The following is a 57,671-nucleotide window of genomic DNA, read 5'->3' on the forward strand; positions in this document are numbered from 1 at the left end:
ATAAAACCAGTCATTGGAAAAACCAAACATTGTTGCATAGGCAATTTTATCACCTGGTTCAGCCTTAAAGTTTGCTGTTATCTTGCTTCCCGGCGCTACAGGAGCATTTCCGGCAACATATACACCTTTTACGTTAGATAGAGATTTCAGAGTATTTTGAAGTTTGGTTACATTTCCAAACTGAGCAATGTCTTTCAGACCCATTCCGCTGTCTGATTTTCCTAATTCATAAATAGGATTTTTATCACCACGGTAAACAACCACCAGGGCAGGTGAAAGACCGGTCATAATTCCTGTATTGGCATTTAGTTTTGTCATCATTTTGCTGATATTTCCCATTTGAGCAATATCTGTAATTTCCGGATTTGATAAAGCATTAGGGGTAAAAAACGGAGCACTGTTCAGCAGTTGAGAGCCATTGTAGTTGGAAACTGCCCATACTCCGGGAGAAAACGGAGTTTTGTGGGCCGTTTCGTCAGATTTATTGGTAATTGTAAGGGTGAACTCCGAACTTACATCATTGTAAGAAAGGTTGAGTTTCATCAGTTGGGAAGCATCTACATTCGGAACCTGTATGATGGGTTTGCTTTCAACCTGGCCGGTAGTATCGTCTTTGGAACCGTTATCCCATAATCGGACACTTGAAGAAACATCACCGGTAATAGCATTTCCATTGGAGTCAAACAGTTTGATACCTGGCTGTTGGGAAGCAAAAAACCAGTCTTTTGAAGCCCCATACATAGTGGCAAACATTAAAGCCTGTGTTTTTCCTGCACTGAATTTAATAGAAACCGATTGTCTGGGCATAATAACAGGAGTTTCCGTTCCCTGAAAACTTCCGCTTTGCACAAAATCTTTGGGAGTAACGACGTTTTCAAAAGTAATGGTTCTTTGAAACGCCATATCCGTCATCATGGCATTATCCGAATCATGGCATGAAGAAAGAGTAAATGCAGCTAATGTAGCTGATGCTAAAACTGATGTTCTGAAAATTAATTTGTTCATAAAAGTAAATTTTTATAGTTAAAATTGATATCTGTAACTATAGTCGGCTACTTTTTGAGATCCTGACAAAAAATATTTTCTTAATTCAATTTTTTTTTAATGCATTGTTGTATAGAAGAAAAAAATAAGATGAATTATATCCCCTTTTTTGCATCCAGAATCATCTGGATCATTTTTATCTTTCTGTTTTCTCTTGTTTCCGGTTTTTTGGCTTCTTCAATCCAGCGGATGTATTCCTTTCTGTGTGTGTAGCTCATTTTGTCAAATAAAGCCTTCGCTTCCGGATTTTCATTAAAAACATTGGTGATGTCATCCGCAATCGCAACCACTCTTTCCTCTTTGTCTTCAGTAAGAGAAACAGAAACCTCATCTCCGAAGGTTTTGCCAAGTTGTTTTCTGATTTCCTGAGTCAGTCCTAAAATATGACAGTCGGAATTCATTTTGGCAAGGCTCCCACGGTATTCAACCTTATCATCGAATACAGCTTTTATCTTTACCAGTCCTTTTTTATGAAACAATTCCTCTGTAGAAAACGGGAATTCTACAAACGCAGCATTCATTGCTCCGTTCTGCTGAATAATGGCGGTGAATTGGATAGGGTTTGCATTCATGATGAAATATTTTTAATAGTCAAAAATAAAAAAACCGTGAAAGTAAATTTCACGGTTTTAAAAATATATCAGTTAAGATTATTTTTTAACTTTCTTAGGCGTTGTGGTAGTACCTGAGTTTTTAGTTTTTGTGTCAGCCGGAGTGTTGGCATCTCTTACAAGCTTCAACTCGTCAACTATTCTTCTTGCTCCCGCAAACTTATCAATTGTCCAAAGAACAAAACGAACGTCTACGTTGATGGTTTTCTGCCATTCAGGCTCGAATACGATATCACCGCTTAATGCTTCACTGTTTCCGTCGAAAGCAATACCGATAAGGTTTCCGTCTCCATCAATTACCGGAGAACCAGAGTTACCTCCTGTAATATCGTTGTTAGAAAGGAAGTTTACAGGCATATAACCTGCAGCATCTGCATACTGACCGAAATCTTTAAGGTTGTAAAGATCAATCACTCTCTGAGGAAGATCAAATTCTTCATCCCCTTTCTTGTATTTTCCAACAAGACCTGTCATATCTGTATAATAGTTATCAGTAACTCCAAAATAGTTTCTGTCATTTCTGATAGGTAATTTATCTACAGTACCGTAAGTTAATCTCATTGTAGAGTTTGCATCCGGGTAGAATTTCTTCTCAGGCATTGCCTTCATCAGACCTGCCAGGAACAGACGGTTGTTTTTTGCAAAGTTGTCATCTATTTTCACAAATCTTTCTATACTGATTTTTTGGTCAGCAACAATTCCGTTAGCTGCTTTCCAAAGTGGATCAGCATCAAGCTTCAATGCATCCGGGTTTAACAAGAAGTTCGTTGCAGAAGTCTTATTGGCGAAGATTGATGAATATGCTAAATTAGAAACAGTCTTAGCATCCAATCCTAAAATAGTAGCAGAAGCAACGTCAGGGTTTTTAACTCTTGCCTGATAAAGACTGGTCATAGCCGCAAGCATTTCTCCTTCCAAAGATGGATTGAAGTTTTCATAAGCAGCTTTGATTGCCGCTTCAGTTTTAGCTTTCATTGCTAATCTTCCCTGCATATCCTGAGCAGCGTAAGCTTTAAGAACAGATCCTACCTGTAATGCAAGGGTAATATATTTTGCATTTCTTGAGAACTGAGAAGCATAGTTTCTTTCAACATTTCTATCAGAAACTTGCTTATAGTATATACCAATGTCTTCTAAAACACCATTGTACTGATCATTTCCTGGCATTGCAGCCCACTTATTGTAAGTTTCCTCAATCTTTTGTTTATCGGAAATGGTTCCGTTTTTCTCTACTGCATCGATAGTACCTTGTCTGTTTTTCCAGTAGTTAGCTACAGAAGCATATTGAGAAGCATAGTTAAGTTGAGTTGCCTTATCCTTGTCCATGTACTTTTTCATTACATCCATAGCCAATTTAGAAGCTTCAACCCATGCCGGGTAATCTTTAGTTACCATCTGCTGAATTCCATAAGAAGTCAGGTAACGGTTTGTTCTTCCAGGATATCCTAAGATCATTGAGAAATCACCAGGCTTAATTCCTTTAAGAGAAACCGGAAGGAAGTGCTTAGGTTTCAGCGGAGTGTTGCTTGGAGAATATTCAGCAGGGTTTCCTGCAGCATCAGCATACACTCTGAATACTGTGAAGTCCGCCGTATGTCTTGGCCACTCCCAGTTATCTGTATCTCCTCCGAATTTTCCTAAAGATGAAGGGGGAGCACCTACCAGTCTGATATCTTTATAATCCTGGTATACGAAATAGTAGAATTCATTTCCGTTGAAGAAATCTCTTACCACTACAGTATATTTTCCGTTTTCAGAGTTTTCTGTCTGGATTGCTTTAGTTTCAGCATCAATCACAGCTTTTCTCTCTGCTCCGGTCATATTGTTGTTTAGTTTAGAATTGATTCTTTGCGTAGCATCATCCATTCTCACTAAAAATCTTACATAAAGATCTTTTGCATTGAATTCGTCTTTCTGTTTCATTGCCCAGAATCCGTTCTTCAAATAATCTTTTTCTGGTGTAGAAGCTGCAGCAACAGCACCATAACCACAGTGGTGGTTGGTAAATATAAGTCCTTTATCCGAAACAATTTCACCTGTACAGAAACCACCGAAACTTACGATAGCATCTTTTAAACTTGAATTGTTTACTGAATAAATTTCTTCAGGCGTAAGATGTAGACCCTCTTTTTGCATATCAACACCGTTAAGTCTTTTGATGAGCATTAGCAGCCACATCCCCTCATCCGCCCTCATCTGAGCAAAGCCCAGTAAGAAAGTGAATAGTAGAAATAGTCTTTTCATTTTATAAAATAATTTTTGTGTCGCTAATTTACTAATTTTTACGAGATTCTGTTCCGGGTTGGTATGAAAATGGGATGATAATCCGCATGAAAAAGATACTATTACCACTTTTTGCCGTTTTGCTTTTAGGACTCGTTTTAAATTGTTCCTCACTACCCGACAAAGATCCCTTTCTTCAAAGGCAATGGATGCTCATCGCTTTCGATGGCTTTTCAAAAGATCAATTAATAGCCCATAAAGCCGAATTGAACCTGACGGCCCATAAGGAAAAGGGTAAAATTCAGGCGAGCGCTTATATGGGATGTAACCGCATGTCTTTTATTTCAGAATTTAAAAAAGGAGGAAAAGTGAACATCTCAAAAGGAGTGAGTACGATGAAAGCCTGCCAAGATATGAATCTTGAAGCGTCTTTTCAGAAGAAAATAGAAACAATGACTCACTATTCTATTGAAGGACATTTCCTTACCTTATCTGATGATCATGGAAATACAATAAAATTTGTAGCTGCTGATTGGGATTAATAATACCCTTTTACAATATAAAAAGTCCGCATTGCAGCGGACTTCTTTGTTTGAAAAATCTAGTTTGGTTATCAGCTTTTTGTGGTTATTAGTTTTGAGAGTTATTAGTTTTTGGGAATCGTTTTTTTTATTTCTTCCAGAGTTGCTGTGTTAGGCAGCCCGGTAACTGTCGTTTTTGTGTTCCTAGAATTTATAGTATTGCGATATGCCTGTCTGTTGGGAATTGTTTTTTTTAGGTCTTCAAGACTTGCTGTATTAGGGAGAAGCTTTCCTGAATTGTCTGTAGCTGCTTTGGCTTTGGTTTCCTGTTTTTTAACAGCAAGACTGTGATCAGAGGGCAATCCGGTATTTACAGCGACCTTTTCATTATTTTCTTTCGCTTCCTGCATGAGTTTCGCCTGCTGTTCCTGTGCCTGTTTTACCACCAATGCCTGATCTTCCTCTATCGGAGCTGCCTTTTTATTTTCCTGAGCATAGATAATAGTGCTCAAAAATAATAATGGGATAATATATGCTATTTTCATGACGGTTTATTTTATGTTGACTAATACTTGAATTTTTCCAATCTCTTTTTGGTCATAATCCTGAAGCGCTTTTCCGATTACCTGTCCTATTTTTACCTTGTTGATATCTGCTTTCATGGCAACACCTGCTTGAGATGAAGTTACCAAAAGGTCTCCTCTTTTTATTTTTCCGTTCTCAAGACATACTTTAGTCGGAATTACACCAATAACTCCCATTGGGGCTTTATTGGAAATATCAGTGTCAATATGTTCTTCAGTAAGAAGTACCCCGGGTTTAGTAGCGTATACCCCGGCAACAAGAGTAGAATAAGGAGTTGAAGACTTTTCAACTGTTCTGTCTGCTTTTGTTGAGATAACAAGAATATCACCAGGCTCATATTCAGAGATGCTTCCGTTTACATCAAACGCTTCAGCAACGTCAGCACCGCTGTTTTGTGTTCCGCCATTGAAAAATCCACGCCCTGCAGAATTGATTCTCGCCACATTCACTGTGCCTGGATTTCCGGATTTAAATACAGCGATAGAGCCGTTGCTGTGGGTTTCTACTGTAAGTGGTGGGTTTGTATTGGCTGTATTAAAATTAGCAAATCTAGCAGCACGTCCTTGTCCGAAATTAGGTACCCACGCAAAAATGGCATTTCCTGTTCCGTCTGCTGTTGTTTCAACCCCGTCTCCGGTATTTGAGGCATTCGCTGTGATACCATTTCCATTTCCGTCTGCAATAGCAACTAATGCGGGTCCGTTTCCGGCAGGATTGGAAGCATGGAATAAACCTGCATATCCTCCTGTTCCGGATGATATTGCATACACACCTGCTGTCCCGAAATTAGCAAACTGTGAATTTACTTCAGCTCTTATGGCGGGAGAAGTCCCTGTAGTTCGGTCCACTTTAAAATTCCCTGCAATACCGTTTCCAACAGTAGTTGATGTTATTACATCACTTGTATTATTCTCATTATATATTTCAAATCTTGCGGCACGTCCGGTAGCAAAAGAAGGAACCCAGGCATAGAGCGCATTTCCGGCTCCATCAATGTTGGTTTCAACACCATTTCCGTCTTTGCCTGCATTGGCTGTAATGGCGTTTCCGTTACCGTCTGTCAAAGCGATCAGTGATGCTCCGTTTCCGGCAGGATTGGAAGCGTAGAATAGTCCGGCGCGTCCTCCTGTTCCTGACGACACTCCAAAAATAGCTGCCGCACCAAAGTTTCCGAAAATAGTATTGACTTCCCCTCTTACAGCAGCTCCAACACTATTGGTATTATTGAGTAGAAAAGAAGCGGCATTGCCTTTGGTATTATCAGGAATATTTCCATTTCCATTAGATACCACTTCAAAAGTATTGGCATCAGTATTTGTATTGTTAAAATTTTCAAATCTTCCGGCACGTCCGGTACTGCTATTCAAACCTACCTGGCCGTAAACTCCGATACCTGTTCCGGATGTATTGGTAGCAACAAATCCTCTTACTCCGTATCCGCCTCCGTCATTACGTCCTACTACAGCTCCGGCAATATCACTTGTGGTTCTACCCACTACTGCCTCGCCTCCTCCGTTGTTATCCCCTACAACACCTGCAGAAGTCTGTGCGGAAGTTATTCCATGAAGTCCAAATCCGGATCCTGTAGAACTTCGTACTCCGGCTCCGTTTCCTGAGGTTGTAACATTTACAACTGTACCATTTCCCACACTGGATGCGCTAAGGGCAACATTGTTATTCGCATTATTATTAATAGAAATAGCAGCTGGGATTCCAGTATTACTGGTAGCATTAAGACCTGTTCCTGTGTTACTGTTGGCATAGACTCCATAACCATTTCCGGTGGCATTTCCGTAAACTCCTAAACCGTTAGGGGTTGTACCATAAACTCCCCATCCGCTTCCCGCCTGGCTTCCGTATATCCCAACTCCAAGTCCTCCTGTTCCGTTATTAATACCGCGGACAGCGCTGGAAAATCCACCGGGAGAAGCATTGCTTACAATTCCCCTTACTGCAGAAATATTTGATGTAGTTGTATTATTTACTCCTTCCAGGGAAGTGCCATCTCCATCATTGATCAATGAAAATAGAGTGGAAGCATTATTAACGGTCGTGCTGTAAGGAATAGCAAAACTACCACCGCCTCCACCTGCAGATTTGGCATACATAGCATAAGGAACGCTTAACAGCTGGCTGGTTCCTACTATGGTATAGCTGGTTCCTCCCGCAGGATCTGTTTCTGTTTTTAAGTAATAGCTTCCTGCAGGCCAATCAATACTGGCAAATGTGCCTGTAAGCACAGTTCCCGTTCCTATTTCAAGACTGATAAGGCCATTGGCATTCGTATTCCCGGTAAGTCTTTCTGAATAGACTGCGGCTCCGGCAGGGGAACCCTGTAATATGCTTACTTTTACTGCAATGGCCTGATTGACTAAGAGTTGTCCGGAACCGTTTCTCATGACAGCCTGGTAGCTCATTTTTTCCGGAGCCTGAGAAAGTCCCATAAAGAAACCTGTCAGAATCCAAAACAGTGATAATATTTTTTTCATGGCATTTTATTTTTTGATAATTTTAAAAGTTTGAATATTTTCCCCATTTTGAGTGATCCTTATGATGTACATAGCGGAAGGAAGTGAGGAGAAATTAAGCTCAGATTTGGATTGTGAAATCTTATCTTTTTTTATCAGCTTACCTTGGGCATCAAATAACTGATACTCTGATCCTTTAAAATTATTTGAGGTGAAATCCAGATACAAGTAATCTCTGAAAGGATTAGGATAAAGCAAAATGCCTGTGAGTTCAGAAGAAGTTTCAAGGGAAGTAAGAGTAATTATTTCGTAAGGCTGTTGAACACCTTCGAGAACCTGTCCTGTTCCTTTTTCCAGATAGGTTGCCTGACCTACACTGTACGAAACAAAACCATTAGCTGCTGATGCATCCAATCCCGCTGCTAAAACTGCAGATTGAGCGTGCAGTATGGGGACGGAAAAGACAGACAGAATAATACAATAAATAGATATTCTTTCCATGGATAACAGTTTTGGTGATTAATAGATGTGTTTTTCTTGGGAAATTTGGGAAGACTAAATTACCACCTATCTCAATCAAATGGCAGGAAAATAGACCAACGGCAGAAATAATCGACCAACGGCATTTTGTGAGTTACTGTACAGTTTCGCTGAGCCTTCTTAAGGATTGAAAAAAGAGAGATTATCCTTGTAGGTGCGCCCGATAGGCAGTTTGATGTGATGTGCCAGTTCTATTTCATGGCAGTTCTTTCCGCGGATAAGATGGCGTGGAACGGCATAGCTTCTGTGTATTCTGACAAAAGAATCAAAGAAACTTTTTTGCAGGAGATTGCCCAGTGAATTTAGAATACAGTGATTTTTCTCAAGAGTGATAATCCTGGTATAATCCTTCAAAGCTTCAAGATAGAGAATGTCTTTCATTTTGATCTGAAAAATATGACCTCCTTCTTTTATTTTGATGCAGTTTTCTCCTACCATCGCATCATAACATTCGCATTTTTCCTTTACTTCAAAAAAATCAAAGAGTTTTTCCATGGAATAATGAAAGCGTTCTGCGGTAAGAGGTTTCGTAATAAAATCTAAAGTATTAATCTCAAAAGCTCCGGCAGCCAGCTCCGGATGTGAACTTACGAAAATACAGGCAGGGATCTTATGAGCGAGTTTACGGAGTTCAATACCGCTCATACCTTTTAAATTGGTTTCAGTAATCAGGAGATCAACAGGAATGTCAAGATAGGGAACTGCTTTTTCTGCAGCATCGAAAGTAGCGACAATTTCAATGTTTTGATATTGCCTGATGTAATGCTGAAGAACCAGCCTGTCCAGTTCATCATCATCAATAATCATGCATCTGATATGGGTAATCATGATATTCCGGAGATTAGTTTTTTGATTTAAATATTTAAAAATCAGAAATTTATTATATAAAGTTATTGATTTTTTGAATATCATTCACGGGGAAACTTAAATTTATATTAAAATATGTTATTAAATAAAAATTGATTTTGTTTTTTTTCTGAAAAATATTAACTTGTAAAAATCATAAACATAGACAGAACTTAATGTTAGAAAAGAAAGAACATAACTATGAGAAAGCAGTCCTTGTGGGTGTTATTACCCAGAATCAGGACGAAGAAAAACTGACGGAGTATTTAGATGAACTGGAGTTTTTAGCTTTCACAGCAGGAGCAACCGTAGAAAAGCGTTTCACCCAAAAACTAACTCAGCCTGATTCCAAAACCTTTATCGGAAGTGGAAAAGCGATTGAGATAAAAGAATATGTAAAAGAAAACGAGATCGGAACCGTAATTTTCGATGATGAACTCTCTCCTTCACAGCTTAAAAACCTGGAAAGAGATATGGAAGTAAAAATCCTGGACCGTACCAATCTTATTCTTGATATTTTTGCCCAGAGAGCACAGACTTCCTACGCGAGAACGCAGGTGGAACTGGCACAATATCAGTATCTTTTACCACGACTGACAAGAATGTGGACCCACCTTGAACGTCAGAAAGGGGGAATTGGAATGAGAGGTCCCGGTGAAACGGAGATTGAGACTGACCGTCGTATTATCCGTGACAGAATTACTTTGCTGAAAGAAAAACTGAAGACGATTGACAAGCAAATGGCTACCCAGCGTAATAACCGTGGGAAAGTTGTTCGTGCAGCTTTGGTAGGATATACCAACGTAGGGAAATCTACTTTAATGAATTCCATTTCAAAATCCGAAGTTTTTGCTGAAAATAAATTATTTGCAACACTGGATACTACAGTAAGAAAAGTGGTAATTGGAAATTTACCGTTTCTGTTGACAGATACCGTAGGATTCATCAGAAAACTTCCTACTCAGCTGGTAGAATCTTTTAAATCTACATTGGATGAGGTTCGTGAAGCCGATCTTTTGATCCATGTTGTGGATATTTCTCACGAAAGCTTTGAAGATCACATAGAATCTGTAAATCATATCCTGATGGAGATCAATGCTCATCAGAAACCGATGATCATGATTTTTAATAAGATTGACGATTTCAGTTATGAGAAAAAGGATGAGGATGATCTTACCCCTTCTACCCGCAAAAATATCTCTCTGGAAGAATGGAAAAAAACGTGGATGGCAAAATCTAAGTATCCCACAGTTTTCATCTCTGCATTAACGAAGGAAAACTTTCCGGAAATGAAGAAGATGATCTATGATGAGGTCATGAAAATTCATATTTCCAGATTCCCATACAACGATTTCCTTTTCGAATATTTCGACAACGACGAAGAAGAAAGCAACAATTAATGAAATACCATTTTTTCCTTTTATTCGTCCTGTTTTCGGTTTTTGGATTCAGCCAGAAACCAAAAATCGATTTGAAAACTATTGAGAAAAGTCTCAGGACTGAGGACTCGCCATACAATTATGAGAAGCTTATTTTCAAATTTAAAGGGTATCCTAAATCTCTGGATAGTATAGAAGCCCAATATCTGTACTATGGAAGAAATTTTAGAAACGATAAAATAAGTACATCAGATGAAAGCTTTAAAAGTCTTGTAGAAGCCTTTAAGCAAAATAATTTTGCAGACTGTATCAAACAGGGAAAGGCTTTGTATGGTAAAGATCCTACCAACCTGGATGTACTGCTGATTCTTCTCAGGGCTTATGATTCCGTAAAAGATGGAAATAACTTTATACACCATCTGAACCAATTTCGTGCACTTACTGAAGGAATAAGAAGTTCGGGAGACGGAAAATCCGAGAAAACAGCCTATATCGTCAATTCAGTAGGAGATGAGTATATTCTTCTGAACATTCTGAATATAGGGCAGGATTACACAAGGAGTTCAAAAGCTTCTAAAGATGCCATGTTTGACATCTGGCAAAAGGATGGGAAACAGATTTATATCAAAATACTCTATTTGGAACTCACCAATTAATCTTAAAATAAAAACACTTAGTGGAATTATATTATTCATTTTCAGCATTAATCGTATTAGCATCAATATTTGCCTATCTTAACTATAGATTTTTAAAACTTCCGAGCACTATTGGGATCATGGTGATTGCTATTGTGGTATCTATTTTTCTGGTACTGTTCGGGGAAACGGTTCTTCCAAGAACATTCGGACACCTTCACAATCTGATGGACAGTATAGACTTTACAGAAGTTCTGATGGGAGCCATGCTTAATTTTCTGCTTTTTGCAGGAGGTATCCATATTAATATTAATGACCTGAAAGAACAGTTCAGACCTGTAGTGATATTTTCCACGGTAGGTGTTGTAATTTCTACCTTTGTAGTAGGATTCGGAATGTTTTACCTGCTTCCTTATGTGGGGGTTAAACTTCCTTTTATCTACTGTCTTGTTTTCGGTGCTTTGATTTCTCCTACCGATCCGGTAGCGGTTCTGAGTGTGCTGAAACAGGCCAATGTATCCAAATCACTGGAAACAAAAGTGGCCGGAGAATCTCTTTTTAATGACGGTATGGCTGTTGTAGTATTTACAGTGATCTTACAACTGGCAATCGGAAAAGAAGTGGATCTGAGTGTTGAAACGATTGGATTGCTTCTGCTTAAAGAAGCTGGAGGAGGTCTTTTACTTGGGGTTCTGTTAGGATGGGTTACTTCAAGATTGATGCGTGAGGTGGATGATTATATTATCTCTGTATTGGTAACACTTTCTGTAGTGATGGGAGGTTATCTTATTGCCCGTCAAATGCATATTTCAGGACCATTGACGATGGTTGCCGCAGGGTTATTCATGGGGAATTTCAACAGAAGTTTTAAAATGAAGTCTGTTACTCAGGACTATCTGATCAAATTCTGGGAATTGATTGATGAAATCCTGAATGCTGTATTATTCCTGTTCATCGGATTTGAACTTTTGATGATTAAAGATCTCAGACATTTCATGATTCCGGGGTTAGCTGCCATTGTGGTCGTTTTGTTTGCCAGATTTATTTCTATCTGGGGGCCTACAAAATTTACTTCTCTGAGAAGAAGTTTCAGTCCACAGACCGTAAAGGTTCTGGTTTGGGGTGGAATTCGCGGAGGAGTTTCCATTGCATTGGCGATGTCTATTCCTAAGAGTGAATACAGTGAGATTATTTTAAGTATTACCTACTGTGTAGTAGTCTTCTCAATTATTGTTCAGGGGCTTACCATTGCTAAAGTGGCCAATCCTAAACAAATTGCAGAAGAGGAGGAAGAGCATGGAAATACTGCTTTAGAAGAGAAAGTTTAAATGATGAGTATTATTAAAGAAATACAGGAAGCGCTTGCTGTTTTGTCCATTCCTGAAAAGGCGGAATTCTTTCCACGATTTTTCAAAACGGGAGAAGGAGAATATGGTGAGGGCGATTTGTTTCTGGGTGTAAAAGTTCCGGACCAGCGCTCTGTTGCGAAAGAATATTATTCAAAAATAAATTTAAAGGAACTCAGCACCTTACTTTCTTCAAAATATCATGAGCATAGACTGACCGCTCTTTTTATGCTGATTTCAAAATTCGAAAAAACAAAAGATAAAGCTGTAAAAGAAGAGGTGGTAGCTTTTTACCTGAATCACCTTCCTTATGTGAACAACTGGGATCTGGTAGATTCAACCTGTTATAAAATTTTGGGCAGATATGCCTTTGAAAATCAGAAAGAAAATCTGCTTAGAGAACTTTCAGAATCTGAAGAAATGTGGCATAAGAGAATCGCTGTTGTAGGAACAATGCATTATATAAAAAAAGGATCATTTGATCTGACAAAAGAATTTGTCACAAGAAATCTGAAACATTCCCATGACCTGATGCATAAAGCAAACGGATGGCTGCTCAGGGAAATGGGAAATAAAAATGAAGGAGAACTGATCAGCTATCTGAATTTATATTACCAGGAAATGCCCAGAACCTGTCTTCGGTATGCTATTGAAAAACTGGATGAAGATCTTCGCCAGGATTATCTCAAAGGGCGTGTTTAAAAAATAATATACGGAAATAGTACCGTATTTTCCCCTAAAAAAGTACCGGGAAACAGCTATTTATGCCCAAAAGATCAAAGATTATAAGGATTTAAGGCCAGAATTAAGTAATTTTGTGGTTTTAAGCCTAATCATGAAAAAAAGATGTAAACTATTTCTTCTTCTGCTCCCTCTGTTATTTCTAACAAGCTGTTTCGATATCCTCGATAAGGTGAACGTAAAAGCTGATGGTACAGGAGAGTACACTATTATTCTTAACGCCAGCAAGAGCAAAACACGTCTGGCATCCATCTCCAAGATGGAAACCATTAACGGAAAAAAAATTCCCAAAAAGGCTGAAATTGAAAACAAAATCAATGAAGCTGCCAAAATTTTTAAGGCAACTCCGGGAATCAGTAATGTGAAAACTTCCATGGATTTCGAGAATTACATCATCAAGCTGAGCTGCAATTTTAAAAAAATCGAAAACATCAATGCCGGTCTGGAAAAACTGAAGTCTCAGAAAATCCTGGGCAAAATGGTTCCAACCCAAGTCTATAGCCAAAACCTTGAAAAAAAGACCTTGACAAGAAATAAAGTCAATACTTTCAAAGAAGATTACGATAAAATGAGCAAGGCCGATAAAGAGGTCTTTAACGATGCCCGCTATACTTCTATCATGCAGTTCGAAAACGCTGTAAAATCACAAACCAATAATACTTATGTGCTTTCCCCCAATAAGAAAGCTCTTAAGCTGGAAGCTGATATTCTGGATCTGATCCTTCAAAAAAAGCAAATTCAAAACACCATTCTTTTTCAATAAATTTCTAAACTATAGTCATGAAATCTATCTTATTAAAAACGCAAACCATTATTTTCGTTCTCTTTGGCTTTACATTGGTTCTGGCCCAAAACAGTATGAAAATCCCTTCCGATGCTGTATTTTATATGGAAGTCAACGGAAAACAGCTTAATAATAAAATCAATTGGAATAAGCTAAATCCTTTGCTGCATGAACTCAGTAAAAAGAGCAAAGAAAATCTTTCCTGGACAGATTACTCCAAAACAGGAATCAAGTATGACGCTGTTCAATATCACTACGCAAGTTTTAATGATTCCATTAAAACCTATAACACGCATTTTATCATTGATAATAAAGAAAAATTCCAGGAGTTTATTAATTCTGTGAAGAAAAAAGGACAGGAAGTGTCCAGCAGAAAGAACTATTCTTACGTAGATATCAATGATGATATTTTCGTTGCATGGAACGGGAGCCGTGCCGTTCTCAGCATGATCAGCTATACCAAGCCATATAAGGATCTTTGGTCAACTGAAGCCGTTACAGATAGTACTGCCGTTGCCGTTGTTGATTCCGCTTATGCAGAGCCGGGCGATACGGTTTATACCGATGAACCGGAAAAACCTTTTGATTACAAAGAGGAAATCAAAAGCCTGAAGGAAGATGTCAAGTATCTGAAAGAAAGTATTAAAGATAATAACAACGAGATCGCAAGGATCCAGAAAGATATCAAATATCTGCAGAAACATCATAAATATCCTGCAGAGAAAGAAAATCCTGAAAATGGAGAGGAAATGCCAGGTGAGCCTTACGCTTACGATGAAGAGGAGGATTTAGCCTATAAAAAAGAACAGGATTCTATCCGCAGAGAAAACTTTAAGGTTGTTAAAAAGAATGCTGAAGATCGTTTTGACCAATATTTCAGTTCAAATTTAGAAATTGAAGTTCCAAAATATATGCTTGCATTCCGGGATGCCGGTTCTGATGTTTTTGTGTATACAGATTATGGAAGAATTGTCAATGAAGGGATCTACGGAAAAATGACAAAGTATTCTGGTTACGAACAGTTTTTCAAAAATATGTACAACTCCAATTATTCGTACAATCTGTATTTTGATAAAGACAAGGTGAGACTTGTTAATAATTATCAGCATAGGAATAATGACATTCAAAAGAATATCTCTGCCATTTATAAAGGAAAGAAAAACAAAAAATTGCTGCAGCTGATCAATGAAAAAAGTGTAGGTTACTATGCAGTGAACGTTAATGGCGCAAAATGTTTTGATATGATGTACAGTCTTCTTCAGAATTCAGGAGAAAATGAGTACAAAAAAGAAATGGAGCTGATCATGGAAACTATGAAAATAGTGCTGGATGAAGAGGCTATTGCCAAAATAGCACCTGGAAACGGAATTTTTGTTTTAAACGAATTGAAATCCAAAAAAGTAGAATATACCGATTATGAGTATGATGCAGATTTCAATGAAAAAGAAGTGAAGAAAACCAAAGAGATTGCTGTTCCCAACTTTACTTTCGCTTTTGCAACAGAGAATGAAGGCTATTGGAACCGTATTTTTGATGTGTTGACTACCAATAAAAAACTATCTGAAAGATTCTCTAAAAAAGGCGATCTGTACACATTTAAAGAAGAAAAAAACGGAGGTTATGTTGATCAGTTGTTTTTTACTGTGAAAGATGGAGTAGTGTATCTTATGAGTTCAGCAGATAATATTTTACCGGTAAACCAATCTGAGATTTCTAGAAAATGGGCAAAAGATTCTGCTAAATATCCTTTATCCGGAAGGTTGGATATTCAGAAACTTTTAACAGGATTGGATAAAGAATTCAAAAGCCCGAAAGAGAGAAAAACATTGGAAGCCATCAAAAAAAATGTGGGTGAGCTTTATTATAAAACAGAAGTAAAAGGAGAAAGCATCCAGTCTGAGATGAATTATAATATCAAAGATTCTTCGGAAAACAGCTTAATGTATTTCTTTGACATATTCGATCAGGTTTTTAAAACAAAAGAAACAGAGAAAAAGCCTCAGATTTTATAGATGAAAAAAAAGAAGATTATTGTCCCGTTATTTTTATTGCTCGCTGTTGGATTATATTTTTTAGTCTTTCACAAAAATAAAAGACTGAAATATATTCCCGACAATGCAGATGCAGTTGTTTTGATCGATACGAAGAAATTAACGGGACAATATCTCTTCAGCTTAGTAACTCATCCTTCAAAATGGTCTGGAAGTAAAACAAAAAGTAAAAGCTCCGGATCACTGAAAGATTCAGGGATCAGAATTCCTGATTTTCTACAGATGTTCCATATTAAAGACACTGGATTTTCTCAATGGTACACTGTTTTAGAACTTAAAGATTCTCATCAATTTATCACCTATTTGAGGAAGCAAAACTTTGTTGATAAAGGAAACAACCGTTTTCAGAAGGAACAGCTTTTCTTTATGATAGAAGGAAATTATTGCGTTGCGGGAACTTCAGATCATGCTTTTGAAACCCTTCAGAAAAAGCTGTTACAGAATTCTGTACATCGCGTTTGGGATGCAGATCAATTTATTCACAATACATTGGGAAGTATTTCATTTATTTCAGGACAGAAAATTCAAAACTTTTCTATTGAGCTAAATGATGACGAAATTGAGATTAAAAATAATTCAAACCCGGGAATTTTTAATGGAATTGCTTCAAAGCTTCAGAAAGGAAATCAGTTTCTTGAAATGGAGCTAGACAAAGAAAATATTAGAAATATTACCCGTTTTTTCAATAAAAGTATAGCAGATTCCTTACGGGCAAATTCTTTAAAGGCTACTGCAAATCTAAGACAGATCAATGATACCATTGTTACTTATGAGTATGATGATAATTTTAATGAAGTTGAAAAAAAGACGGTTCAAAAGATTACCCAGCCCAGCTATATGATCGATATTCAGAGTGACGATCCTGAGAAAACCTGGCAATACTTTCTGTCTGAAAAGTGGATCAATAATGAAAATCAGTTTACGGCAATTCCCTTTCAACCCAATACAATCATTCAAAATAATAAAGGTGTTACGATAGAATCTATCAAAAATACTATAGCAATGTCACCCCGATTAAATGAAAACTACATTTTAATCAGAAATAATGCCTTGCTGTATTCTTCTTTGAAAACACTGAGTATCACTGAAAAAAGAATCATTTCAGATATCGACTATGTATGGTACGGGAATCAGTCTGATCATTATTGGGTAAAAATAAAAGTGAAGAAAGGAGAATTACCCTTAATTTTACGGTGGTAAGCAAACCGAACAAAATTTTATTAATGGCTCCATCAGACATCGCATTGCTCAAAACCTTTACACATTATTTTTTACATCTCGTTTTTCCGGTCTTTATTGCGTTAATTTTTTATCGTAAAAATTGGAAAAAGGCGTATTTTATTCTTCTTGCTACCATGCTGGTTGACCTGGATCATCTTTTTGCCAATCCTGTTTTTGATCCGTCAAGAGGAAGCATAGGTTTTCATTTTTTACATTCTTATTATGCCATTGCGGTGTATTTTTTGCTGTTGTTCTTTAAAGGAAATATCAGGATTATAGGAATCGGGCTTCTGTTTCATATGTTTACAGATTATCAGGACTTTAACTTCTGGCCTCATTAAAATATTATTAATATTTTCTTTTGATATTGAAATTATTATAGATTTTTTGTATTTTGTAGTCACGATATGAGACTAAAAGAACTTTTACATTATACCTATATTTTTCCTATTCTGGCAGTAGGATACTACTTTTCCGGTTTGATGGGAAGTGGTGTTCTTTATGATATTCTTGCCGGTATTTTACTGATCGGAAGTGTTTTGTCAGCAGTACATCATGCTGAAGTGGTAGCTCATAAAGTAGGAGAGCCTTTTGGAACCATCATCCTGGCACTTTGTATCACCATTATTGAAGTGGCACTTATCATCTCGCTGATGGTTGCCGGCGGAGATCAGGCGATCACGCTGGCCAGAGATACCGTTTTTGCCGCCGTAATGCTTATTCTTAATGGAATTCTGGGGATATGTATTCTGGTAGGAGGCGTTAAATATCATGAGCAGTTCTTTGCAAGAACCTCAGCAACTACTTATCTGGTGAGTATTGTTTCCATTCTGGTACTTACCCTTGTTCTTCCCAATTTTACCTCAAGTGTCAACGGACCATTCTATAACGAAGCGCAGCTTATTTTTATATCCATAGCATGTCTTGTCATTTATGGAGTTTTCCTGATGGTGCAGACTGTGCGCCACAGAAGTTATTTTATTGTTCCTGATGAGCATCCTGAAGAACATTATATTCCTTCATTGCCCAAAACGCTTATCAGCTTTATTTTTCTGGTAATCTGTCTTGTAATTGTCGTACTGATGGCAAAAGGATTATCCGATACTATAGAAGGTATGGTACAGAGTCTTGGAGCTCCAAAATCCCTGGTTGGGGTAATTATTGCTGCCGTGGTTCTTCTTCCTGAAGGGGTTGCTGCGATCCGTGCTGCAAGAGCCAATCAAATACAGTCCAGCTTAAATCTCGCATTGGGTTCTGCACTGGCAAGTATCGGTCTCACTATTCCTGCGGTTTCAGCAGTATGTATCATGTATGATATTCCACTTGTATTAGGCCTGGATAAAAAAGACATTATTCTGCTTTCTTTATCCGTATTTATTGTAATGTTATCTTTAAGCCGCGGTAAAACAAACGTTCTTTACGGTACTGTTCTGTTAGTGAATCTGGCAGCCTATATCTTTACAGTAATCGTTCCTTAAAAAGAAAAATTACAAAATTACAAATCTGTCTGTCTGTAAAATAAATCCAGGAATTTATCCTCGATATCTATATCCCGTACCCCGCATCTCGCATTACTACAACCTTCTCGCCAGCTCCATTTTGAAAGCCATGAGTTTTGCTATATTCTCGGATTTATAGATCGCCATGTCTGCATTTTCTCCTACAAAGTTTTCCTCAATAGTAGTACGCCAAAGCATCAGCCATCTGTCAAAATGTTTTTGCTCCATAGCCTGTATCTCATTAATAGGGAAATGGACACCCATTGGATTTCCTTTATAAGACATCTGCCCAAAAAGAATAGATTCCCAGAAAGAATACATTTTAGGAAGGTGTTGGTCCCAATCTACTTTAGCAATATCATTAAAAAAGAACCCGATAGTCTCATCTTCAACAACTTTGTTGTAAAATGAATTGACAAGGTGTTCAATGTCTTCTCTTGATTCAAGCTTTTTCATAGTTCAAAGTTAGTATAATTCGTATTAAAAATTCCAGTCTCTAAATTGATACATTTCATATAAACAGTATTTTAGAGTACAACCTAGTAGAATACAATGAAAAATTGGGAAAGATTAAAATTTGATTAATTCGCAAAAAAAGACCTTAAAAGAATTCATTTTTTGTAAATTTAATTATTAAACACTAAAAAATTATTAAAATGATCAAAAAAATCAATTCTATTGGTATTCTCTTACTGATGTTTTCGGTATCATGTTCAAGGGATGAAGTGAGTACTATTAATGATGATTCAGAAAAAGTGAATTATTCTGAGGTGAAGAAATCACAGTTGACGGAGGCAGAGATGCTTCAAAAAGGCTGGAAAATTGTAGATGAATTTAAATTATCAGGGAATGATAGTCTGAGAACAAACTATAGTTCATCTAATGAAGAGCGTGAAATCCCTTTCAAGTCCAATCATCTGAAAGACATGGGATATGATACCAGTTACTCCGGAGAAAGAACGAGGTTAAAAAATGTTTTTGCTTACTCTGGCCAGGTTCCGGATGGAATTATATTTAATCCTGACCTTTCTGTAGATGGAGATGCCCGGAATACGGCTCCTAATCCTAATGTTTCCATTGTTCTGGGAACTCCTGAGGTATCTATAAAAACAGATGGAGTAGATTTACCGGATAACGCCTATACTACGGAGGCGATTAATAATGGGGACAGAGAAAGTGAGATTACGGTAACTTATTCTTATAAAAAAGGATATTCTACCTCCTGGAAACGGACTGTCTCAGGGTCATTTGAAGTGGCAGCATCAGTATCTGTTGATATTCCGCTGGTAGCAAAAGCTTCAGCAAGCACAAAAGTTGTGGTAGGAGGAGATACAACAGAAGGTACAGAAAATTCTGAAGAAATTACTGAGACCAGCAGCTACAAGACCATTGTCCCTGCCCATTCTAAAAAATCAATTTCTATCCTGACAAAATTGAAAGGATCATCTGTTGAGTACTTTGTACCTATGAAATTAACCGGAAGATTACAGGCAAACTTTCCTTCTCCTGTAGATGGACATTATTACTGGGCTTTCCCTATTGAAAGCTTCCCTGATTTTCTTTCCAATATACACGGAGAGTCCGGTATTGTAAAATCTGTAAGTAATGTAAGTGTTACTGTACTGGAATCACCGGCACAACAGATATAAAACTACTTTAATAAAGATTATATAAACAGCAGATATTCAAAATTTCTGCTGTTTTTTTTGTTTGTGCTTTTAAGTGTAAGTTCTGTAAAAGCCTTCGAGAAAGCAATCTGTCATCTGAATAATGAATTTTAAAAGATGATTACAAAAAAGGATTGACATCTTAATGAATTCTATTCTTAACTTTGCTTTTTTAAATAATATATGCTGAAAGAAAAAGCTGATCATTAACTGGCTTATGGTAGAGGAATATCACAGTATAATAAAGTCAAAATGATTACAAAATGACAGGAGGATTCAAAAAAAAATCCGCCAGAAAAATGCGGAGAACAGTGGTTTCGGAACCAATGCATCCGGAAGATTTATCAATAAGGACGGCCTCCCGAATGTTCAGAGAAGGGGAGTGAATGTTTTTAACAGGCTAAGCTGGTACCACACCATGCTGAATCTCTCATCATTCCGTTTTATATCGTATCTGATTATCGCTTATATCATCATTAATCTTGTATTTGCTATGATCTATTATCTGATTGGTGTAGAGCATCTTACTGGAATAGATAAGAGTGATCCACTCAATGAATTTATTGATGTCTTTTTCTTCAGTTCCCAGACATTTACCACCGTTGGATATGGAAGAATAGCTCCTGTAGGTTTTTTGGCAAGTCTGGTGGCTACTTTTGAAGCTTTTCTGGGATTGCTTACCTTTGCCATTGCAACAGGACTTTTTTACGGAAGATTTTCAAGACCCCGGGCGTATCTTAGATTTTCTGATATAGCCGTTATTGCCCCTTTTCAGGAGTCTTCAGCATTAATGTTCAGGCTTGCACCGTATAAAAATAATGCATTGACGGATGCAGACGTTATTGTATCTGCAGCCATTGAGGTGATAGAAAACGGAGTTGCCAAAAGCAATTTCTACAGGCTTACAACACAGATGAGTAAAATCAATACGCTGGCTCTCAACTGGACCGTAGTGCATAAAATTGATGAAAACTCTCCGTTTTATGGATTTTCTGAAGAAGATTTTAAAAATACCGATATGGAACTTATCGTACAGGTACGCGCATTTGACGAAGTGTTTTCAAATACGGTGGTTCAAAGGTCTTCGTATACTACAGGAGAAATTGTATATGGTGCTAAATTTGTCCCGATGTATTATCCTAACAAGGAAAATCTCTCAACAGTACTGGATCTGGATAAAATCAATGAATATAAGAAAGAGGAACTCCCGGAGTCAGTGAGAAACAAAGAATAAATGGATTTAGATTTTTATAAAAAACAGGCGATACAAAAGCAGAAAGAGCATAAGAAATTTCTGGACGGGTTAAAGAAAAAACCGCCCAAAAATCTTGATTATATCGTGCAGGATGCCCATAATGAAGTTTTTGAAGAAATAGACTGTTTGCAATGTGCCAATTGCTGCAAAACAACCGGTCCTCTCTATACTGAAAAGGATATTGAGAGAATTTCCAGGCATCTGCGAATGAAATCTGCTGACTTTGAGGCTAAGTTTTTAAGAGTAGATGAAGATAATGACAAAGTATTGCAGAATCTTCCCTGCTTTTTTCTGAATAGTGATAATACATGTTCTATCTACGATGTAAGGCCAAAGGCATGTCGTGAATATCCCCACACCGACCGTAAGAAGATTTATCAGATCAATAATCTCATGCTGAAAAATACCGTTATCTGCCCGGCAGCATTTGAATTCGTAGAAAAAATGATGAAGAATATTGGGAAGTAACTATGTGGGTAGAGGAGGGAAGATGAGGACTGGTAGCTCTTATCAGTGATCATGAAACAGTTATTTTTACTCTAAAATCCTCCGGATTTCAGCATCACTCTTCCAGCCAATTCAGCCGAACCATTTTTGCAAATTCCTCTTAAATAATTATAAAGTACGTTAAATAAGCTTTTTACATATAATTTTATAAATGATGCTTCGTTTAAGTTAAACAATCATTTAAATATTACATTATGAAAAAGTTAATTTTAACGGCAGCGTTTACATTAGTCGGAGTAATCGCAGTATCAGCACAGTCAACACCACAAAAGCCAGCCGATACTTCAACTAATAACCCTACGACAACTCAAACCCAACAACCGAATACACAGACTACAAGTCCTTCGGATCAAAAGAATCAACAGGAAAAATCACCTGCAACTACAACGGAAACTGCACCGGCAACTGATCCGTCAGTAAGCACAACGCCAACTGATGCCACTAAGCCTGCAGATACTCCAAAAGAGGAAAAGAAAGACAAAAAGAAGAAAAAGTAAAGCACTTTAGCAAACACTAGTCGGAATCCTGAAATCTTTATTTCAGGATTTTTTCTGTTCAATTTCTTTTGTTTTGAACCGGAGAATCTTAGTAATCAGATCCAGCGGAAGATTTTCATGAATTGGAAACTGCACAGCTCCTTTGGAAAACTTATATTTTCTTTCTTTAAAATCTGTCTCAAAATTGTGGATACCTTCAGCTCCCGGATAGAATCCGATATGCTTTTTGTACCCCGCAAAATAAACCAAAGGTTTCCCTTTGTACCGGAAGGCAGGCATCTGGTAGCCAATATATTCTTCAAGATCAGGAACCTGTAAATGAATTACTTTCCTAAGTTCTTGCAGCTTCTCCTGTACTTCCACCGGAAACAGGAGAATGTATTCATCAATATTTGTAAAAGTGTTCAGCATGATATAAAAATAAAAAAAGCGCTGCATATAGCAGCGCTTTCTCCTTTCACTTTTTACTTTTTTCCCATTATCCCGGGAACAGGCTATATCAAAAAAGGTCGGGAGTTTTTCCCAACCTTTATTTTTTTTCGTTACACAACTCCCTGAGCCAACATTGCTTCTGCTACTTTTACGAAGCCGGCAATATTTGCACCTTTTACGTAGTTTACATAACCGTCTTCGTCTTTTCCATAGTCTCTACAAGCTTTGTGGATACCGATCATGATTTCCTTTAATCTTGCATCAACTTCTTCAGAAGTCCAGTTAAGACGGATAGAGTTCTGAGTCATTTCTAATCCTGATGTTGCAACACCTCCAGCATTGGAAGCTTTACCAGGAGAGAATAATACTTTATTGTCTAAGAAATAGTTGATGGCATCTAGTGTGGAAGGCATATTCGCCGCTTCAGTTACACAAACACATCCGTTTTCAACTAATTTTCTTGCATCATCTAAATCTAATTCGTTTTGGGTTGCAGAAGGGAAGGCAACATCACACTTCACATCCCAAGGACGTTTTCCAGCATGGAATTCAGCTGAAGGATATTTTTTAGCATAATCTTCAGCTCTGTTGTTTCCTGAAGATCTAAGTTCTAATAAATAATCGATCTTTTCTCCGCTGATACCATCTTTATCGTAGATGTATCCATCTGGTCCAGAGATTGTTACTACTTTAGCGCCTAGTTCAGTTGCTTTTTTGATAACTCCCCAAGCTACGTTTCCGAAACCTGATACTGTAACTGTTTTACCTTCGAAGTTTTGCCCGATAGTTTTAAGCATCTGCTCAGCGAAGTATACTACACCGTATCCTGTAGCTTCAGGACGGATTAATGAACCTCCATAAGCAAGACCTTTTCCTGTAAGAACTCCGGTAAACTCGTTTCTGATTTTCTTGTACTGTCCGAACAAATATCCGATTTCTCTTGCTCCAACACCAATATCTCCTGCAGGTACGTCAGTTTCAGGACCAATGTGCTTGCATAATTCTGTCATGAAAGCCTGGCAGAAACGCATTACTTCCATATCAGATTTACCTTGTGGATCGAAATCTGAACCTCCTTTACCACCTCCCATTGGAAGAGTTGTCAAAGAGTTTTTGAATACTTGTTCAAAAGCTAAGAACTTAAGAACTGATAAGTTTACAGTAGGGTGGAAACGGATTCCTCCTTTGTATGGTCCAATAGCAGAGTTCATTTGAATTCTGAAACCTCTGTTAACCTGAATTTCTCCTTTGTCATCAACCCATGGAACTCTGAAAATAATAATTCTTTCAGCTTCAGCCATTCTTTCAAGCAGCTTCATTCCGGTATATTCTTTTTTAGTAGCAATGAATGGAATTACAGTTACGGCAACTTCTTTTACAGCCTGTAAAAATTCCGGTTCGTTAGGATTTTTTGCTTCAATTTTTGCAATAAACTCTTGGATTTTCTGGTCAATATTATATTGTTCCATATATTAAGGTTGAATATTATTGTCAACAAATTTAATTTTTTTTTCAAGATTCACAACACTGTATTTCAACTTTGTTAAAAATTAAATAATAATGTTTCGTAATATTATTAAATTGATAATTTATGTTCAAATTTTATTAAAAATGAAATGTTATGTGTGAAATAATGCAATATTAAGAAATCATTAAATCTTAAATTGCGATGAATTGCCTCCCGGAAAATGATTTTACTTTCCCCAAAAGTTCCAATTCCAAAATTATTGGTAAGATTTTGTGAGTGGGGAGATCAATTCTCTGGGCAAGATCATCTAAAGAAATCTGTGGGTAATATTGAATAGATTGATATATTAGGTGTTGATTGTCAGATAATTGTATTATGGTCTCGCTATGAGGAAATAATTCTTCTATTTTTTCTTTGGGAGCATTTAATCCAAGGAGTTCAATGAGATCTTTTACAGTAGAAATAGCAGTTGCTTTATTATGGAAAATCAACTGATTACATCCCTGGCTGTAGCTGTCCGTAATTTTTCCCGGCAGTGCAAAGACATCACGGTTATAGTCATTAGCAAAAGCTGCAGTGCTTACAGACCCTCCCCCAAAACCGGTTTCCACCACAATAGTTGCCGGAGATATTCCTGCTACAATCCTGTTTCTTTGGATGAAATTTTCCCGGTCTGGTTTTCTTGAGGAACTGAATTCGGTGATTAGTGCGCCTCCCTCATGAAGAATTTTCTCAGAAAGTTTCCTGTTTTTCATCGGATATAAATATTGAAAACCATGGGCAAGAACACCTACAGTAGGTTTTTGATAACGAATAGACTGTTCGTGAACTTCTTTGTCAATCCCCAAAGCCAGACCACTTACTGTGATATATTTTGAAGATTGTGTTGCTTCGAAAAAGTCTTCGATGAACTGTTTCCCATAAACAGTCATATTCCGGGTTCCTACAATACTTATTTTTGACTGGATATCTTCAATATTCCCTTTCTGATAAAGAATAGCCGGTGCGTCATTACATTCATTAAGCAGGTGAGGGGTTTCTTTGAGGTGTTTCAGCCTGATCTGGATATTATTTTTTTCGCAAAAATTTAATTCTTCTTCTGCGAATTCCAAATGAGATTTATTTCCAATGTCTGAAACTGTTCTTTGTCCTATTCCTTCCAGTTTTTTATATTCTTTTTTTGCTCTTTTCCAGGCTTCCTGGGCACTCCCGAAAGTACGGACAAGTTTATGAAAATGGATATCGCCAATCTGACTGCACTCGCGGAGGGCGATGGTATAAAAGTATTCTTCGGAACTCATGTGTGTTTTTTTTCAAATGTAATGAAATAAGTTTATTTAAACGTTGATAGGTGTTCTTACATCATGATTCTACCATTCTAATAATCTATAATTACACATTCTGAAGCAGTATACCTTTCTTATGAAAACTAATTCTCTACAATGGACTATTATAGAGAATTAATTTTTTCTATTTATGGTTCATATAACTTTATCCTGGTCTTCGTTGAGAGTCGAAGCGCTCTCTTGATTTTTTGGCTTAAGGTCGGCGGCGGGCAGAGCCTGGTAGAGGTGTTGATTCCTCTCTACGTGCTTCTGCTTGAGGGCGAAATCTCGCAGAACCCGCTATAGGGCGTGATTCCCCTGTATGAGGTTGAATTTGGGCTGAAGCCATCTGATGATACCTATTCCCGGTAGCGTTCTCTGTTGACTCTCCCTGACCTGCTGCTTGAACCCTCTGAGCCATTTGGGCCATCTGGGCATCCAATGCTTCTTGCTGTCTGTATATATTTGTCATTGTTTGCAAAAATGTGCTCTCTGTTGACAGGCCCTGTCCCTCTGCTTGTAAGGTTTGGGGAGTTTGCTTCCGATCTACAAAATCCTGAATTTTACTTTGTTGTTCAGATACAAATTCTTCATATTTCTGCTTGATGGATTCTTCCTTATTTTCATTTTTTAGCAAATCCCTAAGCACTTCCTGATGGGCAGGAAAGTTCATCAGTTCGTCATTTTCATTTTCAGTCATATCAGCAGAAAAGAGGGTCTCTGATATATCTGGGTTTTCCATAAATTTCTGCATATCTTCCGGATATATCTGGATATATTTTTCCCTTTCTACTGCAATGGAATCGTTTTGTAAGCCTATGCTAAACAGGTAATTATCTGTTAATTCCTTTAATTTTTTTTCATTTAATTCATGAATTATACCTATATTTCTTGCACTAACCAAATCAACAAATTCCTCAATTATATCAGGGCTTAATATTGTAAAACCATATTCTGAATTTATCGATATCGGAGGTAGGTCTCTTTGTTTAGTTAGATTCTCATTCTCACCATTTATAAACCTCAAGTGTATATCTGATTCTTTAGCTACATGTACTATATGTTTGCGAGAATAAACTAAGCTAACCAGGGCATTTACCGCTTCTATTTTTTCGTTTGGTGGCAGATTTTTCAGCTTACCTGTTGCCTCAATAAGGGTCAGTCTTTCTATCATCAGATAATTTTCTTCTGATAATTTTTCTCCTGATTTTAATAGCTCCGCGATCTTTACTCTCATCAAATGCTCTTTAACCGGAGTGTCACAGTTTCCCAGAGAACTGGTGATTCCTAATTGTATCGTATTTCTGTCTTCAATGGGAATATTGGGATCCCGCAGTTGAGATAGCAGCATTTTAACGGTAGGACCATATACATTCAGATCATATGCATTATGAACTGGAGCCTTACTCAAAAACAGTTTTATGGCATTTTTAGAAGATTTGCTGACTGTATTCTGAATAATATTATCATTGAAAACTGTTTCACTGGTAATAGCTGCCGGGTCTAAATCGGAAGCTTCTATTTGCTTTGCAATCTCTGACCGCTCATCATCATCCGGATACAATATACTTAATGCATATTCATAATCTTCAGTTACATCCTCTATAGTCTGTATAATATGACTCAAATGTCTCGCTGAATCTGGTGAAAGAAGATTCCCACTAAAATCTAAGCTTTCAAGATTTCCTAAATTATCTAAGGTGTCAGAAAGATCCTGAATTTTATTATCTGTGGCAATCAAACGGGTAAGGTTTGACAGTTCACTTATACTGCGAGGTAAACTCGTAAGATTGTTGTTGCTTAAATTAAGTTCCGTGAGATTCTCGATCTTCAATATTTCAGGCATCACTCGCTCTAAAGTTTCTGAATCTATAGATAAACCGGACAAATCTAAGCTGGTTTCCCATGATCCAAACTCAACCCATGATATTCTATCGTTGATTTCTTCTAATTGTTCCTCCGTAACCATATGCTTTTTTTTAATGTTAATAAATATTTTAAAGCTTTATTGATCTAAAGCATTTTAATCTGTTCACTGAGAACCAAGGCTCTCTGGAATCTCTTCTTTAACGTCTATGTGCGGTGGAGCCTTGTAAAGTACGTGACTCCTCTCTCTGTATCTCTGTTTGACCGTGCCGGGCAGAGGTTGAAAGGGTCCGCGATTCCCTTCTCTGTGTCTCTGTTTGAGATTGAATTTGGGGAGAAGCCATCTGATGATACCTGTTATGATCACTCATAACCTTCTCTGTTGACATTCCTTGTCCGTCTGCTTGTGTGTTCTGGGATGCTAGCTTTTGATCCACAAAATCTTTAATTTTATTTTGTTGTTCCGATACATATTCTTCGTATTTCTGCTTGATGGATTCTTCCTTATTCTCATTTTTTAGCAACCCCCTAAGTACTTCCTGATGGCCAGGGAAGTTCATCAGATCTCCTACTTCATCCATATCAGCAGAAAAGAGAGTATCTGATAGATCAGAGTCCTCCATAATAAACGTCTGCATATCTTCCGGATATTTCTGGATATACTTTTCCCGTTCTATTACAATAGTATCATTCTGCAAGCCCTTGCCAGTAAGATAATTGTCTGTTAATTCCTTTAGCTTTTCCTCATTCAATATGCAAAATGGACCCGTTTTTTTACCAACCAATGCAGCAAATTCATCAATTAATTTAGGTGTTAGTAAGGCCAAACCATATCCGGCATTTACCGATATAAGAGGTAGATCTCTCTGTTTGCCATTAATGCTATTATTTTTCCCTGTAAGAAATGCCAGTTGTATATCTAATTTTTTGGTTAGAGATTGTATATGTTTTTCAGAATAAACTAAACTAACCAAGGCATTTACTGCTTCTATTTTTTCCTTTGATGGTAGATTTTTCAGCTTACCTGTTGCCTCAATAAGGGCCAGCCTTTCTATCATCAGATAATTTTCATCAGATAATTTTTCTCCTGATTTTAGTAGCTCTGCGATCTTCACTCTCATCAAATGCTCTTTAACGGGAGTGTCGCAGTTTCCCAGAGAACTCGTTATTCCTAATTGTATCGTATTTCTGTCTTCAACGGGAATATTAGGGTCCCGCAGTTGGGATAGCAGCATTTTAACAGTAGGACTATATACATTCAGTTCATACTCATTATGAACAGGCACCTTACTCAAAAATAGCTTTATGGCATTTTTGGAAGATTTTATCATTGTATTCTGAATATTATTCCCATTTAAATTAATTTCAAAAGCAATAGGTGAAGGATCTAAATCAGAAGCCTCTATCTGTTTTGCGATCTTTGCCTGCTCTTTATCATTCGGATACAATTTACTTAGTGCATTCTTATACCTATTAGTGACATCCGGTATTATTTGTCTAATATAATTGACAAGATCATCCGATTTAGGTAAAAGAGAATTTCCTGCAAAATCTAATCTTTCAAGATTCCCCAAATTAGCTAATGTATTAGGAACGCGTTGAATACTATTGTTTTTGGCAATCAATTGGGTAAGGCTTGATAGTTCACCTATACTATTGGGTAAGCCCGTAAGTTTGTTTTTACTTAAATCAAGCTTCGTAAGATTCTGAATCTTTAATATTTCAGGCATCACTTTATCTAAAGTCTCAGAATCTATAGACAACCCGGATAAATCCAGGCTTGTTTCCCGTGATGTTTTAGCCTGAGCCTTTACTATTTTTTCGGTAATTTTTTTTAATTGTTTATCAGTAACCATATGTTTTTTGAATGTTTAATAAGTATTATCTGCTTTCATTAAGGATTTAGCTCTGGCATTTAAAACAAATGACAGTGTATTCCGATGTCTTTAAAGGGAATCTGCAATCTGCTTCTGTTCAAAATATGCGGTAAACTCAGTAGCTTGCTGATTATTTAATAACTGCTTAATGTGTTGACTTTATGTGGTTTATAGGTGCTTGGTTAATGAAACAAATTTCAAGTAATTGAAACAAAATCCAGAATATTATTTGTAAATATAAATTCATTGTTACGTAGATTTAAATTTTAATCAATGTAAATTAAGAGCTACGGATGAATATGATGATTTAATTGCACAGGGTTGTAAAAAGCAGTTAGATATGCCAGAAGAAAATGAGCCCGAATTTTTCGATCTTAGATTAAAAATCAGCTAATGAGAGATATAAAAAAAACCATCTAAAGTGTTAGACGGTTTTTTTTACATGAATGATAGGTTTTTATCTTTTTCTTAATTCATCCAGATGATCCCAGATGTCATCTTTTTTCTTATAAGGAAGTTCCATAAAATCTTCAGGATGATTTTCCCGGTATTCCTGCCATAATTTATCATCCTTTTCACTGTAATAATTGGGAAATTCCCAGATGAATTTTTTCTTCTTTTCTCCCACATTTTTAAAGGCAAAAGCAATGATGCTGCCTACTACAGCTCCGGAAAGGTGGGCCTGCCAGGAAATTTTGCTCGGTTCCTGCATATTGTAAAACAATTCTTCGGGAAGCATTCCCCAAACCAAACTTCCATAGTAAAGTACTACAAGCATTGAAATCGTAAGAAGCTTTGTATTCCATTTGAACACCCCGCTGAAGAAAAGGAAAAAGGCCAGAACATATACCACACCGCTGGCTCCAATGGTACAGGTGTACATGTATTCACCGGTAAGGATATCGATTGGAGGAAGAAGCCACACCAATAGTCCCGTGGCCAGCCAGCCGATGATAAAGACCTTGTTGGCAACCAATGGATAAAACTGATACAGCAAAAACATAAGGGCTGCTATTGGGATAGAGTTTCCTATAATATGATCAATATTTCCATGCAAAAGGGGAGAGGTAACCACACCAAGCAATCCTTCGGGAAGCAGAGGGATAATGGCTCCAAAGCAGCTTTGAAAAAAGCCCTGCATTTGTAAAAAGTACCCGAACCACATTGCTGAAAGCATCAGCAACGGATAGATAACCGCTCTTTTGGAAATTACATTTTTGAACATATGGATTTTACGTCAAATCAAAAGCCAATGATAAATTTCGGAAAATTTGTCGATGAATAAGCTTCTATTGACCTGATTTTAAGACAAAAGGTATTAATTTAACTTTTTAACTTATTATTTTGGCATTGATTTTATAGAAATATCTTGTTATTGGGAGATTCAACTTTATTGAAAAGGTTCTTTTAAAGCTTAATTTACCTTTTAAAGAAATTATATTAATATTTTTGCATTGAAAATTATTTAGAGTAATGAAGAAGTTTTTATTAATTCTTTCCTGTTTTATAGGAATATATGCAAGTGCACAAGAAGAATTGAAAAAAGATTCCGTAGTAGTAGATACCATAAAATACTGGTCGGTTTTAGGAAAAAATACATTAATGATCAATCAGGCTACCTTTTCAAACTGGGTAGGAGGTGGAGCCAATAACGTGGGATGGCTTGCCGGTATCAATTATAATATTACGTATGAAAAAGACAAAGACCTTTGGGAAAATATCATCATTCTTGGATATGGACAAAATGATACAAAAGGCCAGGGAATAAGAAAAACACAAGACGTTATCAATGTTTCTACCAATTATGGGCGAAAATTCTCAAAAAGCTGGTATTTCTCTATGGGAGCAGGATTTCAATCACAGTTTGCTGCAGGATATGAAGATGGAAACAATCCTGAAGCAAAAAAAATATCCAATTTTATGGCACCAGGCTACCTGAACGTCGGGATGGGGATCACGTACAGACCCAATGATGATCTTACGGTAACGTTACGTCCTACCAACGCCAGATGGACATTTGTATTGGATAAAGACCTTCAGACAGCGGGAAGTTATGGTTTGAAAAATGATGGTGATACTTCTTTATTACAATTCGGTTTTCTGGGAACAGCAATATATAAATTGAAAATAATGGAAGATATTTATTTAACCAATACTGCTTCTGTCTTCTCTAATTATCTTGATCGTCCGGACAGGCTGGTTCTAGCTTATGGAGCTTTACTGAACTTAAAAGTAAATAAATATATTTCATCCAATGTAACCTTGGATTTGCTCTACGATCATAACCAGATAGAAAAAACGCAGCTGAAACAAACGCTTGGAATCGGATTCGCCTATACGCTGGCAAATGGAGTAAAACGTTCTGATCGTAAGGACAGCCAGTGGTGGATCAAAAAGTAGTTTAGAATACTTATATTATAATTAAAACACTTCAGAAATGAGGTGTTTTTTCTGTTTTAATAATACTGTAATTTTAAGTTGACTTAAGTTTGATGAGCAATATTTTTGTTTTTAAATAATTGATTTTCAAATATTTAATCGGTTGTTTTTTATTATGTTAAATTCATTTTAAAGTGAATTTTATGATGGCATAAATTATTATTTATACATTTGTAATAAATCAACATTATGAAAAAACTTTTATTGATCAGTTCTATCTCTTTTGGGGCTGTAACATTCGCTCAGGAGGCTAAGACAGAGGCTCCGGCATCCGACACTGTTAAAGCATGGTCTATTCAGGGACAAAATACATTAATGCTTAACCAGGCTGCCTTTTCAAACTGGGTAGGTGGAGGAGCCAATAACGTAGGATGGCTTGCCGGTGTTAATTACAACCTGACTTATGAAAAAGGGAAAGATCTTTGGGAAAATATTATTATTCTGGGTTACGGACAAAACAATACGCAGGGAACTGGAGTAAGAAAAACACAGGATGTTATTAATCTTTCTACAAACTACGGTAGAGAATTTGCCAAGCATTGGTATTTATCTGCAGGTGCAGGTCTCCAGACTCAGTTTGCTCCGGGTTATGAAGATGGAAATAATCCTGATGCTAAAAAGATTTCCAATTTTATGGCTCCCGGATACCTGAGTGTAGGAGCAGGGGTTACTTACCGTCCCAATGACAATCTTACAGTGACTTTACGTCCGGCGAATGCCAGATGGACTTTTGTTTTAGATGAAGATCTTCAGAAAGCAGGAACTTACGGTCTTAAAAACGATGGTGATTCTTCTCTTTTCCAATTCGGTTTCCTGGGAACGGCAATGTACAAGCTGAAGATTATGGAAAATATTACCTTGCTGAACACGGCTTCTGTATTCTCAAATTACCTTGATCATCCGGAGAGGCTTGTTCTTGGATACAGCGGAGTTTTAAGCATGAAAATCAATAAATATATTTCTACAAATGTTACCCTGGATCTTTTGTATGACCACAATCAGATCTGGAAAACCCAGTTGAAACAGACATTAGGTGTAGGTCTGGCTTACAATTTTGATAATGGTAAGAAGCGTTCAGAAAATAAAGATAACCAAAGCTGGTTAAAAAAATAAGATAGAAACATAGTATCTGATACAATAAAAAGCACTTCATTTTGAAGTGCTTTTGTTTATCAATATATATAAGTCTTAGAATTCTATATCAACTCCTAATTTCTCAGCCAGAAGCTTTGAGATCTTTTCCTTTAAAGGTTCTATATCAATGTTTTGCATTGCATCATTCGCGAAAGCATATAAAAGTAATGCCTGAGCTTCTTTTTTAGAAATTCCTCTTGCTCTAAGGTAGAATAAAGCATCTTCATTCAATTGTCCTACGGTACATCCGTGTGAACATTTTACATCATCAGCAAAGATCTCTAACTGAGGTTTTGTATCAATACTTGCCCCTTCACTTAGCAATACGTTGTTGTTTTGCTGATAAGCGTTTGTTTTCTGAGCAATTTTGTCAACAAAGACTTTTCCGTTGAAAACTCCATGGGCATTCCCATCAAAAATTCCTTTGTAGTTCTGATAACTTTCACAGTTCGGGAAGTTGTGGTGAACTGCTGTATGGTGGTCTACCAACTGATCTTTCCCGATAATGGTAATTCCGTTCATGAATGAATTGATATTAGATCCATTATGAATAAAATCAAGGTTATTTCTTACCAGTTTACCTCCGAAAGAGAATGTATTTACAGTGGTTAAGCTGTCTTTCTCCTGTCTTGCGAAAGTATTATCAATAAGATAGGTGGTATTGTTATCGTTCTGAAGTTTATGCCAGTCTGCTTTTGCATTAGGATAGGTAAAGATTTCCGTTACAGAGTTGGTCAGTACATAAGTACTGTCAAAATTGTGATGGCTTTCAATCACCTCTACCTTGGCTCCTTCTTCTACGATCAAAAGGTTTCTTGTATTGTAAAAAGTGTTTTCTTCCTGATTCTGAGAAATATAAAAAACGTGGATTGGTTTTTCAATCACTACATTTTTAGGAACTTTAAGGAAGAAACCGTATTTGCAGTAAGCAAGGTTCAGATTAGTAAAAGCCTGCTCTTTGGAAGCAATGGTATTGAAATACTTTTCAAAAACCTCCTTATGCTTCTCATCATTCAATGCATAATTGAATGAAAGGAATTCTACATTCTCAATAGAAACTTTGGAAAGCTCTTTGTGAAGCTTACCGTTTACAAAAACAATCCAATCAAAATTTTCTTCTCCAAGGTGCAGTTCATCAAACTGCTCTTTAGTGATGTTGTGGCTCTCTTTCGGGAAGAAGTTGTAGCTTTTTTCCGTGATTTCCTTTAGATTGGTATATTTATATTCTTCGTCTTTTTTTGTTGGAAAACCAAGATCGGCAAATCTTTGAAGAGCTGCTTTTCTGCTGTCATCCAGAAATCGGTGACGAAGACTCTCCAAAAATTCATTATGGTTCTCTATAATTTGTTCTTTTAATGCCATTACTGGTATATCTGTGGTTTGCACCATTTTTTCTTTTTTTATTAACTAAAATATTGTTATTCCGAGGAATAGGAAAACCAATTTTTAATAGTAGAGATTCTTTTCTGCCACATTGTATGAATGATTACAAGAAAGAATAATCTCTGAAATAATATATATTCTTCTTAGTTAAGAAGCCAGTCGTAACCTTTTTCTTCAAGTTCTAATGCTAAAGACTTGTCACCTGTTTTGATGATTTTTCCATCTGCTAAAACATGAACGAAATCAGGCTGAATGTAGTTTAGTAATCTCTGATAGTGCGTAATCAAAAGAACTGCATTCCCTTCATTTTTAAAATGATTTACTCCATCTGCTACGATTCTTAAAGCATCGATATCCAACCCTGAATCAGTTTCATCAAGAATAGCCAGTTTAGGATTAAGCATCATCATCTGGAAGATCTCATTTCTTTTCTTTTCACCTCCGGAGAATCCCTCGTTCAATGATCTTGAAAGGAAATCTTTTTTGATTCCCAATTTTTCAGATTTCTCACGGATTAATGCAAGCATTTCTTTTGCCGGCATTTCCTCCAGTCCGTTTGCTTTTCTGGTCTCATTCAAAGCAGCTTTGATAAAGTTCGTTACAGAAACTCCCGGAATTTCCACCGGGTACTGGAAAGAAAGGAAAATTCCTTTGTGAGCTCTATCTTCAGGAGCATCTTCACTGATGTCTTCTCGCTGGAAAAGAATCTCTCCACCAGTCACTTCGTAATCTTCTTTTCCTGCAATTACAGAGGAAAGAGTAGATTTACCAGCTCCGTTCGGACCCATAATAGCGTGAACTTCGCCTGGCTTTATTTCAAGATTAATCCCTTTTAATATTTCTGCGCCATCTTCAATTTTGGCGTGAAGGTTTTTAATTTCTAACATTTTATTTGCTTAAACAAATTATTTTTGAATTCTATATACTAAACTTTCAGGTTGATCAGGAACATCATTAAGAGTCCCTATTTTGATCATGCCTGCCTTTTCCAAAACTTTAACAGAAGCTATATTGGTAGGACGAACGATTGCAAATATTTCTTCATTGTTCTCCTTAAAGCCAAAATCTATAGCTTTCTTTGTGAATTCTGTGGCATATCCCTTCCCCCATGCCTGGGAAGCAAAACGATAGCCTAAATTCAATTTTTCTTTGTCTCCGTAGAGTTTGTAGCTCAGTCCTCCGAAACCTATTATATTTTCTGGATCATCCTTTTCAGCAATAGCCCAGCTTCCAAAATGATGGTTGTCCCAATGATCAAGCATTTTTGCAAATGTGCTTTCTGCTTTTTCAAAACTCATTGGTCCGCCTGGATTGTGAATATTGGTCTGAGGATCATGATTAATTTCAAAGAAACTTCCAAAGTCTTCTTTTGTAGGTTTTCTTAAAATTAATCTTTCTGTAGCTATCATATTTTTCTATCCTACTGAACCTTCCAATGAAATTTCAAGTAGTTTTTGTGCTTCAATGGCAAATTCCATCGGAAGCTTATTCAAAACTTCTTTACTGAAACCGTTCACAATCAGAGCAATTGCTCTTTCTGTATCGATGCCTCTCTGGTTACAGTAGAAGATCTGATCTTCACCAATTTTTGAAGTCGTAGCCTCGTGCTCCAATTGTGCCGTAGGATCTTTGATTTCAATGTAAGGGAAAGTATGAGCCCCACACTCATTACCCATCAGTAAAGAGTCACATTGCGAGAAGTTTCTGGCTCCTTTTGCAGAAGGCATTACTTTCACCTGTCCTCTGTATGAGTTCTGGGATTTTCCAGCAGAGATTCCTTTGGAAATGATCGTAGATTTGGTGTTTTTACCAATGTGGATCATTTTTGTTCCTGTATCTGCATATTGGTGGTTATTCGTTACTGCGATAGAGTAGAATTCTCCGATAGAATTGTCTCCTTTAAGGATACAAGACGGATACTTCCATGTTACTGCTGAACCTGTTTCTACCTGTGTCCATGAGATTTTTGCATTTCTTTCGCAAAGTCCTCTCTTCGTTACAAAGTTGAATACACCTCCTTTTCCTTCTTCATTACCAGGGTACCAGTTTTGTACCGTTGAATATTTGATCTCAGCATTATCTAAAGCAATAAGCTCTACAACAGCTGCGTGAAGCTGGTTTTCATCTCTTGACGGTGCTGTACATCCTTCAAGATAAGAAACATAACTTCCTTCATCAGCGACAAGCAGCGTTCTTTCAAACTGTCCTGTTCCTGCCTGGTTGATACGGAAATAAGTGGAAAGTTCCATTGGGCATTTTACCCCTTTTGGAATATAACAGAAACTTCCGTCAGAAAATACTGCGGAATTCAATGCTGCGTAAAAATTATCTCCTCTTGGAACTACTTTTCCAAGATATTTTCTTACTAAATCAGGGTGGTTTTTAATAGCCTCAGAGATTGAACAGAAAATAATTCCTTTTTCTGCCAACGTATCCTGGAAAGTAGTTTTCACAGAAACTGAGTCCATTACGATGTCTACGGCAACTCCGGAAAGTCTTTTTTGTTCTTCGATATTAATCCCTAGCTTTGCGAATGTTTTCAACAACTCAGGATCTACTTCATCAAGACTCGCCAGTTCAGGCTTTACTTTAGGTGCTGCGTAGTAACGGATTGCTTGAAAATCCGGTTTTTCATATTTGATATTGGCCCATTCAGGCTCTACCATTTTCTGCCAGATTTTGAAAGATTCCAATCGCCATTCAGTCATCCATTCCGGTTCTTCTTTTTTAGCAGAGATGGCGCGGATGATGTCCTCATTTAAACCAATCGGGAAATCTTCGTAATCGATTTTCGTTTCCCAACCGAATTCATATTTTTTATTTTCTAGATCGACTCTTAAATCGTCTTCTGTATATTTACTCATTATAATTTTTTAGATTTCAGATGGTAGATTTCAGAATTCAGAGTTGGCCTCTGAGGTCTGAAATCTAGGATCTAATGTCTTTTTTCTAAAGACTAAATGATTCCCCGCATCCACATGTTCTGGATGCATTCGGGTTGTTAAAAACAAACCCTTTTCCGTTCAATCCTCCTGAATACTCAAGAGTTGTTCCTGCTAAATAAAGGATGGATTTTTTATCTATAATAATTTTAATGTTATTATCTTCAAAAATCTGATCTGTGTCTGTTTTTTGGTTATCAAACTTTAAAACATACTCTAAACCAGAGCATCCGCCGCTTTTCACCCCTACTCTTATATAATCTTCAGCAGGGTTAAAACCATCTTCCGTCATCAACTGGATGGCTTTCTCCTTTGCATAGTCTGATACTTTTATCATTGTATTTATTTAGAATGATTTAATGATGCAAAAATACGAACTAATTTCCGCAATCTCAAATCGAAGATATCTATTTTAATGATTCTGATATTAATAGCAATTTCTTAAAGGATAAATTATGTTAAAAAATGATAAATTTAGCCTTTCAATGTGAAGATTTCATTACTGATTTAACCTTGAATCTTATTTTCGATCTATAAAAGAAAATTGGTAATGAAACAAAAAACAGTAGTTTTTTTTTGTTGTTTTTCACCGTTATATGGAAAACCCTGTATTGCAAAGTCCATCTGTAGAAAGACCTTCTTTTACGGATGCAATCCAAAATCCAATTGAATTAAAATAAATAAAAATATAAATGAAAAAATTAGGGATTATCGCATTAGCACTCTTCATACAGAATGTTGCTGCACAGACAAACAGGTTTGTGTACCAGGTAACTATGAAACCTGATGCAGAAAATAAAACAGATATCAAGACGGAAAATGCCTATCTGGATATTTCTCCGGAAAAATCAGTGTTTTATTCTGAAAACAGAATCAAAAGAGATTCCATTATGCAAAAAGCATTTCAGAGCGGAGGCGGAAGGGTAAGCATCAACAGAGATCAGATGGAAGGATTAAGAACGAATATCAGCTATTCCATTGAAAAAGATAAAACAAACCAAAAGACCTATTTTAAAGACAGAATTGGCCGTGATATGTATTCGTATGAAGAAGACAGACCCCTGAACTGGAAAATAGAGTCAGAAACGAGAAAAATAGGCGAGTATAAAGTTCAGAAAGCTGAAACTGATTTTGGTGGAAGGAAATGGACCGCATGGTTTACCACTGATCTACCTTATCAGGACGGACCTTATAAGTTCGGTGGACTTCCGGGACTGATTGTAAAAGTGGAAGATGATAAAGGAGATTATTCTTTTGATTTAATGAAGAATTATAAAATAGCTGAATTTCCGGCTTTGAATCAGTTTGGAAATACTTTAAAAGTGAAAAGAACAGATTATGTAAAGCAGCAGCAAAAGTTTAAAACCGACCCAATGTCATTCATGAGTCAAAGCGGCGGACAAGGTGGCTTTTCGACTACCTTAAGAATAGGCGGAGGTGGAAGAGGTCCCGGCGGTGGAGGAAACCAGAATCCTGCTGATATGAGAAAGAGAATGGAAGAAAGGGTAAAAGAAGAAGCTAAGAAAAATTCTAATCCCATCGAATTGCAATAAAAAATGCGGTCTCACACTGAGACCGCATTTTGTTTTTATAATCAATGAATCTGATAAAATTATTTCAATAATTGATTGAAAGTATCTCCCTGTCTGATATCTCCGGTGTTGTACCCTTTCATAAACCATTCTTTACGCTGGGCAGAAGATCCATGGGTAAAACTTTCCTGGTTTACATATCCCTGTGCTCTTTTCTGGATATTATCATCTCCAACGGCTTCTGCAGCATCTATGGCAGATTCAATATCTCCGGGTTCCAGAATATGTTTGCTGTCATTGGTTCTTTTTGCCCAGACTCCGGCATAGAAATCAGCCTGTAACTCTGTAGCAACGGATACTCTGTTCATCTGTTCTTCGGAGTATCTTCCGCTCCTTCTTAAGGCATCTACTTTCTGAGTGGTCCCTAAAAGAGTCTGAACATGATGCCCAACTTCATGCGCAAGGACATAAGCTACCGTAAATTCTGTTACTTTAGCCCCGAATTTTTGCTGAAGTTCATTGAAGAAACTCATATCCATATAAACTTTCTGATCTGCCGGGCAATAAAAAGGTCCCATAGCAGATTGGGCAGTACCACATGCTGAAGAAGTTGTATTTTCGAAAAGAACTACCTCAGGGGCACTGTAAGTCATTCCATTTTCTTTAAAAATCTGATCCCAGGTAAGAATATTCCATTTGGCCATCATATCAACCATTTCTCCAACCTGTTTTTCACCAGCGGTAAGCTCTCTTTGTTCTCCGGAATTTCCTGAAGGCTGCATGACCCCGGAATTCAGAATGCCGGATGGATCACCTCCCAAAAAGAATACGATGGCTGCTATAATTAAGGTTCCGAGTCCTCCACCTACAATCATACCGCCACTTCCGCCTCCTGAACCACGGCGGTCATCAACGTTTCCGCCTCTGTCGTCTGTCCATTTCATACTAATAAATTTATGGGTTAATTTAAATATTTTACGCCAAACTATAAGCGAAAATATCTAGATATTTATCTGTTGAGTTGTTTCGTTTTTAGCCAGTAAGAAGTAGACTGATAAGCTGATACAGCATCGTCTACCAGTTTCTGATCTGGATTTTTTAATAATTTCTCGTCGTAATACAGCTTAAACTCCGGTTTCAGATCGCTTTTTTCCAATTCTAAAGAATATTGTTTTACCTTTTTTACCGGCGAAATAATGGTCAAACGCTCCCCTTTGATAAATCCAAGATCCTGATAGGTTGCTACATAAGCTTTAGGCTGGAATTCGGGTTTGAATACATCCTGGCCTAGGAATTTAGACTGATAGCTGAAGTTTAATAATCCCAAAACGGTTGGCATTATATCGATCTGAGACATCAGCGCATTGAATTTCTGAGGCTGAATAAATCCTTCAGAAAATACCATGGCAGGAATCCTGTATTTATCCATCGGAAGTTCTGTTTTTCCGGCACTGGAAGCACAGTGGTCTGCAATGATCACAAAAACAGTATTTTTATACCAGTCTTGTTTCCTGGCCATATCGAAGAACAATTTAAGCGAGTAATCCGTATATTTTACACCGCCTTCACGCGATTTTGCGGTGCCCGGAATATCAATTCTTCCGTCAGGATACGTAAAAGGTCTGTGGTTGGAAACGGTCATCCAATGATTGAAAAACGGCTTCCCTGACTTGGCTTCAGCATTCATCACCTGAATAGCTTTTCTGGCCATATCTTCGTCAGCAACTCCCCAAACATTGGCAAAAGTAATTTCTTCAGGTTTAAAGTTATTTCTGTCTACGATTCCATAGCCGTTTCCTCCGAAGAAGTCCTGCATATTATCGAAATAGCTGTATCCACCGTATAAAAATTTGACATCATATCCTTTCGACTTAAATACACTTCCCGTTGTGAACTTATTTTTATTGTCATCTCTCTTGATGACACTTTCTCCTGCTGTAGGAGGAATGCATAATGTTAAAGCTTCCAATCCGCGTACAGTTCTGTTTCCGGTTGCATAAAGATTGGTAAACATCAGCGATTTATCAGCAAGACTATCCAGGAAAGGAGTGATTTTTTGGGTATTGCCATAATGTTCCATGAAATCTGCAGAAAGACTTTCAATGGAGATCAATACCACGTTTTTCTTTACTTCAGGCTGCTCTGCAACAACTGCTCTTGATAAACTATGTTGCGGATATTGGCTTAAGAAATTCTTCTCGGCCTGCTGCTGGTTAATCTGTGAATAAAACTGGAAATAATCCAGCTCATTATGGGTAAACGCCCAATAGAATTTAGGCAGTCCGTTAGCTTCAATTTCGTCTGCAAAAACATTGTCAGATCTGATTTGCATCAAAGAAGGTATGGCCAGTGCACTAAGCGCACAAAGTACCATAAAGCTGCCCAGCAGCACCATTTTTTGTTTGAAATCAGGAAGTTCCAGAAGCTCATCCTTTGTTTTCTTATAAATAAACCATGTGATGGCAAGGGTAACGATCATGATGGCGGAAAATAGCGGTACAACCGGATAACTTTCCATGATATTCCCAATTACCTCATTGGTATAAATAAGATAATCTACTGCAATAAAATTATAACGAACTCCAAATTCATTATAGAAGAAGTATTCGCTTACTCCATTGAAAATAATCAGAAGAACGTATAATAGTAATGTAATGAAATATAGTGTATTACGGATCTTAATCCTTTGTGTGGGAAGGAAAAGCATCAATCCGAAGAAAAGCGTCTTTATTCCTACGAAAACAAGTGCAATCTCCATGATAGAACCTCCATACTGCTTGAAAATATTGTTTGGAATAAGCCAGATATAAAGGAAGAACAGAACTAACGCTCCCAAAATACTATAACCGTAAGGCTTTTTATATTTTGAATTGGAAAGAAAGAGGAAGTAAAGAGCGAGAATGGAGCTGGCCAATATAAAAACAAAAATGTCATTTACCAGACCGACCAACAAAACTTTTACAACTTCGAAAAATCCAAAACTGGCGGTAGTAATAGGATGAAAAAAGAATACTGTTCTTATTATCAACGAAATAATAAGATAGAAAATTCCTAAGTACAGGAAAGGTTTTATTTTTTTTAAAAACATGTATTGACTGTCTTTATTAATTTTCACAAAGATAGTTTTTGTAGAGAACTTTTGATGGAAAAAAAGAAAAACATCCCTTTTATTAATAAGATTTATGAATTATTTATATAGTAATAAAAAAAGGACTATTAAAAATAGCCCCATTATAGTGTTAAAGTGAATTAGAAGTTAAGAGTGTCCGAAACCAATATTCCCTTTTTTATCAGATAATTTCTTTTTGAAATCAATCATTCTAAGCGCTGTAACGGCTGCTTCCACCCCTTTATTTCCAAGATCACCACCGCTTCTTGCAATAGATTGTTCTTTGGTGTCATCTGTTAATACACAGAAGATTGTAGGAGTATCAGTCATGATGTTACAGTCTTTAATTCCCTGTGCTACTGCAGAGCATACATAGTCAAAGTGAGGTGTTTCGCCACGGATTACACATCCGATGGAGATTACTGCGTCGTATTTTCTCTCTTTGCAAAGCTGCATGCTTGCATAGTTCAGTTCAAAAGCTCCGGGTACAGGGAAAAGTTTAATGTTTTCAGGTTTTACCCCTTCTTTTTCAAGAATTTCCAAAGCTGCATCACGAAGATTGTAGGTTACAAAATCATTCCACTCAGAAAAAACAATGCCGATAGAAAAATCTTCGGCATTAGTTATATGAAGTGGCTTGTAATCGGAAAGATTAACTGTTGCCATTTTTTAATAATATTTAGTCATTTCGATATAAGAATCAGACATTCCGTTGTCGTAGTCCTGATATTTCTCGTCAATTGCAGAGAAGTATTTTTTAGCTTCTGTATTTTTCTTTAATCCTAAAGCAACAATACCTGCTTTTCTTGTAAAATAATACGTTGTATAAGGATCGTCAGATGCTGTAGCTGCCTGGTCTAACAAAGATAATGCCTCATCGTTTTTGTTAAGACCTGATTTAGCATCAGCCATAGCTCCATACTTCATTGCCATTAATGTTTTGTTTTTGGAAGAGAATTTATCCAAAAGATCATACGCTTCCTGGAACTTTCCTTCTTTGAATTTTAATAAACCGGCATTGTAAGCAGAAAGTTTACCAATTTCAGTAGAAGAATATTCATTAGCTGTACCTATAAAACCAGGATTAGCAGCAGACTTTCCACCCAAAGCGTCTTTATCTTTACCTTCAGCGAGGTTTTTCTGAGCAGCAAGGAAACTTTTCACAGCTTCAGTGTTCTTTGGAGCAATTACAAATTGCTTGTAAGCAAAGAATCCTAAAACTCCCAAAATCAGTACTCCAAATACAAAACCTAGTGGCTTTGAATATTTTTCAACAAATCTTTCAGTGTTTAATGCTTCTCTGTCAAGGTCTTTAAAGAACTCAACCGTTTCTTTACCTTCTTGCTCATTCTGAGCACTCTTTCCCAATTTTGCCATAAGTTTTTAAAAATTGAAATGCAAATTTAATTGTTTCTGAGAGATTTACAAAATACTTTGTGAGTATTATTGATGAAATTTTGTGAATTGTTAATCGTGAATGATGAATTTATTAAAAAAAAGATGCTTCGACAGGCTCAGCATGACACTTCTAATAGTATCTGTTTTAATCTCACAGTAAATTATTAGCCATTGTCATGCTGAGCGGAGTCGAAGCATTTATCTTGTTAGGGTCAATTTTAATAACTTAAAATATGATAAATTTCTGCACCGAATTTTTTCAGTTTTTCATCACCTTTCAAGCCTTGTAAGCCGATAAGAAAACTAAGCTGTGAAACAATAGCTCCTTGCTTTTCTACCAATTTTGCTGCTGCTTCAGTAGTTCCCCCCGTTGCTAAGAGATCATCATGGATTAAAACTCTTTGTCCTGGTTTTATCTGGCCTTCGCGGGTTTCAATAATAGCACTTCCATATTCCAGATCATACTTTTCCGAAATGATTGGCGGCGGAAGTTTTCCTGCTTTTCTGATTAAGATGAATGGAACTTCCAGTGCTACAGCAATTGCGATCCCAAAAAGGTAACCGCGGCTTTCAATTCCGCAGACTGCATCTATTTTTCCTTTACTGAACGCTACCAGGTCTGCAATGACGTCTTCGTAAAGTTTTGGGTCTAAAAAGATGGGTGAAATATCCTTAAACTGTATTCCTGGAATCGGAAAATCAGGGATGTTTTCAATTGTTTCTTCTAATTTCTTGATCAGTTCTGCTGAAGCCATTTATTAATTGATTTTATAGCTGGAAATTTTCCAGTCTCCGTTTACATTTTTAAGCCCGAAAGTTACTTTTAAAGAAGTAGTCTTCCCGCTTTTATCCGTCACATCATAAGTGGCGTTTACACTCGCACTGTTGGCAGAGGTACCGTTAGTTGTAATATTTTTTACACTTACATTTTTTACAGATCCAAAACCTGAAGTAGGATTTGAGAAAGATTCATAGCTTCCCCAACTTGGATTGCTGGCAGTTTCGTATGCAGCTTTTAAGTTTTGAGAACTTACACTGTTCAGGAACTTACTTACTGTATTTTTAGGATCTGCAGTAGGTTGCTTTGGAGCAGCCGGTGTTGCAGGAGTAGCTGTGGCAGGATCCGTAGTTGTTCCGGTAGCAGCTGTTGGATTATTTGGATCAACCACTGCGCTTGGTTGTTCTGTTACCGCTGTAGAATCAGTTTTTGGGATGGCAGGCACTTTCAGAGCTGCTGCATTGACGTCAAGACCGATTTTAGACATTTTGAAAGTCTTAGCCGTTGTTTTTACAGAAACCGTGATGTCAATTTTATTATCTACCACTTTTGAAGCAGGAATAGATGAGAACTTTAAGTTGAATCCTTTAAAGTTATTATCCTGCATCAGGTTTTTAGCTGTAGACAATCTCACACCGTTACTGAAGACTTCAAGAGTTGCTTCAAGGCCAGCTCCTGTGAAAGATACAGGGTTTCCGGCAGCATCTACAAGTCTCGGAACAATCTGAATTGCTGTAGGCGCTCCGGTTCCGTCATCTCCTGTAGGTCTTGTTATAAGGCTTAATGATCCTGCTTTTACATCGTTAGGATCGCTTTCTTTAGCTTTATCATCCCCGAAGATATTCATTTCTCCCAGTGATGGCGGGGCAGTACTAGCCCATTCTATTCCGTTTTTCTGAGCCACTTCGTCAGCCAGTGACATGATTTCAGGAACTTTCTTCCCGTTAATCAGTTTTCCAAGTGCTTTTAGCTCATTGATATCACCATCTGCCTCTACTCCGAATGTTTTAAGGATATAAAGAGCCTCATTAAACTTAATCTGTTTAATGGTAGGTAAACTGGAAGTCATATCATTGATACTTGACTGCAGTGTTTTAGTATTCGTAGCATCTACATGATCTTTCTTACATGCTGTAAAAAGCAACAGACTGAAAACAAGTAGAAAAGAAAACTTTTTCATTTTTATTTGGTTTGTTGCAAATTTAATAAAACCTTTATTAATACTGGATTTTATTTTCACTTTATGTTTTATGGCTTGTTTTATTTCTTGATCCCGGTAGCCATAATCCTATATTTTTACTTTTTATTGGGTTGTTCTTTTAAGTCTCCCTTGAAAAAATTACTGAAGATTGTCTGCATATTAGGGAAGGAAGAATCCTGCCAGTAAGAAGTTTTGTAATTACTGTTTTCTTTATCAAATTTTACTTTTTCAATATCATTGTCGTTATTGAAGCTAAGTTCCGTAGGATAGAAATTGGTGTAGACTGCAATCTGATTATATTCAGGTTCACTTTTATGTTTAAGCTTAACAAAAACGAGTTCATTATATTCCTGGAAATCTTTCAGTGTTTTTTCAGACCCCTTTTCAAATGACATGTTCAGAATGGTTCTGATATCATAAAATCTATATCCGAAAAATGAAAATTCTTTTTCCTGAAGTGCTCCACCTGTCACTTCAATCTGATCGTTACGGTCACCCTTCAATTCTCTGATGATATTTCTTTTTGTTTTATATTCCTCGGGATTTCCTACATTTTTAAGTTTTGGAATCTGTAAAGAATTTCCATAATCCCATGACGAAGTTTCTTTCTTCTCGTTTTTAGATTCTGTCAGTCTGAAAACTCTGTACTGCTCCACATTGGTGCTTTTCAGTTTTTTTGTTTTATTGTCAAAAATGTAGGTTACAATTCCATCAGCATAGCTATTAAGCTTATTGTTTACCGTTACATAAGCATTAAAGTTTCCTTTGATAAAAATATACCTGGCAGGTTTGTTATTTTTGATGACCACGGTTTCAATCTCTTTTACCTGATCATTGATTTTTATAACGGATTGATCAAAGTCGGAATAAGATAAAGTGGCAACCGGAAAATTGTTATAGACAAGCTGAAATTTTTCCTGGGCAGGCGAGAGGGATTGTTTGTCAATCTTACCTTCAATATCAGAATACGCTACAATAGTTCCGTCTTTCCCAAACACTGAAACTCTGGGAAGGGGAGTATTACTTTTTTCAGAAACGAAAGTGATGGTCTGTGCAGAAATAAAACTATATAAAAAAAGGAAGAACGCGAAAAGGAAAAATTTGGTTTTCATAGTAAGATTTTTTTAGTTGTTGATCCCATCAATGGCGATGAGTTACCTGATATGCATAAAAAAAGACTGATCGTTTTAACAATCAGTCTTTTATAATTTTATTTTGTTATAAGTCCTTAGAAAGGATACTCATAAATTTCAGATTCGTGTAAGAATGGGTTTCCTGTAGGAATCAACTTCAGTTTAGATAAAGCTGAAAGTACAGTAAACATAAATAATCCAGCTACGAATAGGATTGCTCCAAGGATTAACAGGAATACTTCAGGAGTGTTCCAGTATGGTCCTACTGTTCCCGGCATTACCATGTTGAAGTAATCCAGGATGTGTCCTAAGATCACCACTACTGCCATTGTAGTAACTACTTTGTAGTTTCTCTTGATGCTGCTGCTTACTAATACCAATAGTGGTAATAAGAAGTTGATGATCAACATCGGTAAGAAAGTAGGAGAGTAGTGTTGGAATCTACCAAAGAAGTAGTTTACCTCTTCCGGAACGTTGGCATACCAGTAAAGCATGAACTGAGCGAACCATGTATATGTCCAAAGCATACTTGTAGCGAAAAGGAATACTCCTAAATCGTGTAAGTGGTTATCATTGAACTGTGGTAAGAAACCATTTTTCTTAAGGTAAACACTTAATAAAATGATTACAGCAATACCACTTGAAAGGCAGCTAACCATTGAATACCAGATATACATTGTAGAATACCAGTGAGGGTCAATAGACATCAACCAGTCCCAAGCCCAAGCTGCAGAAGCAAATCCGAAGAATGCGATATATCCTACTGCCCATCTGTAAAGCATTTGATACTCTACTTTAGACTTCGTTTCGTCTACTTTCTTAGACTGAGCTTTTAATTTCCAAGCGAAGAAAGAAGCACCAATCACATAGATTAAAGTTCTTACTGCGTAGAAAGGAATATTTAAGAATTTTTTCTTTTCGAATAAGATCACATCAAAATGCGGAGAATCCGGGTTTGTCAATTCAGGGTCCATCCAGTGGAATAAATGACCATTATGAGTGATGTTTAAGATCATCAGGATTACCAGGATTGCACCACCATAAGGGATATAAGAAGCAATAGCTTCCATTACTCTTGTAATGATGATTGGCCATCCTGCGTGTGCAGCGTGCTGAATAGAATAGAAGAATAATACGCAGCAGCTTACTCCAAAGAAAAATACAGCTACAAAATGTATTGCTGCTAAAGGCTGGTTGTGTACCTGCAATGTAGCGTGCTCAAGGTGAGCCGCGTGATCCTGAGGTCCAACCATTTCACTTGAGTGTGTAGGAGCAGTATGACCTGAAGCATGAACAGCTTCCATCATTTGTTCTATTTTCTCAGTAGAAATTCCTTTGTTCAAAAAGAAACCAATACCGAAAAGAACTAAACCTACAACAAGAAGTATTATAGAAGTTGATTTTAATTTTGGTGAAAAACTATACATTTCTTTTCTTATTTTTTAGTTTCGGTAGTCGTTTCAGTTGTTGCTGGTGCCGCCGCTGTAGCTGCTGCCGGTGCTGCTGCTCCTTTTTTGAAAGCACTCATCACATACATTGCTACTCTCCATCTGTCTCCTGCGTTCAATTGTCCCGCATAAGATCCCATGGCATTTCTACCGTTTGTTAATACATAATGAACAGATCCTACAGTAATTTCTCTGTCAGCATAGTTGGGTACTCCAGAGAATGCTCCAGTTTGAACGATAGGTCCTTGTCCATCACCTCCTGTACCGTGACATGCAGCACAAGTGTGATCAAACAATATTTTACCTCTTTCAAGATCCTTCGCTGCATTAGCAGGGTTCAAAGGAGATGCTGTAAGTTTTTTAGATGCTTCATACCCTGCGTTGTACTCGTCAACGTTTTTAGGTAATAAGCTTTCTTCAAAAACTCCGTCTTTATTCTGAGGAACTGATCCTTCTACCGGAGAAAGACCTGTTGCACCATTATTTTTAACAAAAGCAGGAATTTCATTTTCATGATCTGAATAAGCATCCTGAGCTTTCATCAATGGATCATAAGCTACCGGAAAATACATGTCCGGGAAATATACCAACGGAGTGTTCTCCTTTGGTCCGCAAGAGTTAAGTAAAACTGTTGTTAAACCTAAAACCGCTGTAATTTTTAATACATTCTTTTTCATTTTAAGCGTCTTTAACAGTTATTTCTTCAACTCCAGTTTCAATAAGCAACTGTTTTACAGATTCTACATCTTCAGTTACAAATTCCATCATGAATTTATCATCAGTAGTTCTTGGATCTGGGTTCTGAGCCGGAGCTCCCGGATACATTTTGTTTCTAACCAAGAAAGTTAAAGACATCATGTGAGCTGCACAGAATACCATTAATTCGAACATTGGAACTACGAATGCCGGCATGTTGTGTCCCCAGTCAAAAGCTGGTTTACCACCGATATTCTGAGGCCAGTCGTGGTTCATTACATACCAGGTTAAAGTAGCACCGATAGTAACCCCATAAAGAGCATATAAGAAAGCGGCATCAGAAATTCTAGTTTTCTTTAAACCTAAAGCTTTGTCTAGTCCGTGAACCGGAAACGGAGTATAAACTTCGTTAATTGCGATTCCTTTATCGTTGAATGCTTTAACGCCGTTCATTAAATCGTCGTCGTCAGCATAAAGTCCGTATACAATTTTAGTGGTGCTCATCTCCTTCTTTTGCTTTATAAGTTTCACCTGAGATTTTCAAAATCGATTTTAATTCAGCCTGTGCAATTACAGGGAATGTTCTTGCATATAATAAGAATAATACAGAGAAGAATCCGATTGTTCCTAAGTATACACCTACATCAATGATCGTTGGCTTAAACATAGTCCATGATCCTGGTAAGTAGTCTCTTGAAAGGTTGATAACGATGATATCAAAACGCTCGAACCACATACCGATGTTGATGATCAATGCAACAATGAATGTCCAGATAATGTTCGTTCTTAGTCTCTTGAACCAGAAAGAAGCAGGAATAACAAGGTTACAGATGATCAATGACCAGAATGCCCACCAGTAAGGTCCTACAGCAGCACCTGGAGAAAGATATGTGAAATCTTCGAATCTAGATCCTGAGTACCATCCGATGAAATATTCAGTTGCGTAAGCTACAGTTACCATACCACCGGTTAAGATGATTACGATGTTCATAATTTCGATATGATACATGGTAATATACTCTTCTAAGTGACACACTTTTCTTGCAACCAACAATAGCGTCTGTACCATTGCAAATCCTGAGAAGATTGCACCGGCAACGAAGTAAGGAGGATAGATTGTTGAGTGCCATCCTTTAATTACCGAAGTTGCGAAGTCAAATGATACGGTAGTGTGTACTGAGAATACAAGCGGAGTTGCCAAACCTGCAAGAACCAAAGAAAGTTCTTCGAATCTTTGCCAGTGTTTTGCTTTACCACCCCAACCGAATGCTAGGAATGTATAAATTTTCTTAGTCCAAGGAGTTTTAGCTCTATCTCTGATCATTGCAAAGTCAGGGATTAGTCCCATGAACCAGAATACAGTTGATACTGAGAAATACGTGGAGATTGCAAATACGTCCCAAAGTAGAGGAGAGTTAAAGTTCCCCCAAAGAGAACCGAATTGGTTTGGTAAAGGGAATACCCAGTATCCAACCCAAACTCTACCCATGTGGATTACAGGGAAGATTGCTGCCTGTACAACCGCAAAGATCGTCATCGCCTCTGCAGATCTGTTTACAGACATTCTCCATCTCTGTCTAAATAATAATAATACTGCGGAGATTAGGGTCCCGGCGTGACCGATACCTACCCACCATACGAAGTTGGTAATATCCCAACCCCAGTTAATAGTTCTGTTAAGCCCCCATGCTCCAATACCTGTCCCGATAGTGTAAGCGATACAGCCGAATCCATAGAGGAATAGAACTAGTGCAGCATATAATGAGATCCACCATAATTTACCTGCTCTTTCTTCGATAGGTCGTGCGATATCTTCTGTAATATCGTGATAAGTTTTGTGACCAATAATTAGAGGTTCCCTTATCGGAGCTTCGTAATGTCCTGACATTTTTTACCTATTTATTATTTAAACTTTATTTTTCTACTCTGTTTCTTACTTTAGTGTGATAGAACACGTTTGGTTTTGTTCCGATCTCCTCTAGTAAATAATATCTTCTGTTAGATGCATATTGCTTTCTAATTGAAGAATCTTTATCATTCATGTCTCCAAATGTCATTGCTCCGGTAGAACAAGCTTTAGAACAAGCAGTCTGGAATTCTCCATCCTTCACTCTTCTTCCTTCTTTCTTAGCCTCAAGAATAGTATTCTGAGTCATTTGGATACACATTGAACATTTCTCCATTACCCCTCTAGTTCTTACAACTACATCCGGGTTAAGTACCATTCTTCCTAAATCATTGTTCATGTTGAAATCGAACTTGTCATTTAGGTTATAAGTAAACCAGTTGAAACGTCTTACTTTGTACGGACAGTTGTTTGCACAATATCTGGTACCGATACATCTGTTGTAAGCCATATGGTTTTGACCTTGCTTACCATGTGAAGTAGCCGCTACCGGACATACAGTTTCACAAGGAGCGTGGTTACAGTGCTGACACATTACTGGTTGGAAGATTACATCCGGGTTGTCTGCAGGGTGGTTTAATGCACCTCCGTCTCCGAAAGCAGTACCATATAATTCAGGTACAGCCATTCCTTCTTTCAATCCTTCGTAAACTTCTACTTTTTGTCTTGAAGAGTAGTAACGGTCAATTCTTAACCAGTACATATCTCTGGACATTCTTACTTCTTCTTTACCTACTACAGGAACGTTGTTTTCTGCCTGGCAAGCAATAATACATGCTCCACAACCAGTACAAGAATTCAGGTCAATAGATAAGTTAAAGTGAGGACCATCTGTATCATCAAAAGCATCCCAAAGGTCGATTTTTCTCGCTGGAAGCGCTCCGCTGATCGTGTGGTATTCCAAAGGCTTATTCCATCCTTTGTGCTCATCATCAAAAGCAACGTTAATGAATTCAGCTAAAGGAACTTCCTTCGCGATTTCATAACGACCCATTAATGTATTTTGAAGCTGGATCCCTGCGAACTCGTGATCTTCTCCTGTTTTTTCAATTTTAACACCTGAAAGAACAAGGTTAGAACCGTCAAATAAAGGATAAGCATTTACACCAGTATCAGCAGTTGCTCCTGAGTTTTTCTTACCATATCCAAGTGCAAGACCTACAGATCCTTCAGCTTGTCCCGGCTGTACGAATACAGGAACATTTTCTATTTTAACTCCGTTTACAGTAAGGTTTACAATAGAACCATCCAACTGCATTCTCGCATTAAGATCGTTGTCAATTGCAAATTTCTCTGCATCTTTAGGAGAAATTGTCAAATAGTTATCCCAAGACATTCTTGTGATCGGGTCAGGTAACTCCTGTAACCAAGGGTTGTTTGCCTGAGTACCGTCTCCCATTGAAGTCTTAGTGTATAATACTAATTCTAATTCAGAAGCTTTAAAGTTTCCTAGTTCAGCAACAGCCTGAGCAGCGTTTCCACCTGTATACGCTAAAGTAGTTGTATTCGTAGAAGCGTTGATACCGTTATACAATGCTTTGTTGAAAGAAGTACCACCTAAAAGAGAAGCAGAGCTTGCCTTTAAATAATCGTAGTAGTTGTTTGCTGCATTGTTTTTTCCATTCTTCCAAACCAATAGAGATTCTTCAATCTGTCTTGATTTGTAGATTTTCTGGATTGTAGGCTGCATTAATGAATATACACCAGTCTGTGGTTCGATATCTCCCCAAGACTCCAGCCAGTTAGCTACCGGAATTACAGCTTTCGCTGCTTTGTACATTTCATTTTTCTTATCTGCTACAGCAACTACATAAGGAACTTTAGATAAAGATTTTTTAAAATCTTCTCCTTTTGGATGAGAGTAGATAGGATCTACATTGTTGGTAACTAATACACCAACCTGTCCAGCGTTTACCCATCCTAAGAACTCCTGGTATCTTGCACCGTTGAATTCCTTAAGGAAGTTTGCCTTACCAGTGAAAGCTACTGATCCTAATTTCTGGTTGATCAAGTGTGCTAAAACCTGTGCTCCTTTAGAACCGTCAGCAAAAACAACAGCTTTGCTTCCTTTTGCTTTCAATTCGTTAGCAATTTCAGTTGCAGTCTTATCAGAAGTACCACCACCTACGATTGCGTTGTAAACTTCAACTAAAGTTTTGTTTACAGCACTTGGTTTTAATCTGTATCTAGAGTCAGCATTAGCACCGGTTAATGACATGTTAGATTCCACCTGAATGTGTCTCAACATGTTTGCTCCCGGTTTTCTAGCAGCTGCATAAGAAGTTTCTAAGCTTGAAGCATTATAGTCTCCTAAGAAATCAGCCTGGAAAGAAACTACCAATTCAGAACCGTTAAGGTCATAAACAGGTAATGCTCTTTGTCCGAATACTTCCTGAGCTGCATCTAATCCTGCAGAGTAAGGGAAAGCATCATAAGTTACTAATTCAGCCGTAGGATATTTAGCTTTGAATTCAGCGAATAACTTTTTGAAAGTTGGTGAAGCAAAAGAGTGTGATAAAACCACAATCTTTTTGCCTGACGCTTTAGCTTCTTCCAAACCTTTGATAACAAAACTGTCTACTTTGTCGAAAGTTTCATCTTTACCATCTAGTTTAGGCTGCTTTACTTTATCATTGTCATAAAGAGAAAGAACACTTGCCTGAGCTCTTGCATTAGTTTTACCTAAATCACCACCAGCTGGGTTGGGTTCAATTTTGATAGGTCTACCTTCACGGGTTTTTACTAAAACACTAGCAAAGTCGAAACCGTCAAAATAGGTTGAAGCGTAATAATTAGGGATTCCCGGAATAATATCATGCGGCTTTACCACATAAGGAATCGTTTTGATTACCGGAGCTTCGCAGGCAGCTAATGTAACTGCTGCTGTAGAGAATCCTAGTAATTTAAGGAAATCTCTTCTTGAAGTACTAGATCCGTTTTTCTCAGCATCTCCAAGGAAATCTTCTACCGGAATTTCTTCCTGAAACTCTTTCTGAGCCAGCTTATTATTCAAAGCTGGATCTTTAAGTTCATGAATACTTCTGAATTGTATTTTGTTTGAAGCCATTTATACTTCTAATTTTTTAGTTATTAATAATGACATTTACCACACTCAAGACCTCCAATTGCATCTACAGTGATCTTACCTCCATCTTGTGGATATTGTTTTTTCAACTTGTCATGTAGATTTTTGAAGTACTCTTTATTATAACCGTTGTTCATATCAACCTCAGTCGTTCTGTGGCACTCGATACACCATCCCATAGTAAAGTCGTTTGCCATCTGAACAACATTCATTGTATCAATTTTACCGTGACAAGCTTTACATACAACATCTATTTTGTTGTTAGGGTTCTTTTTGTTGAAAGAATTGATGATTGCTTGTTCTCCAGCAATTACGTGCTGAGAGTGGTTGAAGTAAACGAAGTCTGGCATGTTGTGGATTCTTGTCCATTCAACCGGCTGTGTTTTTCCTGTGTACTGTTGTTTTGCAGGATCCCAACCTGTTGCAGCGTAGATCTTCTGGATTTCTCCGTCATAGAATGCCTTGTCTTTTCCTGGCTCCATGTAGTGATCTGCGTTGTATTCAGAAATTGTTCTGTGACAGTTCATACAAACGTTCATAGAAGGAATCTCAGATACTTTTCCGTATTTGGCACTAGAGTGACATAACTGACAGTCAATTTTCTGTTCTCCAGCGTGGATTTTGTGAGAGAAGTAGATAGGCTGCTCAGGTTTGTATCCTTTGTAAACACCGATCCACATTAGCCAGTTCCATACTCCGTAAGCAGCCAAAATAGCAAGGATTGCCAATAGACCTTTACCAATGAAGTGGAACTTCTCATACATTTCACTGAAAGAACGAACTCTTGTTTCGTTAAGTCCAGCTAAATCTTCAGACTGGCCTAGTTTTACCAATTGTCTTAGTTTTACCAAGATCCAAACCAGTAAACCTGCGATCGCTAAAAGTGAAATGATTACAACGTTTGTAGTAGTTTTGTCTGCAGGAGCTGCCGCAGTAGCGTCAGTTGCAGGAGTTGCTTCCGGTTTTTTCTCCTCCGGAGCAGGAGGGTTAGTTGTGAAAGCTAAAATGTCGTCAATATCCTTATCTGTAAGATTTGGAAAGACCTGCATTTCAGTCTTGTTAAACTTTTCAAAAATCTCATTAGCGTATTTATCCCCAGAAGCTCTTAGAGCTTTGTTGTCTTTGATCCACTTGTGAAGCCAATCTTTGTCTACACCACCTTCTGTCTTTACACGTTCTACAACCCCTTTTAATGGTGGTCCTACAACTTGTTTGTCCAGCGCGTGACATGCAGTACAATTCGCTTTGAAAAGTTTCTCTCCGTTTTTAGGATCGCCGTCTTGCCCGTAAAATGAAGCACTGGTTGATAGCAATAAGCCTATTGCGATCAACGTTTTTTTATAATGCTTTCTCCAACTAATCATTTAAATTATCTTATGTTAGTAAATTATTGAACATTCAATCAATTCCGCAAAAATAATATTTTTAACAGGAATTTAACGGTATATCGAAAAGGGAAAATATCATTTACGTTTAATTTGTATTGATTCTAAATAACCAGTTTGGTATAGTTTTTTAATTTGTATAAATTTGCGGAAACAAGTTTAAATGAGAAATCTAATCAAAATATTTTCGATATTATCATTATTTGGATTTTATAATATTGAAGCACAGCAAGTTGTTAAAAAGGATACCCTGTCAGGAACAGAGCTTGTTATGACAATGGATTCCAAAATAAATGCTGCTTTGGAAGGAATTGAAGGGAAGTGTGCTAAAGTTGCCCCAACAAATTCTTCTAAAGATTTCAGTAATAGTGATAGTGGAATTTCTACGGGAATCAGTACAAAACCACCTAAGATCTTTGTACCAAGCAGAGAACTTACCAATGCTGAAATCTGTAAGAAAAATCCTAGAATTTTAGGGTTCAAAATCCAGATTACAACGGTGAAAAGCAATGAAGAAGCTAATGAAGTAAAGTCTTATTTCAGAAAGAGATTTCCTAATCTGAAAGTGGAGACAGATGCCTCTTTAAGACCTAATTATAAAATTTTAGCCGGAAGTTATTTCACAAAACAAAGTGCTGCCAGCGACCTTTCTAAAATCAGAGAATACTTTAAATCTGCAGTAGCAGTACAGTATAGAATTTTCTGTGCCGAGGCGAAATAGAAAAAATTTATTTCAACATAAAAAGCGAAAAGCTGAGAGTATTTCTCAGCTTTTTTTATTGATAATAATTTTCCATAAACCAAAAGAATTCTGTCATTCTAAAGATATTATTCGCCAGCAGATAGACAAATAATATAAGAACGGTTGCGGTGAGAAATGACATGATTTTCGGTGATGATCTGTAAGCAAAAAAGAGCCATCCTAAAAGCAAAGGATAGGCAAAAACAAAATGTCCTCCATAGATATAGGAAGTGTGAAGTCCAAACCTCATCACACAATGGATTACAATGTCTGCCAAAAACGAAATAGCGATTACCTGAACCCATTTGTTTTTAAAATTTTTAATATAACTCCAACTTATCAGGATTAGCAATATGGCTATAAAAAAGTATGGAAGGGGTGATGAATAAAGATCCATATACAGTCCTTTGAAATTAAATCCTTTCATATTATGCTTGTCAGACATAATGAATCCCGGGAAAAGGATATTGCCTCCAAAAAAGAAGGAAAGAATCATATCCCATGTTGGCATCGAATTTACATTTGAGAACTTTTCATACTGCTGATTGGTCTTTGAAAAAATGTTCTGATAGTTAAAATCAATCCGGTTCAGATAAAGGAGTACAAAACAGATAATAGCCACAGCCACTCTAATGGCAGCATTCCCGAATTTCTTCCAGTTTGTAAAAATGCCTTTCTCAAAAATAAGGGGAATAAAAACTTTGACAAAGTTGGTAATGGTAAGTCCTCCAATAGTAATCCCTGCCAGTGATAAGGCTGTTGCGGGTATTTTTTCTTCTTTTCTCAGTTTTATTGCTGCATAGTAGTTGTATAATGAGAGCAAAAATAAAGTGTAAGTAAAGTTTTCCGGGGTGAAAGACAGGATGATATTGGTTGAAAAAGTGCCAAAAAACATGATGATTAAAAGGCTTAACCATAATGGAAGCTGAATGATATTCTTCAGGTATTTGAAAATCTGAACGATATTTAATGTAATGATAATATTGCTGAGCCACGCCAGGGTGAGCCTGAAGTTGGCGTCCATTTTTCCTCCTGAAATAAATAATGAAAATTCTCGTATCCAGTTAAAAAAATAGTAGGATAGGGGATGTCTTTCAAAACTGCCACCTGTCATAAGGATAGATCTGTTGTCAAAACTGAAATAGGCATCCCATGGAATTCTGTTATCAAAAATAATTCTGTAATGAAGAGCAATATAAGATCCCAGAATTCCATAACAGACAATGAAAAACAGGAATACTGCTAGTTCGGTATAGGTGGATGGAAAAACCAGTTTAAAAAAATGGGTGATTTTTGTTTTGATATAAGACACGTGTCAGATTTTTTGCAAAAGTAAAATAAAAAAACCACCAAAATTGGTGGTTGTAAAAGTTTGTATAAACGTTGTTATTGTTTGATTACTTTCTCGGTTTTTGAAGTTCCGTCTGAGAAGTCCACCTTAATGAGGTAGATTCCTTTTGGAAGTGAAGAAATATCCAATCTTTCTGAAGTATTGCTGAGCAGAGATTTTCCGCTTGCATCAATTACAGTGGCAGATTTGATCTTTTTGTCAGTTTTGATATTGATCTCTCCTTTTGTAGGGTTTGGATAGATGTTTGTGATCTCTTTTACTTTAGCATTGGTTTCCTGAGTCGCCAACGTGGCACTTGCCAAAACCTGTACATCATCTATTGAAAGGCTGTCTGCATCATTTGCTACATAGCGGAATCTGAATTTAACATTCGCCTGCCCCGCATAGGATGCTAAGCTCACAGTAATTGCCAATGTTTCATAATCAGTATATAATCCGTAGTTTTCTTCAACCCATACCTGATTCCAGGTAGTTCCTCCATCTGTAGAGACTTCTACTTTTAAATCTCCGTTTGGATTTGGATCAACCATGTATTCGTATCCAATTTTAGCATTGAATTTTAGTACCGGACTTGTTGTTCCTACTAAACTGAAAGAAGGGCTTGTTAAATGAGCGTCCTGT

The 57,671-nt window shown here is 37.1% G+C and carries 52 protein-coding genes (2 of these 52 only partly in view); 18 read left to right on the plus strand and 34 right to left on the minus strand.

Annotation, left to right across the window (positions count from 1 at the left end):
* From FB551_RS16435 to FB551_RS16445, 3 genes are all read right to left on the minus strand, one after another.
* Positions 1-1,005, minus strand: partial view of a spondin domain-containing protein gene (locus FB551_RS16435; RefSeq protein WP_142018282.1) — the 5' portion only. It extends 219 nt beyond the left edge of the window; only the first 1,005 of its 1,224 coding nucleotides appear in the window; the start codon lies at positions 1,003-1,005; its stop codon lies off the left edge, out of view.
* Positions 1,006-1,139: 134 nt separating this feature from the next.
* On the minus strand, positions 1,140-1,616 hold the full coding sequence (locus tag FB551_RS16440) for a YdeI/OmpD-associated family protein (RefSeq protein WP_142018283.1): 477 nt from the start codon (positions 1,614-1,616) through the stop codon (positions 1,140-1,142).
* Positions 1,617-1,694: 78 nt separating this feature from the next.
* Entirely contained in the window at positions 1,695-3,899 is a 2,205-nt protein-coding gene (locus FB551_RS16445) for a S46 family peptidase (RefSeq protein WP_052186736.1), read from the minus strand.
* An 86-nt stretch (positions 3,900-3,985) separates the two neighbouring features.
* Between FB551_RS16445 and FB551_RS16450 the strand changes: the two genes are divergently transcribed.
* On the plus strand, positions 3,986-4,420 hold the full coding sequence (locus tag FB551_RS16450) for an META domain-containing protein (protein WP_142018284.1): 435 nt from the start codon (positions 3,986-3,988) through the stop codon (positions 4,418-4,420).
* Positions 4,421-4,524: 104 nt separating this feature from the next.
* On the opposite strand, the gene FB551_RS16455 is transcribed toward FB551_RS16450, so the two are convergent.
* From FB551_RS16455 to FB551_RS16470, 4 genes are all read right to left on the minus strand, one after another.
* Positions 4,525-4,944 carry a hypothetical protein gene (locus FB551_RS16455; protein WP_142018285.1) on the minus strand — a complete coding sequence of 140 codons (420 nt, stop codon included), beginning with the start codon at positions 4,942-4,944 and terminating at the stop codon, positions 4,525-4,527.
* 6 nt (positions 4,945-4,950) lie between these two features.
* Positions 4,951-7,473: a beta strand repeat-containing protein gene (locus FB551_RS16460; protein ID WP_142018286.1), complete on the minus strand. Its 2,523-nt coding sequence runs from the start codon at positions 7,471-7,473 to the stop codon at positions 4,951-4,953.
* A 6-nt stretch (positions 7,474-7,479) separates the two neighbouring features.
* Positions 7,480-7,953: a T9SS type A sorting domain-containing protein gene (locus FB551_RS16465; protein ID WP_047426833.1), complete on the minus strand. Its 474-nt coding sequence runs from the start codon at positions 7,951-7,953 to the stop codon at positions 7,480-7,482.
* A gap of 159 nt (positions 7,954-8,112) precedes the next feature.
* Positions 8,113-8,820, minus strand: a complete 708-nt coding sequence (locus FB551_RS16470) for a LytR/AlgR family response regulator transcription factor (RefSeq protein WP_047427848.1) — start codon at positions 8,818-8,820, stop codon at positions 8,113-8,115.
* 194 nt (positions 8,821-9,014) lie between these two features.
* Here FB551_RS16470 and hflX point away from each other — a divergent pair, with 194 nt between their 5' ends.
* From hflX to FB551_RS16515, 9 genes are all read left to right on the plus strand, one after another.
* Positions 9,015-10,238 carry a GTPase HflX gene (gene hflX, locus FB551_RS16475; protein ID WP_047426836.1) on the plus strand — a complete coding sequence of 408 codons (1,224 nt, stop codon included), beginning with the start codon at positions 9,015-9,017 and terminating at the stop codon, positions 10,236-10,238.
* Positions 10,238-10,873 (plus strand): DUF4919 domain-containing protein, encoded by a 636-nt coding sequence (locus FB551_RS16480; RefSeq protein WP_142018287.1) that lies wholly within the window; start codon positions 10,238-10,240, stop codon positions 10,871-10,873. Before hflX ends, FB551_RS16480 begins: the two co-directional genes overlap by 1 nt.
* Positions 10,874-10,893: 20 nt before the next feature.
* Positions 10,894-12,180: a cation:proton antiporter gene (locus FB551_RS16485; protein WP_142018288.1), complete on the plus strand. Its 1,287-nt coding sequence runs from the start codon at positions 10,894-10,896 to the stop codon at positions 12,178-12,180.
* Between the two features lie 3 nt (positions 12,181-12,183).
* On the plus strand, positions 12,184-12,900 hold the full coding sequence (locus FB551_RS16490) for a DNA alkylation repair protein (RefSeq protein ID WP_142018523.1): 717 nt from the start codon (positions 12,184-12,186) through the stop codon (positions 12,898-12,900).
* A gap of 133 nt (positions 12,901-13,033) precedes the next feature.
* Positions 13,034-13,702, plus strand: coding sequence for a hypothetical protein (locus FB551_RS16495; RefSeq protein ID WP_142018289.1), 669 nt, complete (start codon positions 13,034-13,036; stop codon positions 13,700-13,702).
* Between the two features lie 17 nt (positions 13,703-13,719).
* Entirely contained in the window at positions 13,720-15,735 is a 2,016-nt protein-coding gene (locus tag FB551_RS16500; protein ID WP_142018290.1) for a hypothetical protein, read from the plus strand.
* Complete coding sequence (locus FB551_RS16505) at positions 15,736-16,974, plus strand: hypothetical protein (protein ID WP_142018291.1); 1,239 nt, start codon at positions 15,736-15,738, stop codon at positions 16,972-16,974.
* A gap of 23 nt (positions 16,975-16,997) precedes the next feature.
* Entirely contained in the window at positions 16,998-17,336 is a 339-nt protein-coding gene (locus tag FB551_RS16510; RefSeq protein ID WP_047426860.1) for a DUF6122 family protein, read from the plus strand.
* Positions 17,337-17,402: 66 nt separating this feature from the next.
* Positions 17,403-18,473 (plus strand): calcium:proton antiporter, encoded by a 1,071-nt coding sequence (locus FB551_RS16515; protein WP_047426863.1) that lies wholly within the window; start codon positions 17,403-17,405, stop codon positions 18,471-18,473.
* Between the two features lie 96 nt (positions 18,474-18,569).
* Here the strand turns inward: FB551_RS16515 and FB551_RS16520 are convergent, their stop codons facing one another.
* A complete protein-coding gene (locus FB551_RS16520; RefSeq protein ID WP_142018292.1) occupies positions 18,570-18,950 on the minus strand; it encodes a group III truncated hemoglobin in 381 nt (126 codons plus the stop codon).
* A 200-nt stretch (positions 18,951-19,150) separates the two neighbouring features.
* On the opposite strand from FB551_RS16520, the gene FB551_RS16525 reads away from it, so the two are divergent.
* The 4 genes from FB551_RS16525 to FB551_RS16540 all read left to right on the plus strand — a co-directional run bounded on the left by FB551_RS16525 (position 19,151) and on the right by FB551_RS16540 (position 22,420).
* Positions 19,151-20,143 (plus strand): hypothetical protein, encoded by a 993-nt coding sequence (locus FB551_RS16525; RefSeq protein WP_142018293.1) that lies wholly within the window; start codon positions 19,151-19,153, stop codon positions 20,141-20,143.
* A 304-nt stretch (positions 20,144-20,447) separates the two neighbouring features.
* A complete protein-coding gene (locus tag FB551_RS16530) occupies positions 20,448-21,395 on the plus strand; it encodes an ion channel (RefSeq protein WP_317129681.1) in 948 nt (315 codons plus the stop codon).
* Positions 21,396-21,884, plus strand: coding sequence for a YkgJ family cysteine cluster protein (locus tag FB551_RS16535; protein WP_047426875.1), 489 nt, complete (start codon positions 21,396-21,398; stop codon positions 21,882-21,884). It begins immediately after the preceding gene.
* Between the two features lie 233 nt (positions 21,885-22,117).
* Positions 22,118-22,420 (plus strand): hypothetical protein, encoded by a 303-nt coding sequence (locus tag FB551_RS16540; RefSeq protein WP_047426877.1) that lies wholly within the window; start codon positions 22,118-22,120, stop codon positions 22,418-22,420.
* A gap of 42 nt (positions 22,421-22,462) precedes the next feature.
* On the opposite strand, the gene FB551_RS16545 is transcribed toward FB551_RS16540, so the two are convergent.
* The 6 genes from FB551_RS16545 to FB551_RS16570 all read right to left on the minus strand — a co-directional run bounded on the left by FB551_RS16545 (position 22,463) and on the right by FB551_RS16570 (position 30,613).
* Positions 22,463-22,831 (minus strand): iron chaperone, encoded by a 369-nt coding sequence (locus FB551_RS16545; RefSeq protein WP_142018295.1) that lies wholly within the window; start codon positions 22,829-22,831, stop codon positions 22,463-22,465.
* Positions 22,832-22,962: 131 nt separating this feature from the next.
* Positions 22,963-24,321, minus strand: a complete 1,359-nt coding sequence (gene gdhA, locus FB551_RS16550; protein ID WP_047380182.1) for an NADP-specific glutamate dehydrogenase — start codon at positions 24,319-24,321, stop codon at positions 22,963-22,965.
* Positions 24,322-24,511: 190 nt separating this feature from the next.
* On the minus strand, positions 24,512-25,621 hold the full coding sequence (dprA, locus tag FB551_RS16555) for a DNA-processing protein DprA (RefSeq protein ID WP_142018296.1): 1,110 nt from the start codon (positions 25,619-25,621) through the stop codon (positions 24,512-24,514).
* 238 nt (positions 25,622-25,859) lie between these two features.
* Positions 25,860-27,614, minus strand: coding sequence for a leucine-rich repeat domain-containing protein (locus FB551_RS16560; RefSeq protein WP_142018297.1), 1,755 nt, complete (start codon positions 27,612-27,614; stop codon positions 25,860-25,862).
* 97 nt (positions 27,615-27,711) lie between these two features.
* Positions 27,712-29,367, minus strand: a complete 1,656-nt coding sequence (locus FB551_RS16565; protein WP_142018298.1) for a leucine-rich repeat domain-containing protein — start codon at positions 29,365-29,367, stop codon at positions 27,712-27,714.
* A 478-nt stretch (positions 29,368-29,845) separates the two neighbouring features.
* A complete protein-coding gene (locus FB551_RS16570) occupies positions 29,846-30,613 on the minus strand; it encodes a rhomboid family intramembrane serine protease (RefSeq protein WP_047426887.1) in 768 nt (255 codons plus the stop codon).
* A gap of 248 nt (positions 30,614-30,861) precedes the next feature.
* Between FB551_RS16570 and FB551_RS16575 the strand changes: the two genes are divergently transcribed.
* Positions 30,862-31,788: a DUF3078 domain-containing protein gene (locus FB551_RS16575; protein WP_047426891.1), complete on the plus strand. Its 927-nt coding sequence runs from the start codon at positions 30,862-30,864 to the stop codon at positions 31,786-31,788.
* A gap of 228 nt (positions 31,789-32,016) precedes the next feature.
* The gene (locus FB551_RS16580; RefSeq protein ID WP_047426894.1) at positions 32,017-32,940 is read left to right on the plus strand and encodes a DUF3078 domain-containing protein; all 924 of its coding nucleotides are present in this window, start codon (positions 32,017-32,019) and stop codon (positions 32,938-32,940) included.
* Positions 32,941-33,015: 75 nt separating this feature from the next.
* Here FB551_RS16580 and sufD read toward each other — a convergent pair whose 3' ends face one another.
* The 5 genes from sufD to FB551_RS16605 form a co-directional block, all read right to left on the minus strand.
* Positions 33,016-34,323, minus strand: a complete 1,308-nt coding sequence (sufD, locus tag FB551_RS16585; protein ID WP_047427858.1) for a Fe-S cluster assembly protein SufD — start codon at positions 34,321-34,323, stop codon at positions 33,016-33,018.
* Positions 34,324-34,487: 164 nt separating this feature from the next.
* Entirely contained in the window at positions 34,488-35,231 is a 744-nt protein-coding gene (sufC, locus tag FB551_RS16590; RefSeq protein ID WP_142018299.1) for a Fe-S cluster assembly ATPase SufC, read from the minus strand.
* A gap of 18 nt (positions 35,232-35,249) precedes the next feature.
* Entirely contained in the window at positions 35,250-35,753 is a 504-nt protein-coding gene (locus tag FB551_RS16595) for a GNAT family N-acetyltransferase (protein ID WP_142018300.1), read from the minus strand.
* Between the two features lie 6 nt (positions 35,754-35,759).
* Positions 35,760-37,208, minus strand: a complete 1,449-nt coding sequence (gene sufB / locus FB551_RS16600) for a Fe-S cluster assembly protein SufB (RefSeq protein ID WP_034691827.1) — start codon at positions 37,206-37,208, stop codon at positions 35,760-35,762.
* Positions 37,209-37,293: 85 nt separating this feature from the next.
* Positions 37,294-37,623 carry a HesB/IscA family protein gene (locus tag FB551_RS16605; protein ID WP_027372006.1) on the minus strand — a complete coding sequence of 110 codons (330 nt, stop codon included), beginning with the start codon at positions 37,621-37,623 and terminating at the stop codon, positions 37,294-37,296.
* A 355-nt stretch (positions 37,624-37,978) separates the two neighbouring features.
* On the opposite strand from FB551_RS16605, the gene FB551_RS16610 reads away from it, so the two are divergent.
* Positions 37,979-38,839, plus strand: coding sequence for a GLPGLI family protein (locus FB551_RS16610; protein ID WP_047426899.1), 861 nt, complete (start codon positions 37,979-37,981; stop codon positions 38,837-38,839).
* 59 nt (positions 38,840-38,898) lie between these two features.
* Here the strand turns inward: FB551_RS16610 and ypfJ are convergent, their stop codons facing one another.
* The 13 genes from ypfJ to FB551_RS16675 form a co-directional block, all read right to left on the minus strand.
* Complete coding sequence (gene ypfJ, locus FB551_RS16615; protein ID WP_142018301.1) at positions 38,899-39,762, minus strand: KPN_02809 family neutral zinc metallopeptidase; 864 nt, start codon at positions 39,760-39,762, stop codon at positions 38,899-38,901.
* Positions 39,763-39,827: 65 nt separating this feature from the next.
* Positions 39,828-41,906, minus strand: coding sequence for an LTA synthase family protein (locus FB551_RS16620; RefSeq protein ID WP_142018524.1), 2,079 nt, complete (start codon positions 41,904-41,906; stop codon positions 39,828-39,830).
* A gap of 168 nt (positions 41,907-42,074) precedes the next feature.
* The gene (gene ribH, locus FB551_RS16625) at positions 42,075-42,593 is read right to left on the minus strand and encodes a 6,7-dimethyl-8-ribityllumazine synthase (RefSeq protein ID WP_034734563.1); all 519 of its coding nucleotides are present in this window, start codon (positions 42,591-42,593) and stop codon (positions 42,075-42,077) included.
* Between the two features lie 3 nt (positions 42,594-42,596).
* Positions 42,597-43,304, minus strand: coding sequence for a YfgM family protein (locus tag FB551_RS16630; protein WP_047426909.1), 708 nt, complete (start codon positions 43,302-43,304; stop codon positions 42,597-42,599).
* Positions 43,305-43,543: 239 nt separating this feature from the next.
* Complete coding sequence (locus tag FB551_RS16635; RefSeq protein WP_142018302.1) at positions 43,544-44,080, minus strand: adenine phosphoribosyltransferase; 537 nt, start codon at positions 44,078-44,080, stop codon at positions 43,544-43,546.
* Positions 44,081-44,083: 3 nt separating this feature from the next.
* A complete protein-coding gene (locus FB551_RS16640) occupies positions 44,084-45,283 on the minus strand; it encodes a hypothetical protein (protein WP_142018303.1) in 1,200 nt (399 codons plus the stop codon).
* Between the two features lie 116 nt (positions 45,284-45,399).
* Positions 45,400-46,416 (minus strand): hypothetical protein, encoded by a 1,017-nt coding sequence (locus FB551_RS16645; RefSeq protein WP_047426918.1) that lies wholly within the window; start codon positions 46,414-46,416, stop codon positions 45,400-45,402.
* A 116-nt stretch (positions 46,417-46,532) separates the two neighbouring features.
* Positions 46,533-47,864, minus strand: a complete 1,332-nt coding sequence (locus tag FB551_RS16650; protein ID WP_034691800.1) for a hypothetical protein — start codon at positions 47,862-47,864, stop codon at positions 46,533-46,535.
* Between the two features lie 8 nt (positions 47,865-47,872).
* Entirely contained in the window at positions 47,873-48,562 is a 690-nt protein-coding gene (locus FB551_RS16655) for a c-type cytochrome (protein WP_047426924.1), read from the minus strand.
* Between the two features lies 1 nt (position 48,563).
* Entirely contained in the window at positions 48,564-49,085 is a 522-nt protein-coding gene (locus tag FB551_RS16660; protein WP_034691794.1) for a DUF3341 domain-containing protein, read from the minus strand.
* Positions 49,072-50,469 carry an NrfD/PsrC family molybdoenzyme membrane anchor subunit gene (gene nrfD, locus FB551_RS16665; RefSeq protein ID WP_034691792.1) on the minus strand — a complete coding sequence of 466 codons (1,398 nt, stop codon included), beginning with the start codon at positions 50,467-50,469 and terminating at the stop codon, positions 49,072-49,074. The genes FB551_RS16660 and nrfD overlap by 14 nt, the downstream gene beginning before the upstream one ends.
* A 25-nt stretch (positions 50,470-50,494) precedes the next feature.
* Entirely contained in the window at positions 50,495-53,554 is a 3,060-nt protein-coding gene (locus tag FB551_RS16670) for a TAT-variant-translocated molybdopterin oxidoreductase (protein WP_047426928.1), read from the minus strand.
* A 23-nt stretch (positions 53,555-53,577) separates the two neighbouring features.
* Positions 53,578-54,936: a c-type cytochrome gene (locus tag FB551_RS16675; RefSeq protein WP_047426932.1), complete on the minus strand. Its 1,359-nt coding sequence runs from the start codon at positions 54,934-54,936 to the stop codon at positions 53,578-53,580.
* Between the two features lie 184 nt (positions 54,937-55,120).
* Between FB551_RS16675 and FB551_RS16680 the strand changes: the two genes are divergently transcribed.
* Complete coding sequence (locus FB551_RS16680; RefSeq protein WP_142018304.1) at positions 55,121-55,678, plus strand: SPOR domain-containing protein; 558 nt, start codon at positions 55,121-55,123, stop codon at positions 55,676-55,678.
* Positions 55,679-55,733: 55 nt separating this feature from the next.
* Here the strand turns inward: FB551_RS16680 and FB551_RS16685 are convergent, their stop codons facing one another.
* Together FB551_RS16685 and FB551_RS16690 are read right to left on the minus strand one after the other, a co-directional pair.
* Entirely contained in the window at positions 55,734-57,011 is a 1,278-nt protein-coding gene (locus FB551_RS16685) for a DUF6080 domain-containing protein (protein ID WP_226798718.1), read from the minus strand.
* Between the two features lie 74 nt (positions 57,012-57,085).
* A protein-coding gene (locus FB551_RS16690; RefSeq protein ID WP_047426940.1) for a T9SS type A sorting domain-containing protein crosses the window boundary here: on the minus strand, positions 57,086-57,671 show its 3' portion. Its footprint extends 230 nt past the window's final position; 586 of the gene's 816 nt are visible here — the last part of the coding sequence; the start codon falls outside the window, past its right edge; its stop codon occupies positions 57,086-57,088.

This window comes from Chryseobacterium aquifrigidense, from assembly GCF_006716485.1.
GTDB lineage: Bacteria > Bacteroidota > Bacteroidia > Flavobacteriales > Weeksellaceae > Chryseobacterium > Chryseobacterium vietnamense.

Excerpts from the sequence above, each read along its gene's own strand:
- FB551_RS16495 (WP_142018289.1), top strand. The coding sequence starts at position 13,034 with ATGAAAAAAAGATGTAAACTATTTCTTCTTCTGCTCCCTCTGTTATTT.
- sufC (WP_142018299.1), bottom strand. The coding sequence starts at position 35,231 with ATGTTAGAAATTAAAAACCTTCACGCCAAAATTGAAGATGGCGCAGAA.
- FB551_RS16480 (WP_142018287.1), top strand. The coding sequence starts at position 10,238 with ATGAAATACCATTTTTTCCTTTTATTCGTCCTGTTTTCGGTTTTTGGA.
- FB551_RS16510 (WP_047426860.1), top strand. The coding sequence starts at position 16,998 with ATGGCTCCATCAGACATCGCATTGCTCAAAACCTTTACACATTATTTT.
- FB551_RS16680 (WP_142018304.1), top strand. The coding sequence starts at position 55,121 with ATGAGAAATCTAATCAAAATATTTTCGATATTATCATTATTTGGATTT.
- gdhA (WP_047380182.1), bottom strand. The coding sequence starts at position 24,321 with ATGGAACAATATAATATTGACCAGAAAATCCAAGAGTTTATTGCAAAA.
- FB551_RS16515 (WP_047426863.1), top strand. The coding sequence starts at position 17,403 with ATGAGACTAAAAGAACTTTTACATTATACCTATATTTTTCCTATTCTG.
- FB551_RS16565 (WP_142018298.1), bottom strand. The coding sequence starts at position 29,367 with ATGGTTACTGATAAACAATTAAAAAAAATTACCGAAAAAATAGTAAAG.
- FB551_RS16620 (WP_142018524.1), bottom strand. The coding sequence starts at position 41,906 with ATGTTTTTAAAAAAAATAAAACCTTTCCTGTACTTAGGAATTTTCTAT.
- FB551_RS16595 (WP_142018300.1), bottom strand. The coding sequence starts at position 35,753 with ATGATAGCTACAGAAAGATTAATTTTAAGAAAACCTACAAAAGAAGAC.
- FB551_RS16640 (WP_142018303.1), bottom strand. The coding sequence starts at position 45,283 with ATGAAAAAGTTTTCTTTTCTACTTGTTTTCAGTCTGTTGCTTTTTACA.
- FB551_RS16535 (WP_047426875.1), top strand. The coding sequence starts at position 21,396 with ATGGATTTAGATTTTTATAAAAAACAGGCGATACAAAAGCAGAAAGAG.
- FB551_RS16660 (WP_034691794.1), bottom strand. The coding sequence starts at position 49,085 with ATGAGCACCACTAAAATTGTATACGGACTTTATGCTGACGACGACGAT.
- dprA (WP_142018296.1), bottom strand. The coding sequence starts at position 25,621 with ATGAGTTCCGAAGAATACTTTTATACCATCGCCCTCCGCGAGTGCAGT.
- FB551_RS16635 (WP_142018302.1), bottom strand. The coding sequence starts at position 44,080 with ATGGCTTCAGCAGAACTGATCAAGAAATTAGAAGAAACAATTGAAAAC.
- sufB (WP_034691827.1), bottom strand. The coding sequence starts at position 37,208 with ATGAGTAAATATACAGAAGACGATTTAAGAGTCGATCTAGAAAATAAA.
- FB551_RS16610 (WP_047426899.1), top strand. The coding sequence starts at position 37,979 with ATGAAAAAATTAGGGATTATCGCATTAGCACTCTTCATACAGAATGTT.
- FB551_RS16505 (WP_142018291.1), top strand. The coding sequence starts at position 15,736 with ATGAAAAAAAAGAAGATTATTGTCCCGTTATTTTTATTGCTCGCTGTT.
- FB551_RS16575 (WP_047426891.1), top strand. The coding sequence starts at position 30,862 with ATGAAGAAGTTTTTATTAATTCTTTCCTGTTTTATAGGAATATATGCA.
- FB551_RS16645 (WP_047426918.1), bottom strand. The coding sequence starts at position 46,416 with ATGAAAACCAAATTTTTCCTTTTCGCGTTCTTCCTTTTTTTATATAGT.
- FB551_RS16440 (WP_142018283.1), bottom strand. The coding sequence starts at position 1,616 with ATGAATGCAAACCCTATCCAATTCACCGCCATTATTCAGCAGAACGGA.
- FB551_RS16670 (WP_047426928.1), bottom strand. The coding sequence starts at position 53,554 with ATGGCTTCAAACAAAATACAATTCAGAAGTATTCATGAACTTAAAGAT.
- FB551_RS16465 (WP_047426833.1), bottom strand. The coding sequence starts at position 7,953 with ATGGAAAGAATATCTATTTATTGTATTATTCTGTCTGTCTTTTCCGTC.
- FB551_RS16630 (WP_047426909.1), bottom strand. The coding sequence starts at position 43,304 with ATGGCAAAATTGGGAAAGAGTGCTCAGAATGAGCAAGAAGGTAAAGAA.
- FB551_RS16490 (WP_142018523.1), top strand. The coding sequence starts at position 12,184 with ATGAGTATTATTAAAGAAATACAGGAAGCGCTTGCTGTTTTGTCCATT.
- FB551_RS16540 (WP_047426877.1), top strand. The coding sequence starts at position 22,118 with ATGAAAAAGTTAATTTTAACGGCAGCGTTTACATTAGTCGGAGTAATC.
- FB551_RS16605 (WP_027372006.1), bottom strand. The coding sequence starts at position 37,623 with ATGATAAAAGTATCAGACTATGCAAAGGAGAAAGCCATCCAGTTGATG.
- FB551_RS16460 (WP_142018286.1), bottom strand. The coding sequence starts at position 7,473 with ATGAAAAAAATATTATCACTGTTTTGGATTCTGACAGGTTTCTTTATG.
- FB551_RS16455 (WP_142018285.1), bottom strand. The coding sequence starts at position 4,944 with ATGAAAATAGCATATATTATCCCATTATTATTTTTGAGCACTATTATC.
- FB551_RS16560 (WP_142018297.1), bottom strand. The coding sequence starts at position 27,614 with ATGGTTACGGAGGAACAATTAGAAGAAATCAACGATAGAATATCATGG.
- FB551_RS16675 (WP_047426932.1), bottom strand. The coding sequence starts at position 54,936 with ATGATTAGTTGGAGAAAGCATTATAAAAAAACGTTGATCGCAATAGGC.
- FB551_RS16520 (WP_142018292.1), bottom strand. The coding sequence starts at position 18,950 with ATGAAAAAGCTTGAATCAAGAGAAGACATTGAACACCTTGTCAATTCA.
- FB551_RS16655 (WP_047426924.1), bottom strand. The coding sequence starts at position 48,562 with ATGAAAAAGAATGTATTAAAAATTACAGCGGTTTTAGGTTTAACAACA.
- FB551_RS16450 (WP_142018284.1), top strand. The coding sequence starts at position 3,986 with ATGAAAAAGATACTATTACCACTTTTTGCCGTTTTGCTTTTAGGACTC.
- FB551_RS16650 (WP_034691800.1), bottom strand. The coding sequence starts at position 47,864 with ATGTATAGTTTTTCACCAAAATTAAAATCAACTTCTATAATACTTCTT.
- FB551_RS16580 (WP_047426894.1), top strand. The coding sequence starts at position 32,017 with ATGAAAAAACTTTTATTGATCAGTTCTATCTCTTTTGGGGCTGTAACA.
- sufD (WP_047427858.1), bottom strand. The coding sequence starts at position 34,323 with ATGGCATTAAAAGAACAAATTATAGAGAACCATAATGAATTTTTGGAG.
- FB551_RS16445 (WP_052186736.1), bottom strand. The coding sequence starts at position 3,899 with ATGAAAAGACTATTTCTACTATTCACTTTCTTACTGGGCTTTGCTCAG.
- FB551_RS16570 (WP_047426887.1), bottom strand. The coding sequence starts at position 30,613 with ATGTTCAAAAATGTAATTTCCAAAAGAGCGGTTATCTATCCGTTGCTG.
- FB551_RS16500 (WP_142018290.1), top strand. The coding sequence starts at position 13,720 with ATGAAATCTATCTTATTAAAAACGCAAACCATTATTTTCGTTCTCTTT.
- FB551_RS16525 (WP_142018293.1), top strand. The coding sequence starts at position 19,151 with ATGATCAAAAAAATCAATTCTATTGGTATTCTCTTACTGATGTTTTCG.
- ypfJ (WP_142018301.1), bottom strand. The coding sequence starts at position 39,762 with ATGAAATGGACAGACGACAGAGGCGGAAACGTTGATGACCGCCGTGGT.
- hflX (WP_047426836.1), top strand. The coding sequence starts at position 9,015 with ATGTTAGAAAAGAAAGAACATAACTATGAGAAAGCAGTCCTTGTGGGT.
- nrfD (WP_034691792.1), bottom strand. The coding sequence starts at position 50,469 with ATGTCAGGACATTACGAAGCTCCGATAAGGGAACCTCTAATTATTGGT.
- FB551_RS16470 (WP_047427848.1), bottom strand. The coding sequence starts at position 8,820 with ATGATTACCCATATCAGATGCATGATTATTGATGATGATGAACTGGAC.
- FB551_RS16545 (WP_142018295.1), bottom strand. The coding sequence starts at position 22,831 with ATGCTGAACACTTTTACAAATATTGATGAATACATTCTCCTGTTTCCG.
- ribH (WP_034734563.1), bottom strand. The coding sequence starts at position 42,593 with ATGGCAACAGTTAATCTTTCCGATTACAAGCCACTTCATATAACTAAT.